Raw genomic sequence first — 47,798 nt, forward strand, 5'->3', positions numbered from 1 at the left:
GTGCCGACCTTCGTCGCCGCGCAAATCGCCCTGTGGCTGTGGTTCACCGTGCTGTTTGCCAACTTCGCCGAAGCCTTGGCCGAAGGTCGTGGCAAGGCTCGCGCCGACAGCCTCAAGGCCGGCAGCGAAGGCCTCAGCGCCCGTTGCCGTCAGGCTGATGGCAGCTTCAAGATCGTGCCGGCCGCCAATCTGCGCAAGGGCGATGTGGTGCGAGTCGAAGCCGGGGAAATGATCCCCGGTGACGGCGAAGTCATCGAAGGCATCGCGGCGGTCAACGAAGCGGCGATCACTGGCGAATCGGCGCCGGTGATCCGTGAGTCCGGCGGCGACCGCTCGGCCGTCACCGGCAACACGCGGCTGGTGTCCGACTGGCTGCTGGTGAAGATCACCACCAACCCTGGTGAATCGACCCTCGACCGCATGATCGCCCTGGTCGAAGGCGCCAAGCGTCAGAAGACCCCGAACGAAGTCGCGCTGGATATTCTGCTGATCGGCCTGACCCTGATCTTTCTGCTGGTGGTCGTCACCCTGCAACCGTTCGCGCATTTCGCCAATGGCAGCCTGCCGCTGGTGTTCCTCGTGGCGTTATTAGTCACGCTGATCCCGACCACCATTGGCGGTCTGCTGTCGGCCATCGGTATCGCCGGGATGGATCGGCTGGTGCGCCTCAACGTGATCGCCAAATCTGGCCGCGCGGTGGAGGCGGCGGGCGACGTGCACGTGCTGTTGCTCGACAAGACCGGCACCATCACCTTCGGCAACCGTCGTTGCAGCGCGGTGTATGCCGCGCCGGGAGTGACCGGCCGTGAGCTGGCCGAAGGCGCGTTGTTCGCCTCGCTGGCCGACGAAACCGCTGAAGGCAAGTCGATCGTCGAGTTCCTTCGTGGCCTGCATCCACAACCGGAGCCGGCCCCGGAAACCCTGACCGCCGTGCCGTTCAGCGCGGAAACCCGCTTGTCCGGCGTCGATTATCAGGGCCGCGTGTATCGCAAAGGGGCGGTGGATTCGCTGCTGGCGTTTCTCGGTCAACAGCGTAGCGATCTGGCCCCGGCGCTGGCGCGGGAAATCGACAAGATTGCCCAGAGCGGCGGCACGCCGTTGCTGGTCTGTGCAGACGGTAAGTTGCTTGGCGCGATCCATCTCAAGGACGTGGTCAAGCCAGGCATCCGTGAGCGTTTTGCCGAGTTGCGCAAACTGGGGATTCGCACGGTGATGGTCACCGGCGACAACCCGCTGACCGCTGCTGCGATCGCCGCTGAAGCAGGCGTCGATGATGTGCTCGCCGAAGCCACGCCGGAGAAGAAACTCGCGCGCATCCGTCACGAGCAGAACGACGGTCGCCTGGTTGCCATGTGCGGCGACGGCGCCAACGACGCCCCGGCGCTGGCCCAGGCCGACGTCGGCATGGCCATGAACGATGGCACGCAAGCGGCACGCGAAGCGGCGAACATGGTCGACCTCGACAGCGACCCGACCAAGCTGCTCGACGTGGTGCAGATCGGCAAGGAATTGCTGGTGACCCGTGGCGCGCTGACGACCTTTTCCATCGCCAACGACATCGCCAAATACTTCGCGATTCTGCCGGCGCTGTTCGCCTCGATTTACCCGCAGCTGGGCGTGCTGAACATCATGCATCTGAGCAGTCCGCAGAGCGCGATTCTCTCAGCCATTGTGTTCAACGCGCTGATCATCGTTGTGCTGATTCCACTGGCATTGCGCGGCGTGCGCGTGCAGGCGGCGAGTGCGGCGGCGTTGCTGCGGCGCAATCTGCTGATCTATGGCGTCGGCGGGATTGTCGTGCCGTTCGTGGGGATCAAGGTGATCGACATGCTGCTTACGGCGTTGCATCTGGTGTGAGGCTGAAAAGAGCCCCTCACCCTAGCCCTCTCCCGGGGGGAGAGGGGACTGACCGAGGTGTTTGTGCGAGGTTCGCCGACCTGAAATTCCGAGCCGAACTCAGGTCTTGAACAGCATGAAGATCGGCTCCCTTTCTCCCTCGCCCCCTTGGGGGAGAGGGCTGGGGTGAGGGGGAAAAGATCTCCCTGACACCCGGCAAAAGTTTGTCCAACGAATTCGAGGATCTTGAAATGTCCACAATGATACGCCCGGCCCTGACCCTGTTAGCGCTGATGACCCTGATCACCGGCGTCGCCTATCCACTCGCGGTCACCGGCATCGCCCAAGTCGCTTTCCCGGATCAGGCCAACGGCAGCCTGATCCACGACGCCGACGGCAAAGTTCGCGGCTCGTCGTTGATTGCTCAGGATTTCAGCGGCGACAACTGGTTCCACCCACGGCCGTCCGCCGGGGCTTTTGCCACGGTCGCCAGCGGCGCCAGCAACCTCGCGCCAAGCAATCCGGCCTTGGCGACCCGCGTAATCGAAGACGCGCAAAAACAACAAGTCGCTGGGCAGGGGCCGGTGCCATTGGCTTTGCTGACCACCTCCGCCAGTGGTCTCGATCCGCACTTGCCACCGGCGGCAATTGCCTATCAACTGGCGCGTGTCGCGGCGGCGCGCAACCTGCCGGTGTCGACCTTGCAGCAACTGCTCGATAAGCACATCGAACAGCCGCTGGTGGGGCCGCCGGTGGTGAATGTGCTGGAGCTTAATCTGGCACTGCAAAACCTGTAATTCAGTTGATACCGATCGTTCCCTCGCTCTGCGTGGGAATGCATCAATAGACGCTCTGCGTCTGCTTTTATGGGACGCAGAGCGTCCCGGGCTGCAGTCCCACGCAGAGCGTGGGAACGATCATCAGGAAGAGAGACATCAAGCATGAGCGACTCCGGCCGCGCCGACGCACTGTTAGCAGACCTGCCCCGCGATGGCCGTGGCCGGCTCAAGGTTTTTCTCGGCGCCGCCCCCGGGGTCGGCAAGACCTACGCCATGCTCCAGGCCGCGCACACGCAACTGCGTCAGGGCGTAAAAGTCCTGGCCGGCGTGGTTGAAACTCATGGCCGCGCCGAAACCGAAGCCTTGCTCGGTGGCCTGCCGCAGCAACCACTGGTGCGCAGCGAATACCGTGGCGTGCTGCTCGAAGAAATGGACCTCGACGGCATTCTCGCGGCCAAGCCGAAGCTTGTGCTGGTGGATGAACTGGCCCACAGCAACGCCCCCGGCAGTCGGCACGCCAAGCGCTGGCAAGACATTCAGGAACTGCTCGCCGCCGGCATCGACGTGTTCACCACGGTCAACGTCCAGCACCTGGAAAGCCTCAATGATCAGGTGCGCGGCATCACCGGCGTACAGGTGCGCGAAACCCTGCCGGACTGGGTCCTGCAGGAAGCTTTCGAGCTGCTGCTGATTGACCTGCCGCCGCGTGAATTGCTTGAGCGTCTGCGCGAAGGCAAGGTCTACGTGCCGGAACAGGCCCGCGCCGCCATCGATGCGTTTTTCACCCAGACCAATCTCACCGCCCTGCGCGAACTGGCGATGCAGACCGCCGCCGCGCAGGTCGACAACGATCTCGCCCAGGGCTATCGCCAACTCGGCCAGGCCGCGCCGGCGGTGCGCGGGCGTTTGCTGGTCGGCATCGATGGCGATGCGCAGGCCGAGCGGCTGGTGCGTCACGCCAGCCGCGTCGCCCAGCGCCGGCATCTGCCGTGGAGTCTGGTGCATGTCGACAACGGCAGTGCCCGTGACGAGCAATCGCGGTTGCGCCTGCAAAGCGCCCAGCAACTGGCCGAACGCCTCGGTGGCGAAGTGGTGCTGTTGCGGGCCGGCGAAGTGGCGAAAACCCTGATTCAACACGCCGCCGAACGCCGTGCCAGTCTGTTGCTGGTCGGCCAGTCGCGGCCACGCTTGCGCCGTCGACTGTTCGGCGGTGGTCTGGCGGCGCGCCTGCTGCGTCAGGCTCACGGTCTGGAAATCAACGTGCTCGACAGTGACCACGAGCAGCACCAACCGCGCCCGCGCAATTCAGTCACGCTGGTGTGGTTCGACTACGCGCTGGCGCTGGTCGCGACGTTGTTGGCCACGGCCTTGGCCTGGGCGGTGTCGAGTGTGTTGCCGCTGCCGAACATTTCGCTGGTGTTTCTCGCGGCGGTGTTGCTGGTGGCGGTGCGCAGCAGCCTCGGCCCGGCGCTGGCCTGTGCGGCGTTGTCGTTTCTGACCTACGATTTTCTGTTCATTCCACCGAATTTCTCCTTCAGCATTCAGCGCGAAGAAGACGTGCTGACGCTGCTGTTCTTCCTGTTGATGGCGGCGCTCACCGGCAACCTCGCGGCGCGTCAGCGGCGGCAGTTGCAGGCTTTGCGCGATACCCAGGAAGAAACCAGCGAACTGCTCGACCTGTCGCGCAAACTCACCGCCGCGACCGACCGCCAGGCCGTGATCAGCGCCGCCGCGCAACACCTCGAAGGCTGGAGCGATGTGCAATTGTGCTTGCTCAACCGCGACGGCCAGGGCGGCTGGAAAGTCGAAACCGGCGGGCCGCTGCAATTCACCGAGGCCGAACGCGCCGCCGCCGATTGGGCCTGGCAACACGATCAACCGGCGGGCAAGGGCACCGGCACCTTGCCGCTGGGGCGTTGGTGGTGGTGGCCGTTGTCGGTCGAGGACGGGCCGCTGGCGTTGCTCGGTGTTTGCGCCAAGGAAGGCCAGAGCTTGAGCGGTCAGCGCCGACGTTTGCTCACTGCGCTGAGCCAGCCGCTGGCGCAAGCCCTCGCCCGCGCGCAATTGGCTGATGACCTCGAAGCGGCGCGTCTGCACGGCGAAACCGAACAGTTGCGCAGCGCCTTGCTGGCCTCGGTGTCCCACGATTTGCGCACGCCGCTGACGGCCATGCGCGGCAGCATCGACAGCCTGTTGGCTCTCGGCGAAGCGATCCCGCTGGAGGATCGCCGCGAGCTACTCGAAGGCACCCGCGATGAAGCCGAACGCCTCGACCGCTACATCCAGAACCTGCTCGACATGACTCGGCTCGGCCACGGCGCCTTGAAGCTGGCGCGCGACTGGGTATCGCCGGCCGATATCGTCGGCAGTTCACTCAACCGCCTGCGCGCCGTGCTGGCGCCGTTGCAGGTCAGCACCGAAGTGCCGGCCGAGCTGCCGTTGCTCTATGTGCACGCGGCGTTGATCGAGCAGGCGCTGGTCAATGTGCTGGAAAACGCCGCGCGCTTTTCCCCCAGCCACGGTCGCTTGCAACTGCGCGCCGGCGCCGATGAGCAGGAGATTTTCTTTGCGGTCAGCGATGAAGGCCCGGGGATCCCTGAAGAGGACCGAGCGAAGATTTTCGACATGTTCTACACCGCCGCGCGCGGTGATCGCGGCGGGCAGGGCACGGGGTTGGGGCTGGCGATCTGTCAGGGCATGGTCGGCGCGCACGGCGGGCGTATTTCCGTGGCTGACGGCATCGACGGGCGTGGCACCTGCATCACCTTGCATCTGCCGTTGCAGGCGCAACCGGGGATGGACGGTGAAGCTTGAAGTCGACTGCGCTACTCTCTTGCCAATCTATTGTGTTGATGTGAATTCATGAGCCAGACCGCGACCATTTTGGTCATCGACGACGAACCGCAGATTCGCAAATTCCTGCGCATCAGCCTCGCTTCACAAGGCTACAAAGTGCTCGAAGCCGGCACCGGCGCTGAAGGCCTGGCACAAGCCGCGCTGAGCAAACCGGACCTGGTGGTGCTCGACCTCGGGTTGCCGGACATGGACGGTCAGCAGGTCCTGCGCGAATTGCGCGAATGGGCGACCACGCCGGTGCTGGTGCTGTCGGTGCGCGCCAGTGAAGGGCAGAAGGTCGAAGCGCTGGATGGCGGCGCGAATGACTACGTGACCAAACCTTTCGGCATTCAGGAATTTCTCGCCCGGGTCCGCGCGTTGTTGCGTCAGGCACCGGCGGGGGAGGCGCAGCCAGCGGCGCTGAGTTTCGGCCCGTTGACCGTGGATCTGGCCTATCGGCGCGTGCTGCTCGACGGCGCCGAAGTCGCCCTGACCCGCAAGGAATACGCGGTGCTCGCGCAATTGGCGCGGCATCCGGGGCGGGTGATCACCCAGCAGCAATTGCTCAAGGATATCTGGGGGCCGACGCACACCGAGGACAGTCATTACCTGCGCATCGTGGTCGGGCACCTGCGGCAGAAACTGGCGGATGACCCGACCCGGCCACGGTTTATTGTGACTGAGGCGGGGGTTGGGTATCGGTTGTTGAGTGCTGATGGGTTGTAGTTTTGTGTTGTATGGTCGGGCGCCATCGCGGGCAAGCCCGCTCCCACAGTGAGCTATGTATCACCCAGATTTCATTCCCGCCGAGAACCCTGTGGGAGCGGGCTTGCCCGCGATGAGGCCGGAACATTCACCCACAGCCTTCAGGTAATCAACCCTGCTCCTGCTCATACCGATCCAGCGTATCACTGGCAATCTCCCGCCCCAGGGCGATCAACTCCGGCGCCTTGTAGAACTCGAAAAACCGGCACACCCGCTTCGGCACGTTGATCAGGATGTCCGGCGGATACCCGGCAATCTTGTACTGCGCCAGTGAGGTCTGCATCACCTCGAAACTCTGGTTGATCAAATCCAGCAACGACGCTGGCCCGACGTTATCGATGATGAATGAACCGGTAGCGGATTTCGGCGCGCCTTCGCGTTCCGGGGCGGCGGCCGGTTGCTGGCTTTCCGGTTCGACGCCCTCGAGCCACGGATTGATCTCCGCCGCCTCGGCGCGCAAGGCTTCCTGTTCCAGCTTCAACAATTGCTCGGCCTGTTTACGCCGGAATGGCAACTTCGAACCCATGGATTTGATCAGACTGTCGAAGCGCGAACGAAACGCTGCAGGCCGCTCGATCACCGGCAATTTGTACTGGCGCTGATTGGTGGCGTTGAGGTTGACCGCGATGATCAGGTCGCAATGGCTCGACACTACCGGAACGATTGGCAACGGATTGAGAATGCCGCCGTCGACCAGCATGCGGTTGCCCTGCATCACCGGGGTGAACAGACTGGGAATCGCCGCCGAGGCGCGCATGGCCTGATGCAGGCAGCCTTCCTGAAACCAGATTTCCTGCTGGTTGGTCAGGTCGGCGGCGACGGCGGTGTAGGGGATGCGCAGGTCTTCGATGTTGATCTCGCCGACGATCTTGCGAATCTGCCCGAAGACCTTTTCACCGCGGATCGCGCCGAGACGGAAACTCACATCGACCAGGCGCAGCACGTCGAGGTAATCAAGGCTTTCGATCCAGCGCCGGTACTCATCCAGTTTGCCGGCGGCATAGATGCCCCCGACCACCGCGCCCATCGAACAACCGGCAATGCAGGCGATGTCGTAGCCGCGTTTTTCAATTTCTTCGATAACGCCAATATGGGCATAGCCCCGGGCGCCACCGGAGCCCAGCACCAGTGCGACACGCTTTTTCATCAAACTTCCTCCCGACAAGCCTGCACAATGCACGCATCGGCCAAGCGGCTCAATCGCCAAGGTCGTTGCGCGAAGCGGTGACGTCGTTTTTCGCTCGCGGCGCACGCTTGCGCGCTATGCTCTGCGCCACGTGGTTTGACCGCTCAGCGAGGCACTTTTTCGCCGCTTGACCGTCTTACCTGCACGACTGTTGACCTACCTTGAGGTGTGAGTGATGAAAGCCTGGATCTGTGTACCGTTGATGGCTCTGGTTCTGGCCGGTTGCGCCGGCAAAACCGCGTACCGCGACAGCTGCGGCAGCCAACTCGACGCGGCCTGGCACGAACTGGACCTGGCCAAGGCTGAAGGCTTCGCCGGCACCGTCAGCTATTCCAAAGCGCTGTCGCTGCTGACCGCCGCCAAGACCCAGCAACAATTCGAAGGCTTTGAAGGCTGCAGCAAGAAAGCCGAGAAAGCCCGCTTCTACATCCGCGAATCCCGCGCAGGACGTTAAAAAAGCAGCTGCAAGTTTCAAGCTGCAAGCGGCAAGCTCAAAGCGACCCCATTCAGCTTGAAGCTTGTAGCTAGAAGCTCGCAGCTGTCTACGGAGTAGACCCCCATGATCGATCGCTTGGTGGCTCATGTGTTGAGCCTGGATGTGCGGCTGCTGGCATGTCAGGCGCGCTTGACTGCGCGCACTGATCCCGAGGCGTTGCATGATTTGCGCACTACGGTGCGACGCTTGCGCAGTCTGTTGCGGCCGTTGCGTGGCTTGCCGGGAGTCGAGCAACTGGAGGCGGCGGCTTCGGCAGTGGGTGATCTGACCACGCCGTGGCGTGATCGGGAAGTGCTCGCGGCGTATCTGCTCGAGCATGATCAACCCGAGGCCGCGCAGCGGCGTCTGGCGCAAATGGCCGAGGCGTATCCGGCGCTGGCGGCGAGTGCGGAACTGGCTTCGCTGCTGATGATTCTCGACGCGTTTCCACGATTTCTGCGCGCGTCCGAGCGTCAGGGCTTACTCAAGGATCTGGGTAAACGCATTGAAAAACGCTTGGGCAAACAATGGCAGAAACTCGACGAAGCGCTGCACGATCCCGCCCATGACCGCCATCGTCTGCGCCTGCTGATCAAGCGCGTGCGCTATGGCATCGAAGCCTATCCCGAGCTGGATCGCTTGCCGAAACCGGCTTACAAACGCCTGAAATCGGCGCAAGGCGCACTGGGCGACTGGCACGATTGCTGGCAATGGCTGGCCCGCGCCGAACAGGAAGCCGATCTGCAACCGTGCGTGGCCACCTGGCAGGCCGGGTTGATCAAGGCAGAGCTGAAGGCCGATCAAGTGCTGGAAAAGCTCAGCGCGACGTGTTTCAAATCCTGAAGCTTACGCGTCCCTCTGTAGGAGCTGCCGAAGGCTGCGATCTTTTGATTTTGATTTGCAAACAGATCAAAAGATCGCAGCCTCGTTTCACTCGACAGCTCCTACAAGGGTTTTGCGGCGAAATCGAAAAGTGCCAAGGCCTATCTGTCAGCCCATTTGACCGGAATAGACGCTGCGCCGCCGCCCGGGGCTGGGTAAGATCCGCGCATTCCTTTCTCGTTTTCCGAGGTTGCCATGCGCTTTTGCGATCTGCTCGATGCTGTCCGCCAACAACCTGAAGTGACCATCCCCGCAGAATGGGGACAGGGCCGTGCCAGTTTTGGCGGGCTGGTGGCCGCGCTGCAATTTGAAGCCATGCGCGCCAAGGTGCCGACGGAGCGCCCGGTGCGTTCGCTGGCGATTACCTTTGTCGGCCCGGTCGAGCCGGAGGTGCCGGTGAGTTTCGAAGTCGATGTGCTGCGTGAAGGCAAAGCCGTCAGCCAGGTGTTGGGCCGCGCCATGCAGAATGGCCAAGTGGTGACGATCATTCAGGGCAGCTTCGGTGCCTCGCGGCGCTCGGAAGTCGCCGTCGAAGCCTACCCGGCGCCCACCATGAAACACTGGGACGAATGCCAAGAGCTACCCTACATCAAAGGCGTGACCCCGGAATTCATGCGCCATCTGGCGATGCGCTGGAGCGTCGGCGGCATTCCGTTCTCCGGCACGGCGTCGCGCTTGATGGGCGGCTGGGTGCGGTTGCGTGGGGATGTCAAAGAGGAGCCGGTCAACGAGGCGCATCTGCTGGCGCTGGTGGATGCCTGGCCGCCGGCGCTGTTGCCGTATCTGAAGAAACCGGCACCGGGTAGTACGCTGACCTGGACCATTGAATTCGTGCAGCCGTTACACGACTTGAGCACGCTGGACTGGTGCCAATACCTGGCCGACATCGAGTACGCAGCCGACGGCTACGGCCATGTCGCCGCGAAGTTGTGGAGTGCGAAAGGGGAGTTGATTGCCATGAGTCGGCAGACCGTGACGATCTTCGCCTGACTCAATGCCGACGGTGGCGCTCACGCCAGGCGCGCCACCAGCCACCGCTGAGAAAGAACCGCGGAAAGGTCAGAAACTGCTCGACCAGCAAACGTGACACGGCATCTTTGCGATCACTGAACGGCTCGGAGGCTTGCGCCTCCAGGCCGTGGCCGTGGCGCTGCAGACCCAGCGCCGCGACGATACCGATCACGCCGATGGCGACGCTGGCCAGACTCAGGCTGAACACCCCCGACACGATCAACAGAAACGCCACGATGAACAACGGCACGGCAATCAAGTGAAGGACCAGATTGGTCGGATGCTGATGATTGCCCGGGTAGGCGCGCCATTGCCACGCGGGAAGGTTGGGGTGACGTTTGCCCATGTTTGCTACTCCTCGATCCATGTTGAACTTCATGGTTGGAGAATAGGCCCGGGCGCGGAGGGCGGCGAATCAAGGTTGGCTATTGAGTTGATAGCGGCAATGGCAAAATTTGATGTCGCCAGAGCGGACGCCATCGCGGGCAAGCCCGCTCCCACAGTGTGCTCGGTGTACGCACAATTGTTGATTGTCGAAAATCCCTGTGGGAGCGGGCTTGCCCGCGAAGAGGCCATCAGAGTTTCAACTGACCTATCGCCTTGTTAAGCGCTCCGGCCAGCGTCGCCAGCTCATTACTGGTCGTCGCCGAATCCACCGTCTGCTGCACGGTATTTTCAGTCACGTCACGAATACTCACCACCGCCCGGTTCATCTCCTCGGCAACCTGACTCTGCTGTTCCGCCGCCACGGCAATCTGCGTGTTGCTTTCGCGCATCTGCGCAACTGCTCCGGTGATTTCCGCCAGCGCCGCGCCAGCCTCCTGCGCCTGCTGCACGCAGTCGTCGGCCTTGTACGAACTCTCCTGCATGAAATCCACCGCATCGCGGGTGCCGGCCTGCAACGCGGCGATCATGCCGGTGATCTCGTCGGTGGACGCCTGCACGCGCTTGGCGAGGTTGCGCACTTCATCGGCGACCACGGCAAAGCCGCGTCCCATCTCCCCGGCGCGGGCCGCTTCGATCGCCGCATTCAGCGCGAGCAGATTGGTTTGTTCAGCGATGCTGTGAATCACGCTGACCACGCCGTTGATCTTCTGACTGTCCTCGGCCAGGCGTTGAATCATTTCTGCCGTCTGCTGCACGCCGCTGGACAGTCCGGCAATCGACTGCTGCACCCGCGCCACCACCTGCTGACCGCTGCCGGCGAGGCCATCGGCGGTTTTCGACAGATCGCGGGTGGCGCCGGCGTGTTGAGCGATGTGATAAACGGTGGCGGTCATTTCGTTGATCGCGGTGGCAGCCTGGTCGGTTTCGCTTTGTTGGCCGAGCATGCCGTGGCGCACGTCGTTCATGCTCGAGGCCAGCCGCGCAGCGCCGTCATCCAGTTGTCGCGCGGTGCTGGCAACGGTGGTTACGACGCGTTGATAACCGGCCTGCATGGCGTTGAAGGCATTGGCCATCTGCCCGACTTCGTCCTTGCCCACCAGCGGCACGCGAGCAGAAAGATCACCGGTTTTTTCAACGTGCAGCATCACGTCTTTCAACGTGTTGAGCTGGCTGAGCAGAAAACGGATCAACAGTTGCGAGGCGCCAAGCATCGCCAGCATCAGGACGAAGACCGCCAGCGCATAGTTGGCGAAACGCTCGCTGAACACCTGGCTCAAGCTCGGGGCATAGGCGATGACCGCCACTTGCTCACCGTCGGCACGGCTGAACACTTCGGCGCCCAGCAACGGGTCGTCACCGAACAGCGGCATTTCATTGATGGCGTTCCAGCCGTTGCTGCCGCTGATTTCCAGCAACGGTTGATCATTGAGACGCGGCGCTTCACCGCGCTTGAAGGTCAGCACCTGAGCGGACTTGGGCAGCGGTTGCCCGAGCGGCCAGGCCTTGAGCAACTGCGCCTGCGCCTGCGCGGATGCCTGCGCGGCATGGCTGCGGGCCTGTTGCTCGAGATGCACGGCGTACAGTACGAGCAGCAGAGTGGTGACAAAGGCGACCGCGTTGACCGCCCAGAATTTGTATTTCAGCGAGATATTGCTAAGCCAGGCACCCATGGAGGTCTTCTCTGATAGCGGAAACAGTTTCGGCAAGGTGCCATTATTGTGCCGCTATGCAGAAAACCATTTTTTGATGCGGATCAACAGATCAAAAGATCGCAGCCTTCGGCAGCTCCTACAGAATGTACGCCGTGCCAATGTAGGAGCTGCCGAAGGCTGCGATCTTTTGCGTTTTACACCAACATCGGAAGATTAAAAAACGCCCGGGCACACGCGGTGGTATGTGCGGCCAGCGCTTCCTCGGTCTCGCCGCGATGCAACGCCACTTCGCGCAGCACTTCGCTCAGATACGCCGGCTCATTGCGGCCGTTTTTCGGCTTCGGCCGCAACGTGCGCGGCAGCAGATATGGCGCGTCGCTTTCCAGCATCAGCCGTCCCGCTTTGATCTCTTTGACCAGCGGATGCAGATGCGTGCCCCGGCGTTCGTCGCAAATCCAGCCGGTGATGCCGATGTGCAGATCCAGATCGAGGTAGCTGAACAAGGCCTTTTGTTCGCCTGTGAAGCAGTGCACCACCGCCGCCGGCAATTGATCGCGGAAGTCCTTGAGGATCTCCAGCAGCCGCTGACTGGCATCGCGCTCGTGCAGGAACACCGGCAATTGCAGTTCGACGGCCAGCGCCAGATGTTCTTCCAGGACCTTTTCCTGTTGCGGGCGCGGGGAGAAGTCGCGGTTGAAATCCAGCCCGCATTCGCCCACCGCGACGACGCTGGATTCGTTCAACAGACTGCGCAGACGACGGGCGCTGTCAGCGTTCCAGTCGCTGGCCGAATGCGGGTGAATGCCGGCGGTGGCGAACAGCCGTTGGCCGCTTTCATCCAGTTGTTGGCACAGTTCCAGCGCCTGTTCGCTACCCTCGACGCTGGTGCCTGTCAGCACCAGTTGGCAGACGCCGGCGGCGTAGGCGCGGTCGAGCACGGCCTGGTGTTTGTCGGCGAAACTGGGGTTGGTCAGGTTGACGCCGATATCGATGAGTTGCATGGTGCTACCTCGGGCCGAAGGCCGGAAAGCATATCAGAGCTGTAGATTTATAAGAAAAGCCAAGAACTACAATGACTTATGGCTGTCTGTTGAGGCCGCGAAGAACTCCGGGGTGGCGACGATGCCATCACTGTGCCAGTCTCTCGCACTTTACCAGCGCTCAGAGCGCTCTGTTTTCGTCGGTGATGTCGTCTTTTTTGCGACGAATCGCCCCGTATTCTTTTCGGAGAGTGGATGCATCGTCCCTCGGTTCTGCTGCTGTTGTGTGCTGCGTTGCTGCTGCCGATGACGGCGGTCGCGCGCCTGCCCGGGCCGCTGCAAGCCGTGCCGGCGAGCAAGGTTCGCGACCTCTCGGACATTCGCAGCAGCCGCGTGTTGCGAGTGTTGGTCAATCAGAGCCGCAACAGCTCCGGCGAGGTCCAGGGCCAGGCCATCGGTGTCGAGTACCACCGACTGCGCGCGTTCGAGCAATACCTCAATGGCCATGCTCGTGACGGCCAGGAAGTCACCCTCAAGATCATTCCCAAAGCCAAGGATCAATTGCTCGGCGCCTTGCAGCGCGGCGAAGGCGATATGGTCGCGCCCGGTGAATTGCTCGACCTGCCATCGGGCTATGCAGTGGCCAGCAGTGAGCCGATTGCCAGCAACGTGCCGCTGGTGCTGGTCGGCATCAAGGGCCAGCGCCGTTACACCAAGGTCGAGCAGCTGTCCGGCAAAACCCTGGCGCTGCCCACCGGTAGTGCGGCGGGGGAGGTGGTCAGTCAGCTCAACCAGAAACTGGCGCTGCACAAACTCGCGCCGATCAACATCGAGTGGGTCGATCCGACGCTGGCGGTGGAGGATGTGCTGGAGATGGTCCAGGGCGGGATTTTCCACCTGACCATTGTCGAGCAACCGATAGCCGAACGCTGGGGCAAGATCCTGCCGAAGCTGCGCCTTGATCGGCAACTGAGCCTCGGCGAGCCGGGCGAAGAACATTGGTTCGTGCGTCGCGATGCGTCGATGTTGCGCGCGAGCATTGATCGCTTCCTCACCGGTTACAAGAGACCGTCGGACGAAGACGCCGCTTTTCTGCGCATCTATCGACGCCTGTATCAGGTGCACAATCCGCTGGCCAAGGCCGATCGCCAGCGTCTGGAAAAACTCCGTCCGACCCTGCAGAAGCACGCCGATGCGCAGAACATGGACTGGCTTAACCTGGCGGCGCTTGCGTTCAAGGAGTCGCGTCTGCAGCCCAACGCTCGCAGCGGCAGCGGTCCGACCGGGCTGATGCAGATCACCCCGTCCGCCGCGCAACGGGTCGGCGTGAGCAATATCCAGAATCTCGATGCGAATGTGCAGGCCGGCGCCAAGTACTTGGCAATGATCCGCCGCAAGTTCTTCAGCAGCCCGAAACTCAACGAGCGTGAGCGCATGGCCTTCACCCTCGCCGCGTACAACATCGGCCCCGAGCGCGTGCAGGGTATGCGCGCGGAAGCCCGCCGCCGTGGCCTCAATCCCAACCAGTGGTTCTTCCAGGTCGAGCGCATCGCCATGGAGCAGGTGGGGATGGGCGCCGTCAGCTATGTTAATAGCGTGAACAAGTATTACCTGGCATTCGACCGGGAGCGTGAGTCGCTCGAGCCCCGGCAGCAGAAAGTGGTAACACGGAAATAATCTAATAATTCGATTGTTATGGCGAAATTTTTGCGCTTTAAACATGAAATAAACTGATTAATATAGCGACCAACCCAAACACACAAACACTTCTGCACAACAAGGAATGCACCATGAGCTCTCTGATCAACAAGGTTCTGTTCACCCGCGCCGGTTACGGCCTGACTGTCCTGCGCATTGCTGTCGGCGTGATCTTCGCCGCCCACGGTTCGCAGAAACTCTTTGGTCTGTTCGGTGGTTACGGCCTGGCCGGCACTGCGCAATGGATGGAAAGCATCGGCCTGACCCCGGGCTATCTGATGGCCTCGCTGGCCGGCGGTACCGAGTTCTTCGCCGGTCTGGCGCTGATCATCGGCCTGCTGGCACGCCCGGCGGCACTCGGTCTGGCGTTCCTCTCGCTGGTGGCGATCTTCTCGGTGCACATCGGTAACGGTTTGTTCATGGCCAACAACGGTTATGAGTTTGCTCTGGCTCTGCTGGCCGGCAGCATCGCGGTACTGATCGAAGGTGCCGGCAAGCTCTCGGCGGATCGCGCCATCGCCGGTTGAAGGCTCTGGCTCAAGGCAAAGGCCCGCATTGTGCGGGCCTTTTTTTGTTGCGGGGGATTCTTGACACTGGTCGGTCACGTTCTCTAGGATGTTGCCCATGCGCCGATTTAAACAGCTACTTGCGGGGCGCCAGGTGACTTCTACAGTTACCGTCAGAAGCCGGAACAGGGCTTCGAAATACCGCTAAAGCGCTGGTTCGGTGTTGCCTCTCACCTGCCATGCAGACTTTTGAGGCAGAGACACGACACGATGAACGCACTACGCCCTCCAGCACGTCCCGCGCCGATCACGGCACATGTCACCCAACGCAACCCGAAAATCCTTCTTGGCGGCAAACACCAGCCGACGCTGTTGCGTTATCTCGATGGCTGGCCACGTCGCAGCGGCGGTCCTGCCGCGTTCCTGATCCAGTTTGTCGATGACGGCGAGTCGCTGGCGCGTTTCGCGACGGACAGCTTCGATCTGGCGGTGATTCAGGCGCCGAGCGCAGAAGATGCGCCGGAGATGATCAAGCAACTGACCCGCGTTGCACGGCAGGGCCTGATCACTCGGCGCTGATCAGTCTTACGGGTATTCAATCGCAACGATGTAAACGAACTGCTCGCCGGTCGGCGTCTGCACCCGCACTTCCGCGTCGAGTGCCTTGCCGATCAGCGCGCGGGCGAGCGGCGAGTCGATGCTGATCAAACCCTGTTTGAGGTCCAGTTCATCGGGGCCGACGATGCGGTAGCGCGACTGCTTGCCGTCCTCGTCTTCGATGGTTACCCAGGCGCCGAAGTAGACCTTGTTCGGGTCGCTGGGTTTTTCGCTGACCACCTTGAGCGCTTCCAGGCGTTTGGTGAGAAAACGCACGCGGCTGTCGATTTCCCGCAGCATCTTCTTGCCGTAGGTGTACTCGGCGTTTTCCGAACGATCGCCCTGCGCCGCCGCTTCACTCACCGCCTGGGTGACCTGCGGGCGACGCACATGCCACAACTCGTGGAATTCGGCGCGCATCCGCGCTTCACCCTCGGGGGTGATCAGCGCGGTGCCAGCGGTGCGGGGAGGGCGATAACGGCTCATGGCGACTTCTTGTGATTAAGACCGCTTGAGTCTATCAACCCTCGCGCAACACTGTCAGCGGGCTGGCGTTCAGCGCCCGGCGAGTGCCGAACACACCGGCGCCACCAATCAGCACGGCGCCAATCAACGGCAGCACCAGCAGCCATGGATGCGGATGCCATGGCAGATCGAAGGCGAAGCGGTACAGCACCAGACTGACCACCTCCGAACCGATCGCCGCGAGCAGACCGCTGACCGCCCCCAACAGACCGAACTCGATACGCCGCGCCTTGATCAGCAACTGCCGCTCGGCGCCCAGCGCGCGTAATAGCGCACCCTGGCGGATTCGTTCATCCAGCGTCGCTTGCAGACCGGAGAACAGCACGGCCATCCCCGCAGCCAGAACAAACAACAACACATATTCCACCGCCAGGGTGACCTGAGCGAGGATGCTGCGCAGCTGTTCGAGCAACGCTTCGACCTGCAGGATGGTCACCGCCGGGAAGGTCCGCGACAGCTCGACGATCTGCTGATCATGCCCCGGAGCCAGATAGAAACTGGTCAGGTAGGTCGCCGGCAGATCCTTCAGGGTACCAGGCTGGAAGATCATGAAGAAGTTCGGCTGGAAGTTGTCCCAGTTGATCTCGCGCAGGCTGGTGACCTTTGCTTCGCGATTGACCCCGCCAACGCTGAACACCATGTGATCGCCGAGTTTGAGTTTCAGGCTTTCGGCCACCTTGCCTTCCACCGAAACCCCCGGCACGTCGTCGGACGGCTGGCCGCTCCACCACGAGCCGGCGGTGAGCTTGTTGCCCGCCGGCAGATCCGCCGCCCAGGTCAGGCTCAGGTCACGCTGAATGGCGCGGTCACCGGCGGAGTCCTTGCTGACGATTTGCTGCACCGCTTCGCCATTGATGCTGATCAGTCGTCCTGGCACCACCGGATACAACGGCGCCGCTTGCGCCGACACCTTGATCAGGTGATCGGCGAAGGCCTGCTTGTCAGCCGGGAGGATATTCAGCGCGAAATAGTTCGGCGCGTTTTTCGGTAGCTGGTTTTGCCAGGTGTCGAGCAGTTCGCCGCGCAGCAGTGCGATCAGCGCCATCGACAACAGGATCAGACCGAACGCCAGCGACTGCCCGGCCGCCGCCAATGGATGCCGCAACAACTGGCCAAGGCCCAGACGCCATGGCAACGAGGCGCGGGCGAGCAGGCGGCGCAGGCTTTGCAGCAGCAACAACAGCAGGCCACCAAGCACCAGCGCGGCGACTACGCCACCGCCAAGCAGGGCGAAGGTCAGCAGCAGATCCAGACTCAGACGCCACATGATCAGGCCCAGCGCACCCAACGCCGCGCCGTACACCATCCATGTGCTCGAGGGGATCGGGAGCATGTCGCGGCGCAACACCCGCAACGGTGGCACGCGACCCAGTGCAGCCAATGGCGGCAAGGCAAAACCGGCCAGCGCCACCAGCCCGGTGCCAATCCCGGCCATCGCCGGAAACAGCCCACCCGGTGGCACGTCACTTGGCAGCAAATCATGCAGCAACGCGAACAGCCCCAGTTGCGCCAGCCAGCCGAGCAGGGCGCCACTGATGGCGGCAATCAGGCCGAGCACAGTCAGTTGCAGACTGAACAGCACCATGGTTTCCCGGCGCGACAAGCCGAGGCAGCGCAGCAAGGCACTGGCGTCGAAACGCCGGCTGGCGAAACGGTTCGCCGACAACGCCACGGCTACGCCAGCCAGCAATACCGCAACCAGACTGGCCATGTTCAGGTAGCGCTCGGCCTTGCCCAGCGCGCCGCCAATCTGTCGGTTGCCGTCGCGGGCATCCTGGATTCGCTGGTTTGCAGCGAGGCCCGGTTTGATCAATTCACGATAGGTTTCCAGCGTCTGCGGTTCACCGCGCCACAGTTCTCGATAGCTTACCCGGCTGCCCGGTTGCACCACGCCGGTGGCGGTGAGGTCGTCAAGATTGATCAGTACCCGTGGCGTCAGGCTGTAAAAGTTGCCAGCGCGACCCGGCTCGTAGGTCAGCACGCGGGTCAGCTTCAAGGTCTTCATGCCGACGTCGATGCTGTCGCCGATCTTCAGATCCAGCGCGGTCAGCAGACGCGCCTCGACCCAGGCTTCACCGGGTTGCGGTTCGCCGCCGACTTCTTCCTGGGCAAAGGGTGCGGGCGCGCTCTTCAGCTCGCCACGCAGTGGATAGGCGCGGTCGACGGCTTTGATGCTGGATAACTGAATGCCGTTGTCGGTGGCAATGACGCTGGAAAACTCCACCACTTGCGCATGATTCAGGCGCAGTTCGGTGCCGCTGCGGATTTGCTCCTCGCGGGCCGGCGAGCTGCCTTCCAGCACCAGATCGGCACCTAGAAACTCGGTAGCGCGCAGCATCATCGCGCCGTTGAGGCGGGCGCCGAAGTAGCCGATCGCGGTGCTTGCCGCGACGGCCACCACCAGCGCAAAGAACAACACGCGCAACTCTCCGGCGCGGGCATCGCGCATGAGCTGGCGCAGGGCAAGACTGAACAGACGCAACAGCGGCAGACGTGCCATCAAGGCTCCAGAGGGGCGACCAGCAGCCCGGCTTCAAGACGGATCAGGCGCCGGCAACGATGGGCCAGGCGTTCGTCGTGGGTCACCAGCACCAGGGTGGTGCCGCGTTCCTTGTTCAATTCGAACAGCAAGTCGCTGATGCGCTCGCCGGTGTGGCTGTCGAGGTTGCCGGTCGGCTCGTCGGCGAACAGCACGTCCGGTTCGGCCGCGAAGGCGCGGGCGATGGCCACGCGCTGCTGTTCACCACCGGAGAGCTGGCGCGGCGAGTGGGTCAGGCGCTGCCCGAGGCCGACGCGCTGAAGCAATTGCGTGGCGCGCTCGCGGGCATCTTTGCGGCCGTCGAGCTCAAGCGGCAGCATGACGTTCTCCAGCGCATTCAGGCTGTCGAGCAACTGAAATGACTGGAAGACAAACCCGACGTGCTCGGCACGGATTCGTGCGCGCTGGTCTTCGTCGAGATTGCTCAGGCCCTGGCCGGCGAGGGTGACTTCGCCGCTGCTCGGCAGGTCGAGGCCGGCGAGCAGGCCGAGGAGGGTGGATTTGCCGGAACCGGACGCGCCGACGATGGCCAGGCTGTCGCCCTTGTTCAGTTCCAGGCTGAGTTCGTGCAGGATAGTCAGTTCACCTTCCGCGCTAGGGACCACTTTGCTGAGGTTCTTCGCGGTGAGAATGCTTGCGCCCATGGAGAATCCGATGCGTGTATGGTTTTTGAGTGCTGGCCTGGCCTTGATGTGCATGGCCCAGAACGCAGCGGCGGGTACTGTCCTGATCGTTGGCGATAGTATCAGCGCCGGTTTCGGCCTGGATACCCGTCTGGGGTGGGTGTCGCTGCTCGAGCAGCGGCTCAAACAGGAGGGTTTCGACGATAAAGTGGTCAACGCCTCGATCAGTGGCGACACCAGTGCCGGAGGCCAGGCGCGGCTGCCGGCGCTGCTTGCAGAGCATAAGCCGGAGTTGGTGATCCTCGAGCTGGGTGGCAATGACGGCCTGCGCGGGATGCCGCCAGCGCAATTGCAACGAAATCTTTCCTCGATGATCGACAGCTCGCGGCAGAGCGGCGCGAAAGTGCTGCTGCTCGGCATGCAGTTGCCACCCAATTATGGCAAGCGCTACACCGATTCGTTCGCCGAGGTTTACGGCAAGCTCGCCGAAGAGAAAAACATCCCGTTGGTGCCGTTTTTTCTCGAAGGTGTCGGTGGTCATCCGGACCTGATGCAGGCCGACGGTCTGCACCCGGCGGCCGGGGCTCAGAGCAAGTTGCTGGAAAATGTCTGGCCGACGCTAAAACCGCTGTTATGAGGCTTTTCTAGTGGCAGGCTTTCGGCTAATGTGGCGCCCCCTAATTTGGAGCCCCCGATGCCGCGTCCTGCCTGGTCCCTGTTTGCCTACCAACTGATCGAGCCTGACGAGCAGCTGGATCTGTTCGCCTGCCAGGAAGTGCGGGTGCATCTGGTGACGCGGCAGCTGGAACTCGGTGGCTCGGCCGATCGCACGCTGTGCGGCACTCTGCTGCCGGCGCAACCGCGCTGGTCGAATGTTGATCGCCGGGTGTTCCAGGATCAGCGCCTGTGCTCGCTGTGCCGGGCGATTCTTGAATCGCAGAAGCGCGGCACCTCGCCGATCTGGCCCGAGCTTCGATTCGAACTTTAAGATCAAAAGATCGCAGCCTCGTTGCACTCGTCAGCTCCTACAGGGAATGCGTTGCAAATGTAGGAGCTGACGAGTGCAACGAGGCTGCGATCTTTCAGGGCGCGACACGGTCTATCGGCGTGTCTCCCGAATCCCCAGGCCGCGGTGTACAATCGCGCCCTTATACCCTTGATGATCATGCGAAGGATTTTCCGGATGTTGCCGCGCTTTCCTGCCGTCACCCGCTGCCTGTCACTTGCCGCCCTGTGTGTGGCCGGTCCCGTTGCTGCATTGGAGCTTCCCCTGCCACCACCCGGCGAGGACATCGTCGGCCAGGTGCAGGTGATCAAAGCCAAGTACGAAGACACCTTCGCCGACCTGGGCACCACCTACGATCTGGGCTATTCGGAAATGGTTGCGGCCAACCCGGGCATCGATGCCTGGCTGCCGGGCGCCGGTACCGAGATCGTCCTGCCGACGCGCTTCATCCTGCCGCCGGGCCCGCGTGAAGGCATCGTCATCAACCTCGCCGAATACCGTCTCTATTACTACCCGAAAGGCCGTGACGTGGTGTACACCTTCCCGCTGGGTATCGGCCGTGAAGGCTGGGGCTCGCCGATCGCGCACACCTCGATCATCGCCAAGACACCGAACCCGACGTGGACGCCTCCGGCTTCGATCAAGGCCGAACACGCTGCTGACGGTGATCCGCTGCCGAATGTGGTGCCGGCCGGTCCTGATAACCCGCTGGGGCCGTTCAAGTTCACCCTCGGCACGCCGGGCTACCTGATCCACGGTTCGAACAAGAAGTTCGGCATCGGCATGCGCACCAGCCACGGCTGCTTCCGCATGTTCAACAACAACGTGCTGGAAATGGCCGGCATGGTCCCGGTCGGCACCTCGGTGCGCATCATCAACGACCCGTACAAGTTCGGTCGCAGTGGCGGCAAGGTCTATCTGGAAGCGCACACGCCGCTCGACGACAAGGGCAACCCGTCGGTAGTCGACAAGCACACCGCGGTGATCAACGCGATGCTCAAGCGTGAAGACATCACCAGCAATTTGCGCATGAACTGGGATGTGGTGCGTGATGTGGTCGCCGCCGAAGACGGCCTGCCGGTAGAGATCGCCGTGCCGAATACCTCGGCGCCAATGGTGAGCAGTGCACCGATCGACCTGCAGCAATAAGAGCTGATTGAAAACCCGCCGATGCGTGCAGCGTCGGCGGGTTTTTTATTACTCGGAGAAAAGCAACGGGCACAAAAAAGCCGACCCGGAAAACCGGATCGGCTCGATAACAATCCCGAGGGATTATTACTTGCGGCTAGCTTTTTCCAGCATGCGCAGAGCACGCTCGTTAGCTTCGTCAGCAGTCTGTTGTGCTTTTTGAGCAGCAGCCAGAGCTTCATCAGCTTTACGGTAAGCTTCGTCTGCACGAGCCTGGGAGCGAGCAGCTGCGTCTTCAGTAGCGGTCAGACGTGCTTCGGTTTCTTTCGATGCGCTGCTGCAACCGGTAGCCAGAACTGCGGCCAGAGCCAGAGCAGAGAATTTCAGAACGTTGTTCATCGTGTTCCCCTTCAAGGACTTTCAAATTAAGTGGCTGTCTCCTCACGATTGAGGAAATAGCCGGCGTACATACTACCCATTACTTGTAGTAAGTAAACTGACGTAGCGCAAGAAGCAAAAAAAATTGTAGGCGTTGATTCTTTTTCGAGCAACTTTTAACTGCGCTGTATAAAAAATATCCAGCTGCAAGCCCCGGCGTGAGCGACTCAAACGGAAAAAGTTCCCGCCCTCGTGCGCTGTTTTTGCGACTTCGGCTAAAGTCTTTCTAAATGAATTCGTCCACACTTTTGTTCAGGTTCTGCGAAGCGCTTCGCGTATCTTTGTTGATGTACAGGTGACTTTAAAAAAGGTCGCACGTCTTAAGTCTCAACATTCCGGCAATGTTCAGGCAAACGGCACGCAAAGATTGTCTTGCGGCCGAACCTGCGACCATCGATGCCAATGCACGCAAACCATCCGATGACGAGCGTACCTTGAGCATTTTCGCCAATGGTGCCTACTATTCAGCAGGTGTCAGATTGCGCGAGATCGGTGTGGCTCTTCTCAGTGTCCATCAGGCACGGGGTGGCGTAGATGTTCCTTCGCCGGAAAAACATCGGTAAGGTAGGGGTCACAATTCAAGACCCGCGAGGAGTAGTGATGAGCGAGGCGTTGTCCATCCACCATGACCAGGCTGGTCATCAATTCGAGACCACTGTGGACGGTCATCGTGCTTACCTGACCTACATGGATCTGGGCAAGCAGACCCTGGATATCTACCGCACCTTCGTGCCCAATGCCCTGCGCGGCCGTGGCATTGCCGCAGCGCTGACTGAACGCGCGCTGCAATACGCCGAAGAAATGGGCTACACGGTGATCCCGTCTTGCTCCTACGTCGAGCGCTACATGGAACGCCATCAGCGTCGCGCCGCGAAGATCTGAATCGCACACACAGAAACGCCGGACAATGTCCGGCGTTTTTTTATGCCCGTAAAACGCAGCTTACGTGCGCTGACGCTTCGGCAATACGTCCTTGAGCTTGGCGTGCATGCTGCGCAAGGTGTTTTCGGTGGCGGACCAATCGATGCAGGCATCGGTGATCGACACGCCGTATTGCAGGTCGGCGAGGTCTTTCGGGATGGCCTGGCAGCCCCAGTTCAGGTGGCTTTCGACCATCAGGCCGATGATCGACTGGTTGCCTTCGAGGATCTGGTTGGCGACGTTCTCCATCACCAGCGGTTGCAGGGCCGGGTCCTTGTTGGAGTTGGCGTGGCTGCAGTCGACCATGATGTTCGGCTTGATCTTCGCCTTGTTCAGCGCCTGCTCGCAGAGCGCAACGCTGACCGAATCATAGTTCGGCTTGCCATTACCGCCACGCAGCACCACGTGACCGTAGGCGTTGCCTTTGGTGGTGACGATCGACACGCCACCTTCCTGGTTGATGCCGAGGAAACGGTGCGGGCTGGACACCGACTGCAAGGCGTTGATCGCCACGGTCAGGCCGCCATCGGTGCCGTTCTTGAAGCCGACGGCCGAGGACAGGCCGGAAGCCATTTCGCGGTGAGTCTGCGATTCGGTGGTGCGCGCGCCGATGGCCGACCAGCTGATCAGATCCTGCAGATACTGCGGGGAGATCGGGTCGAGGGCTTCGGTCGCGGTCGGCAGGCCTTTCTCGGCCAGGTCGAGCAGCAACTGACGACCGATGTGCAGACCGTCCTGGATCTTGAACGAGTCGTCCAGATACGGATCGTTGATCAGACCTTTCCAGCCGACGGTGGTGCGCGGCTTCTCGAAATACACACGCATGACCAGATACAGGGTGTCGGAGACTTCCTCGGCGAGCACCTTGAGGCGATCGGCGTATTCGTGGGCAGCCTTTATGTCGTGAATCGAGCACGGGCCGATCACGACGAACAGACGGTGGTCGGTGCCATCGAGAATGTTGCGAATGACTTCGCGGCCCTTGGTGACGGTGCGCAGGGCGGCGTCGCTCAGGGGGATATCACGCTTGAGCTGATCGGGAGTGATCAGGGTCTCGTTAGAGGCGACGTTTAGGTCGTTGATCGGTAAATCAGCCATCGTTTACTCGTCAGGTCACGGGTGCCGGCCGCCAGCGATCCCCGCGCGGCGGAGCACAGCAGATTTAGCGCGTCGGGGGAGCCGAACCTTAGCGCGTCAGAGGCGGCTCGACAATGGGCAAACCGTGCTTTAGTCCAGCGCTGGCTGCGCAAAAGCCTTGCGCAGGTTGTCGTGGGAGAACTCTTCGGCGTGCGCCTCGACCCACTGCAGGGCCAGCGCCTGACTATCCTGCAGATCGTCGTGGCTGTCCTGCATGCGCGAATAGCGTTCGATCTGACACACCTGCTCACCCATTCGCGCGCTGAACAGGGTCTGTTCGTCAGTGAAGGCAATGCCCACCAGATAGCCTTTTTTACGCCGCAGACACCAGGCTACGTAGCCCGGGCAACAGAAGTCGGCATTCAGCGTCGGCATGCGTACTTGCAGTGCAGTGCCGTGGCGCCAGGCGCGGTGGTAATTGCAAGCGATGCCGCCGAGGCTGATAGTGTGCAGCTGTTGTCTGGAAATGCATTCAGGCTTGAGTAACGTCAATTCAACCGGCACTTCGTCCGGATGAGGAATGAAACGTCCCATGAGCACAGACTCCCTGTGTCGGCCATCTGACATTGTTTCCCCCAGTATAGTGGTCGAATCCGAGCTGACCGACTTCGACGCCGACCAGCGGCTGCTGGCGATGAAAGGGGTTTCTCTGGTGATCTTCACCAGCGTCGGCTGTGCCAGTTGTCGTTATGCCCGCGAGGTGTTGCCGGGATTGCCGCTGGCAATCGATCGGCTGTGCTGGATCGACGCCGGCAACAACGGCGGGCTGGTCGAGCGTTATCAGGTGTTTCATTTGCCGGCGCTGTTTGTGGTGCGCGACGGCGAGTTCTTTGGCGCAGTGCACACTCGTCTGACGGTTGACCAACTCAACCAGGCAGTAGCGCAGGCGCTGGGTCGAATTGCAGAGGAGTTGCCATGAGCGAGACAGTCAACAAACCGGTGGTGGGGACTATCGGCACCGGTGCGATCGGCGGGTTTTACGGGGTGATGCTGGCGCGTGCCGGTTTCGACGTGCATTTCTTGTTGCGCAGCGAATTTTCCGCAGTGGCTGAGCGCGGTTTGCAGATCAACAGTGCGGTGCATGGGCCGTTGACGCTGAATCCGGCCAATGCCTATTCCGCTGCCGAAGACATGCCGCCCTGTGACTGGCTGCTGGTCGGCACCAAGACCACCAGTAATGCCGGTCTGGCGCCGGCGATCATTCAGGCCGCCAAACCTGACGCAAAAGTGCTGTTGCTGCAGAACGGTCTGGATGTCGAAGACAGCCTGCGACCACTGTTGCCGGATTCGCTGCATCTGCTCGGTGGTCTGTGCCTGATCTGCGTGCACCGCGAAGGGCCGGGGCAGATCACCCATCAGGCCCTTGGCGCGGTGAATGTCGGTTATCACAGCGGCTCGGCCATTGATGAAGTAGCGCGCATGGCGATCGTCGAGGAGGGCGCCGGACTGTTCCGTGCCGCCGGCATCGACTCGCAGGCGATGGCCAACCTGCATCAGGCGCGCTGGCAGAAACTGGTGTGGAATATTCCCTATAACGGACTTTCGGTATTGCTCGGGGCGGGAACCGAAGCGCTGATGGCTGATGCTGACAGCCGCCTGTCGATTCAGGCGTTGATGGCGGAAGTGGTGCAGGGCGCCCGGGCCTGTGGATACGAGATCCCGCCCGGCTATGCCGAGTACCTGTTCACCATGACGGAAAAAATGCCCGATTACTGGCCGAGCATGTACCACGACTTTGCACACAAACGCCCGCTGGAGCTGGAGGCGATCTACGCCCGGCCACTGGCGGCGGCGAACGCGGCGGGCTGCGAGTTGCCACGCATCGAGGCGTTGTATCGCCATTTGGGTTTTATCGACCGACGCAATACCTGAGTCGGTTGTTCTGGGGGAAGGCATGGCCAATAACATCGATGACAAACTGGTGCTGGCGATTTCCTCGCGCGCCTTGTTCGACCTGAGCGAAAGCCATAAGGTCTACCTGTCGAGCGGAGTCGAAGCCTATCGGCAATATCAGATCGAGCACGAAGACGAAATCCTCGCGCCGGGCGATGCGTTCCCGCTGGTGGAAAAACTCCTGAGCCTGAACAGCCGCCTCGGCCGCGCGCGGGTCGAGGTGATTCTGGTTTCCCGCAACAGCGCCGACACCGGTCTGCGCGTGTTCAATTCGATTCATCATTACGGCCTGGCGATTTCTCGTGCGGCGTTCGTCGGCGGGCGCAGTCCGTATCCGTATCTGAAAGCGTTTGGCTGCGACCTGTTTCTCTCGACCCACGCCGAAGACGTGCGTGCCGCGCTGGACGCCGGGTTCGCTGCGGCAACGATCCTGTCCGGTGGCGCGAGCCGCGCGGCCAGCGATGAATTGCGTATCGCCTTCGACGGTGATGCGGTGATCTTTTCCGACGAGTCCGAGCGCGTCTATCAGTCCGGAGGGCTGGAAGCGTTTCAGGCCAAGGAACGCGAATCGGCACGCGAGCCTTTGCGCGGTGGGCCGTTCAAGGGCTTCCTGGCAGCGCTCAATCTGTTGCAGCGCGAGTTTCCCGATGACGATTGCCCGATCCGCACGGCGCTGGTGACCGCGCGTTCGGCACCGGCCCATGAGCGAGTGATTCGCACCTTGCGGGAATGGGATATCCGCCTCGATGAATCGCTGTTTCTCGGTGGCCTGACCAAATCGGCGTTCCTCGAAGCCTTCGCCGCCGACGTGTTCTTCGATGACCAGACCGGTCATTGCGAGCTGGCTCGCGAAGTGGTCGCCACCGGCCACGTGCCCCATGGCATCAGCAACGAACCGCCGATCTAGAGCCTTTTCATTCAGGACGTTGCGTCGCACGTCGTACTCGCCAAGGCACTGCTAAGCTGAATCAATCTCCGCCATCGTTGGCTCGCGAGGAGGTCCCATGATTCGCTCAATGCTGTATGCCACCGACCTCGGTCTGTACGCACCGTTCGTGATGCAGCATGCCCTGGCCTTGGCGCGCACCTTCAATGCCGATCTGTATGTAGTACACGCGGTGGAACCCATGGGCCTGTTTGCCGAGTCGGTGCTGCAAAGCTATCTCGACGAACAGGCATTGAACGAATTCCATAGTCAGGGTCTGAAAACAGTCATCGCCAATATCGAACAACGGGTGCTCGACAGCTTTCGTGAAGAACTGGGGGACGACGGCGAACAGGATCTGCAGCGCATTCGCGCGGTGCGAGTGCTGCAGGGTGATCCGTCGCAGGTGATTCTCGACCAGGTGCACAAGCTCTCGGTCGATCTGCTGATCGTCGGCAGTCACAGCCATGGCGTCGGCGCGGAAACGCCGTTGGGGCGCACGGCGGCGCGGGTCCTGCAGTTGGCCAAGGTGCCGGTCTATCTGGTGCCGCTGATGGAACGTCGGCGGCGTGAGGATCGCTGAAGCAGGAATAATGGCGTTTTGATAAAAAAGTTCTAGATTTATTCTTCGAACCATTAATATAGTTATATACCGTCGCTGATGCCCGTGGCGTCTACCTGCTTTGAGGGATTGATATGAAGCTTCAACAACTGCGCTACATCTGGGAAGTGGCGCACCACGACCTCAACGTTTCCGCTACCGCTCAAAGCCTGTACACCTCGCAACCGGGCATCAGTAAGCAGATCCGCCTGCTGGAAGACGAGCTGGGCGTCGAAGTCTTCGCCCGCAGCGGCAAGCACCTGACCCGCGTTACCCCGGCCGGCGAGCGTATCATCACCACCGCTGGCGAGATCCTGCGCAAAGTCGAAAGCATCAAGCAGATTGCCCAGGAATTCTCCAACGAGAAGAAGGGCACCCTGTCGATCGCCACCACCCACACCCAGGCGCGTTATGCGCTGCCGCCGGTGATCAGCAATTTCATCAAGCAATACCCGGACGTGGCCCTGCACATGCATCAGGGCTCGCCGATGCAGATCGCCGAAATGGCCGCTGACGGCACCGTCGATTTCGCCATTGCCACTGAAGCGCTGGAGCTGTTCGGTGATCTGGTGATGATGCCGTGCTACCGCTGGAACCGCTGCGTGGTCGTACCCCATGGCCACCCGCTGACCAAGCTGCCGAAGCTGACCCTCGAAGCGCTGGCCGAATATCCGATCGTCACTTACGTGTTCGGTTTCACCGGCCGTTCCAAGCTCGACGAAGCCTTCAGCCATCGTGGCCTGACGCCGAAAGTGGTGTTCACCGCTGCTGACGCCGACGTGATCAAAACCTACGTGCGCCTGGGCCTGGGCGTAGGCATCGTGGCTAAAATGGCGGTCGATACCAAACTCGATAACGATCTGGTGGTGCTGGATGCCAGCGAGCTGTTCGAGTCGAGCATCACCAAGATCGGTTTCCGTCGTGGCACCTTCCTGCGTGGCTTCATGTGCGACTTCATCGAGAAATTCGCCCCGCACCTGACCCGCGAAGTCATGGCCAAGGCCATTCAGTGCCACAACAAGCAAGAGCTCGAAGAGCTGTTCGACGGCGTCGAACTGCCCGTTCACTAAGCACCCGCTTCAGAGCACCTCGGTGACAGCAAACTGTTGCCGGGTGCCCGCCACCAGAATCTCCACCTCATCGCCCGCGAACTTGCCCAGCAGACTTTTGCCCAGCGGCGAGCGCGGGGTGATGACGGTAACCGGCTGACCGACCACGTCGACTTTCAGCCCCGCCGCATCCGGCGCCAGAAACAGCCATTGCTCGCGACCCTTTTCGTCCTCCAGACCTAGCAGGGCGCCGACTTCAATGCCGCGATTTTCATCGTAGGCACGCAACGTCAGGTTCTGACACAGCGCCAGTGACTGACGGATTTCCTCAACCCGCTTCGCCTGACCCGCCGCCAGATACGACGCCTCCAGCCCCAGCGTGTCGTATTTGTTTTCGGCGATGTTTTCTTCGTGGGTCGCGGTTTCGTAAGCGGTTTGCGCGGCGCGCTCGGCGATGTCGAGGTCGATGCGCAGCTTGTCGAGAATCAACTGGTGGACGCTGTGTTTGTTCATGATCAATCGCAGAATTGCAAAACGTTGGCGCGGCTCTTTTCGGTCGGCGCGGTCTGGTCCTGCTGCAGCCAGAACTGGCATTTCGGATTGGACGCGTTACGCGAATTGGCGCGCGCCTGATCCAGTCGGGCCTGCTGTTCATTCTTGCGCAGGTTTTCTTCGTACTGTTGGAACAGCGGACTTTGCGGCGGAATGTCCGGCTGAACCTGCACGGGCGCCACAGCCGGCGGACTGACGCGCTGCTGCACCGCTTGCGCGACAGGGGCCAGTTGCTCGGGAAAGATAAAGCGCGAAAGCAGCCAGCAGGTCAGCGCAATCGCCAGGAACCCCAGCCACAGGCCCAGCGCAATGCTGCCGGTCAGATGCAGCGCGCTAAGCTGAACAGGCAAGGGACGACGCGGATTGGGACGGTAGGGCATGGCGGCCTCCTGGCGGATGGTTGCGGGCAAGCGGCGATTGTCGCACGAAGATTAATCGCCGTCGGCTCTTCTGCGCGAGCGCATTTATGCGGACAATCGAGGTTTTTTGCCAACGGGAGAACGGCATGCCTGAAGCGAAACCCCGCTGGGACATTTTCTGCACCGTGGTCGATAACTTCGGTGACATCGGCGTGACCTGGCGCCTGGCCCGGCAGCTGGTGGCCGAGCATGCCTTGCCGGTGCGCCTGTGGGTGGATGATCTGCGCGCGTTCGAGCGCCTCTGTCCTGAGATCGATGTCGATGTTGTGCAGCAATGGCAGCAGGGCGTCGAGGTGCGTCAGTGGCCGAGCGAATGGCTGCACGCCGAGGCGGCCGACGTAGTCATCGCCGCCTTCGCCTGTCAGTTGCCCACTGATTACATGGACAGCATGGCTACGCGGGAAACGCCGCCGCTGTGGCTCAACCTCGATTATCTCAGCGCCGAAGACTGGGTTACCGGCTGCCACGGCTTGCCGTCGGTAAAATACAAAACGGTGCAGAAGTTCTTCTTCTTTCCGGGCTTCAAGCCGGGCACCGGTGGCCTGCTGCGCGAACGCGGACTGCTCGAACAGCGTCGCCAGTTTCAGCAGGATCGGCCGGCCCAGCGACATTTCCTGCAAGCCTTGGGTATCGATCCTGCTCCGGACGCGCAACTGATCTCGCTGTTTGCTTATGAAAATCCCGGGCTGGCCAGTTGGCTGGACGTGCTGGCGGCCGATGCGCGGCCGACTCACCTGCTGGTGCCGGAAGGACGGATTCTCGGCGATGTGGCGCGCTGGCTGGACGTGGAAACCCTGACGGTCGGCGCGATTCATGTGCGCGAGTCCCTGACCGTGCAAGTGCTGCCGTTCGTCCGTCAGGATCAGTACGACCATCTGCTGTGGTGCTGCGATTTCAACGCGGTGCGCGGTGAAGATTCATTCGTTCGCGCGCAATGGGCGGGGCGGCCGATGCTCTGGCACATCTATCAGCAGGACGATGATATCCATCTGGACAAGCTCGATGCTTTTCTCGCGCTCTACACTCACGGCCTTTCACCCGCTGCGGCGCAGGCGATGAACGGTCTGTGGCGAGCGTGGAGTGCCGGGCAACCGATCGGCGAGCACTGGCTGGCGGTGCGAAATCATTGGCCGGAACTCGAGGAGAACGCCGAAGCATGGTGTCTGGAACAGGCCTTGCAGGCGGATCTTGCCACGGCGCTGGTACAGTTTTATGTAAATTGGATATGATACGCGGCCTAGATTTTTGTAAATCCCATCCAAATTCGGATATTCGCAATGAAAACTGGTAAAGAACTCAAACCCGGTACCGTGATCCGTATCGACAACGATCCTTGGCTGGTTCAGAAAGCTGAATTCACCAAGTCGGGCCGTAACAGCGCGATCATGAAGACCAAGCTGAAGAACCTGCTGACCGGTTACAAGACCGAAACCGTTTACGGTGCGGACGACAAACTGGACGACGTGATCCTGGATCGTAAAGAAGCCACCCTGTCGTTCATCAGCGGTGACACCTACACGTTCATGGACACCACTGACTACACCATGTACGAGCTGAACGCCGAAGACATCGAAAGCGTTCTGCCTTTCGTTGAAGAAGGCATGACCGACGTTTGCGAAGCCGTGTTCTTCGAAGAGCGTCTGGTTTCCGTAGAGCTGCCGACCACCATCGTGCGTCAGGTTGACTACACCGAAGGCTCCGCTCGCGGTGACACTTCCGGCAAGGTGATGAAGCCTGCCAAACTGAAGAACGGTACCGAGCTGTCGGTTGCCGACTTCATCGAAATCGGCGACATGATCGAGATCGATACCCGCGAAGGCGGTTCCTACAAAGGCCGTGCGAAATAAGCACTGCTTTTTGCGGAAAGAAAAAACCCGACCATTGAGTCGGGTTTTTTTGTGCCTGTAAGAAACACTCGGAACCCTGTGGGACGGTGGTTACTTCAAGTGTTGCTTCAGTTCTTCAGACGCCTGCAACATCGCCGAACGCACCGCCGGTACCTGGCTGACCACGTTGAGCAAGCCGTAATCATGGATCATGCCGTTGTAGCGCACCGACGTTACCGGTACTCCGGCCTCATCGAGTTTGCGCGCATAGGCTTCGCCTTCATCACGCAGCACGTCGGCGCTGGCAGTCTGCACCAGTGCTGGCGGCAGGCCTTTGAGCTGTGCGGTGGTGGCGCGCAGCGGTGAAGCGTAGATCTCGTTGCGCTGTTTGGCGTCGGTGGTGTAGTTGTCCCAGAACCACTTCATCATGTTGCGGGTGAGGAAGTGCCCTTCGGCGTACTGGTTGTACGAACCGGTGTCGAAGTTGGCATCGGTCACCGGCCACAGCAGCACCTGGAATTTGATCGCCGGGGTGCCCTTGTCCTTGGCCATCAGCGCAACCACTGCGGCCATGTTGCCACCGACGCTGTTGCCGGCCACGGCCAGGCGCTTGCCGTCGACATTGATCTCTTTACCGTGTTCCGCCACCCATTTGGTCGCAGCGTAGGCCTGGTTGATCGCCACCGGGTAATGCGCTTCCGGCGAAGGGGTGTAATTGACGAACACCGCCGCCGCTCCCGAACCGACCACCAGATCGCGCACCAGACGTTCGTGCGTCGGGAAGTCCCCCAGCACCCAGCCGCCGCCATGGAAGAACATGAACACCGGCAGCTCACCCTTGACCCCGGCCGGCCGGACGATGGTCAGGCTCAGCGGTTGACCATCGATCTGGATGGTCTTCTCGCTGACATCGGCTTTGGGCAACGTCAACTTGACCCCGGACTGCGCGCCGACCAGCACGGCGCGGGCATCCTTGGGCGACAGCTGCTCGATCGGCTTGCCGCTGCCTGAATTCAGCGCATCGAGGAATGCCTGGGTGTTGTGTTCGACATCACCGGCGAAAGCGCTGTGTACCGACAGGGCGAGAAGGGTACCGGTCAAGACTTTGCTGAAAGTGTTCATGTTCATTTTCCTTGTTCGGGCCGGGGGCTTGAGTGATTACACAGTCACGTGCAGACGGACATCGACGTTGCCACGGGTGGCGTTGGAGTACGGGCAGACCTGGTGAGCGGCGTCGACCAGCGACTGCGCGTCGGCTTGTTCCAGGCCCGGCAGGCTGATGTGCAAATCGATGTCCAGACCGAAACCGCCAGGGATCTGGCCGATGCCGACATGCGCGGTAATCGACGCGTCGTCAGGAATCTTGCGCTTGGTCTGGCTGGCGACGAATTTCAGTGCGCCGATGAAGCAGGCCGAGTAACCGGCAGCGAACAGTTGCTCAGGGTTGGTCGCCGCACCGCCAGCACCACCGAGTTCTTTCGGGGTGGCCAGTTTGACGTCGAGTACGTTGTCGCTGGAGATCGCACGACCGTCACGGCCGCCAGTGGAAGTTGCGATTGCGGTGTAGAGAGTTTGCATGGTGTGAGCCTCATTGGTTGTGGTTTTGCGCGCTAATTGTTTGCGCGCTAAGTAGGTGTGAAGAGAATGTATAGCGCTAATGTTTAGTGCGCAAGATAAATTATTAATAAAAATCGCGTTCTACTCAAGGGCTAAGCATGGAAGGGGGACACAAGGCTTGATTTAGACGGCTTGGCGAGGAAATACAGGCGTGAAAAATATTTTTTGTTGGCGTTGAAATCAGTGTGGGAGCGGGCTTGCCCGCGAAGACGGAGTGTCAGTCAAAATGATGTCGGCTGACAGGTCGCCATCGCGGGCAAGCCCGCTCCCACAGGGACAGTGTTGTGCTCGGAAATGCGGATCAGGTCAGGCTGTCTTGCAAATGTCCGCGCAGAGCTTGCAGCTCTGCCTGCAATTTCTGCAGACGTTCAAGGGTGAAGCCACTGGCGCCAAGGATGCACTGCGGCACGGTCTGCGCCTTGTCACGCAAGGCGCGGCCCGCTGCGGTCAGTTCGACAATCACCACCCGCTCATCTTCGCGACTGCGGGTGCGGCTGAGCAGGCCTTCGGCTTCCAGGCGTTTGAGCAATGGCGTCAGCGATCCCGGATCGGTCAGCAGGCGTGCGCTGATTTCTCCGACAGTCAAGCCGTCCTTCTCCCACAACACCATCATCGCCAGATACTGCGGATAGGTCAGGCCCAGCGCCTGCAACAGCGGCTTGTAGACCTTGGTCATCATCAGCGAGGTCGAGTGCAGGGCGAAGCACGCCTGATTGTCGAGCAGAAGGTCGTCGCAGTTGTCGCGTTCGCAAGTCATTGTCAAAGCCTTGATCGTTGATCGTTTTTTAATCTAGCGCTCGAATCTTTAAGGCGCCAGATAAATATGTCCGGCGTCAGTGCCGGGCGAATTGCCGTTGCAGCGCCAGATCCCACGGCGGCACCGGGCTGAAGCGGGTTTTCAGGTATTCCAGCAACAACCGACTGCGCGAATGGACCTGCTGTTCCATGCGCAGCGCGTAAATACCGGTGGACTCCGGCGGCGGCAGGCCGTTTTCGCAGAACAGTGGCACCAGTTCGCCACGCAGCAAGTATTCGCTGGCCAGCCAGGTCGGCAGGTGTGCGACGCCCAGACCCGCCGCCGCGCCACACGCCAGGGCTTCGGCATTGTTGGCGCTCAGGCGCACCCGTGATGGTCGGTGCAGTTGCATTTGCCCGTCCACTTCGAATTTCCAGGCAAACGGCGGCGCAAGGCCCTCCCAGTCGAGCCCGTCGTGTTCACTCAACTGCGCCGGGTGCTCGGGCACGCCACGCTGCTTGAGATAGTCAGGGCTGGCGCAGGCGACGCGGACCATGCTCGCCAATGGCGTGGCGACCAGGCGCGAGTCAGCCAATTGGCCGGTACGCAGCACCAGATCGACCTTGCCCAGGCTGCTGCCGGCCATGTCGCTGAAGCTGTCGATCAGATGCATCTGCACATCCAGTCCCGGGTACAGCAGGAGAAAATCGGCAATCACCGGCGCCAGATGCCGCCTCCCGAAAGCTGCTGGCGCATCGATGCGGATCAGGCCTTCCGGTGCACTGCTTAACGACACCGCTTCGGCCCGCGCCAGCTGCAACTCGGCGATGATCCGTCGCGCCCGCTCGGCAAAGGCCAGGCCGGCCGAAGTCGGCAGCACGGCATGGGTGCTGCGCACGAACAGCTGACTGCCGACGGCACTTTCCAGGCTATCGATGCGCCGGGCTACGGCGGAAGGCGTCAGCGGATGGCGGCGCGAAGCGGCAGAAAAGCTGCCACTCTCCAGCACATCGAGAAACAGGCCGAGCTGATCGGTCAATTGGTTGGGATTCATGGAAATCACGCTTGTGCAAAATCGGCACAGCCATTGTGCGTTGCTATGCGTTTCCCCGCTAGGCGCGAGTGCGTAGCATTGGCCGCCTGTCGTTAGAGGATTACCGTTGTGATGGATTTTCTGTTGTACCTGCTGTTCGGCGCCGCCCTGGGCACATTGGGCGGGATCTTTGGCATTGGCGGTGGCTTGATTGCGATTCCGTTGCTTGGCGTGTGGTTTGGGCTTGATCAGCAGATCGCCCAGGGCACGGCACTGGTGATGGTGGTACCGAACGTGATGCTGGCGCTGTGGCGTTATCACCAGCGCAATCGCATCGAACTGCGCCATGCGCTGCCGTTGGCGGTGATGGGTTTCTGCTTCGCCTGGCTCGGTTCGATCTGGGCGGTGGGCATCGATGCGCAGACCATGCGTATCGGATTTGTCGCCTTTCTGGTGGCGCTGTCGGCCTACAACCTGTTGAAGATGTTCGGTCCGCGACCAGCGCCGACTGCCGAGATGCGCTATTCGTGGCCGTGGTTGGGCGTGCTTGGCGCCGCCTCGGGGACCATGGGCGGTCTGTTCGGCGTCGGCGGCGCGGTGGTGGCCACGCCAGTGTTGACCAGCCTGTTCGGCACCAGCCAAGTGGTTGCTCAGGGATTGTCGCTGGCGCTGGCCCTGCCGAGCACTGGCGTAACCCTGGTGACCTATGCGGTGCACCACGAAGTCGACTGGATGATCGGCCTGCCTCTGGCGGTCGGAGGTCTGCTCAGCATCAGTTGGGGCGTGAAAGTTGCCCACGCCATGCCGGAAAAACTCCTGCGTGGGCTGTTCTGCGGTTTTCTGGTGCTGTGTGCGGTGATGCTCGCGTTTAAAGTTTGAAGCCCTCGACAATGTGCTCGGCCAGGCACTCGGTGATCGGCGACGGGTTGTTCAGATTGCGGATCAGCATGATGCTCGCCTCGGGCAGCAGTGGCAGGTCTTCGGCGGCGCCAAGGATGCGCATGTCCGGGGTGATCAGGCTTTCCAGTTGCGCGGTGATCGCCAGCCCTGCGCTGACCACAGCCATCAGCGCCGACAGGCTGCTGCTGTTGTAGGCGATGCGGTAATCGCGGCCCATCGCGTCCAGCGCATTGCACGCCCACAGGCGGCAGAAACAATCACTGTTGAACATCGCCAGGGGCAGCGGCGTCTGTTCGTGGGCGCTGAAGTTCTGCGCCTCGGCCCAGACAAAGCGCTCCTTGCGCAGCAACTGGCCGATCTCGTTGCCCGGCTCACGGGTCACGATCGACAAGTCCAGATCAGTGCGCTGCAATAGTTGTTTGGTCGATTCGCAATGCACTTCGATCTGGATCAGCGGATAGAACTGCGCGAACCGCGACAGGATTCCCGGCAGAAAACGCATCACATAATCATCCGGCGTACCGATGCGCACGGTGCCGACCATGTGCGGCTCGCGCAGAGTGTTGAACACCTCACTGTGCAGTTTGAGGATGCGCCGCGCATAACCGAGCAGCACCTGGCCTTCAGCCGTAAGCCGCACCTGACGGCCATCGCGCTCGAACAGCTGGCGCTGCAACACGTCTTCTTCCAGACGTTTCATCTGCATGCTCACCGCCGACTGGGTGCGGTTGACCATCTCGCCAGCACGGGTGAAACCGCCCTGATCGGCAATCGCGACAAAGGTGCGCAGGACATCGGTATCGATACTGGGGTAGGCGGACAATTGATGAATCTCCGTGATGCATGCCATCAGAAACATTCGTTGGATTGATCTTAGCGCCGGCGCGAGACTTGAGCCATCCACAAAAGGAGGCAATACGATGAAAGGTCAAAGAGAGTATGCAAGCGAAGAACAGCTGTCCGGCCATGGCCATATCGTGTCCGATCTGCTGCACAAATTCAGCCGTTGGTATGAGCTGCATCGTGAACGGGAAATGCTCGCCGGTCTGAGCGATGAGGCGCTGAAGGACATCGGCATCAGCCGCGCCGATGTCGAACACGAAACCGTGCGGCCGTTCTGGGACGACCCGATGCATAAATGATGAGGCTATCGCTACACAAACCCCTTTCAGGTGAGGTAGGTTGCGAGCAGACATGGAGGAATAAATGCCCGCGACAGTGTCCTTTTCCCTCAAACAGGCGCGACGTCTGGCGCTGGCTGCCCAAGGGTTCAACGGGCGCCAGCCGCCGACCGTCAATGCCAGTCATCTCAACCGGCTGATCGAACGGCTGGGCCTGCTGCAAATCGATTCCGTCAATGCCGTGGTGCGCTCGCACTACCTGCCGCTGTTTTCCCGTCTCGGTTCCTATACATCTGACTTGCTCGACCAGGCTGCCTGGAGTTCGGGGCGTCGGCGCACGCTGTTCGAATACTGGGGCCATGAAGCGTCGCTGTTGCCGCTGTCGATGTACCCGTTGCTGGGTTGGCGCATGCAACGCGCCAAGCGTGGCGAAGACATCTATCAGCAATTGGCGAGGTTTGGTCGCGAACAACAGGAAACCATTCGCCGCGTGCTGACTGCGGTTGAGGAGCGGGGCGCGCTGGGTGCCGGCAGTCTGTCGACCCGCGAAGACAAGGCCGGGCCATGGTGGGACTGGAGCGCTGAGAAACATGCGCTGGAATGGTTGTTCGCCGCCGGTGAGGTCACAGTGGCGGGGCGACGCGGTTTCGAGCGTTTGTACGATTTGCCCGAGCGGGTGATTCCTGCTGCGATCCTGCAACAGCCCACGCCGGATGAGGCCGAGGCGCAACGCGGTTTGCTGTTGCATGCGGCGCAAGCATTGGGCGTTGGTACGGAAAAAGACCTGCGTGATTACTTTCGCCTGAGCCCTGCGGATGCTCGGCCGCGTCTGGCTGAGTTGGTTGAAGCTGGTCAATTGCAGATGTGTGAAGTCGCCGACTGGCGGCAGATCGCCTATTGCCTACCGGAGCCCAAAGTGCCGCGCAAGGTCATTGCCAGTGCGCTGCTGTCGCCGTTCGATTCTCTGATCTGGGAGCGCAGCCGCACCGAGCGTTTGTTCGATTTCCGCTATCGCCTGGAAATCTACACACCGCAGGCCAAGCGGGTTTACGGCTATTACGTGCTGCCGTTTTTGCACAACGAGCGGATCGCCGCGCGAGTTGATCTGCGCGCCGAACGGGCGGCAGGGCAGTTGGCGGTGCATGCGGTGCACGAGGAGGAACCGGGGCTGGACGAGGAGGGCATGCTGGCGCTGGCGCTGAATTTGCGGCGGATGGCGGGTTGGCTGGGGCTTGAGCGGGTGCAGTTGAATTGTCGACGGGAGAGTGCAGCTCGGCTTGGGGTGGCATTGGCGCAGATCGGGTGCGACTGAGCTGACGCCATCGCTGGCAAGCCAGACTCCCACAGGTTCTGTGCCGGATACATAAATTGCATACGACACGAACCCTGTGGGAGCGGGCTTGCCCGCGAAGAGGCCAGTTCAGGCAATAAAGAACGCCAACCTCATCGCCGAACCTGCTTCAGAGTCTCGGCAATCAAAAACGCCAATTCCAGCGACTGATCGGCATTCATCCGCGGATCACAGTGGGTGTGATAACGATCGGACAAGCCATCCTCGGTAATCGGTCGCGCGCCGCCAATGCACTCGGTGACGTTCTGTCCGGTCATCTCGATATGAATGCCGCCGGCATAACTGCCTTCCGCTTCGTGCACCTGGAAGAACTGCTTCACCTCGCCAAGGATCTGCGCGAAGTCACGGGTCTTGTAGCCGCTGCTGGCCTTGATGGTGTTGCCGTGCATCGGGTCGGAGCTCCACAGCACCTGCTTGCCTTCGCGCTGGACCGCGCGGATCAGTGCCGGCAGATGATCGCCGACCTTGTTCGCGCCCATCCGCGCGATCAGGTTCAAGCGGCCCGGATCGTTATCCGGGTTGAGCACGTCGATCAGGCGGATCAGGTCATCAGGGTTCATGCTCGGTCCGACCTTGACGCCGATCGGGTTGTTCACCCCGCGCAGGAACTCAACGTGCGCGCCGTCGAGCTGGCGGGTGCGGTCGCCGATCCACAGCATGTGCGCCGAGCAATCGTAGTAATCGTTGGTCAGGCTGTCGCGGCGTACGAAGGCTTCTTCGTAGTTCAGCAGCAGCGCTTCGTGGGCAGTGAAGAAACTGGTTTCGCGCAGTTGCGGCGAGCTGTCCATGCCGCAGGCGCGCATGAACGCGAGGGTTTCATCGATGCGGTCGGCGAGGTGGCTGTACTTCTCGGCCAGCGCCGAGTTGGCGATGAAATCCAGGTTCCACTTGTGCACTTGATGCAGGTCGGCAAAACCGCCCTGGGCGAAAGCGCGCAACAGGTTCAAGGTCGCTGTGGACTGATGATAGGACTGCAGCAAACGCTCCGGATCCGGCACGCGGCTTTTTTCGTCGAAGCCGATGCCGTTGACGATGTCGCCACGGTAGGCCGGCAGGGTTACGCCGCCGATGGTTTCGTCGTTGGCCGAACGCGGTTTGGCGAACTGGCCGGCCATGCGCCCGACCTTGACCACCGGGCAGCCAGCGGCGAAGGTCATGACGATTGCCATTTGCAGCAACACTTTGAAGGTGTCGCGGATCTTCGCGGCGGAGAATTCGGCGAAACTTTCCGCGCAATCGCCGCCCTGCAACAGAAACGCGCGACCCTGGGTGACTTCGGCGAACTGGCGGCGCAGCTCGCGCGCTTCGCCGGCGAACACCAGCGGCGGATAGCTGGCCAGGGTCTGCTCGACCTGGCGCAGGTGCGCGGCGTCGGGGTATTGCGGTTGTTGCTGGATCGGCAGGGCGCGCCAGCTGTCAGGGCTCCACGGTTGGCTCATCACGGTCTCGAAGTTCATACGCAGGGAAGCGCCATGTTAGCAGCAATTAGTGCGTGACCTGCTCCCGCCCCATCGCTGACAATCGCCGCTTTGCCACGGCGCCACAGCGGTGCCATCGCGTCACCGCGCCCGGTGACCATCAGGAGACGAAATGACTGAGGAGCGCGTCGAGCATCTGCTCGCCGAAGTACAGGATGAGTTCGGCGTGATTCGCGTGCTGGAAGTGGCCGATTACCGCTTTCTCGAGTTCGGCGATGCGATCGAGCAGAGCTGCGTGTTCACCGCCGACCCGAGCTGGCTGGAGTACGACTACACCCGCGCGATGCTGATCGGCGCGCTGTGCCACGAGCAGCCGGAGAGTGCGCTGTTTCTCGGTTTGGGCGCCGGCACGCTGACCCAGGCTTGCCTGAAGTTTCTGCCGCTGGAAGACGTCGAAGCCATCGAACTGCGCCCGGACGTGCCGCGCCTGGCCATCGAATATCTCGGTCTGGATGATGATCCGCGTTTGTATATCCGCGTCGGCGATGCGCTGGAATTGCTGCCGACTGCCGAGCCGGCGGATCTGATTTTCGTCGACCTCTATACCGATGTCGGTCCCGGTGTCGGGCATCTGGCCTGGAGTTTTCTCGGCGATTGTCAGAAGCGCCTGAATCCGGGCGGCTGGCTGGTGATCAACCAGTGGGCCACCGACGATGGCAAGCCACTGGGCGCGGCGTTGTTGCGCGGGCTCTATCACCGGCATTACTGGGAGTTGCCGGTGAAGGAGGGCAACGTGATTCTGATCGTTCCGGCGGATCTCGATCAGGCGCTGGACATGCAGGCGCTGACCCAACGAGCCGAAGCGCTGGCGCCGCAGCTGGGTTATTCGTTGCAGTCGTTGATCAACAGTATTCGCCCCGCAACCTGAGTGGCGAATCGGTCAACTGTAGGAGCTGCCGAAGGCTGCGATCTTTTGATCTTGATTTTTTGAAGATCAAAATCAAAAGATCGCAGCCTTCGGCAGCTCCTACAGGGGGGGGGCACTCATCAGACGCCTTTGAAGATCCCTGGCCGCCGCTCCACCAACGACCGCACCCCCTCCCGGGCATCCTCAGTGGCGAGCAACTTCTTCACCAGCGCCGGTAATGCCTGCGCCGCCGCTGTCTCACCCTCATAACGCGCCTGTCTCGCTGACATCAAGGTCGCCTGCACGCCCAGCGGTGCCTGCCGGGCAATCCGTTCGGCCAGCTCGATCGCGCGGGGCAGCAAGTCTTCGCTGGCCATCACTTCCTGGACCAAGCCCAGATGCAACGCATCGTGGGCATCGAACTCATCGCCAGTGAGCAACCAGCGCATCGCATTGCCCCAGCCGGCGATCTGCTGGAAACGCAAAGTCGCGCCGCCAAACGGAAAGATCCCACGCTGCACTTCCATCTGCGCGAAGCGGGTATTGCTCGCGCACAGGTTGATGTCCGCCGCCAGCATCAGCTCGATGCCGATGGTCAGGCAGTAACCCTGCGCGGCGACGATGACCGGTTTGCTCACCCGTGGGCCGACGAAAACGCCCCAGGGATCGCAACCGCCGCTCGGAACCTGCCAGCCTTCGGCCAGCGCCGCGCTGGCATTGACCAGATCGAGCCCGGCGGTGAAGTGTTCGCCATGGCCGAACACCACGGCGACCCGCGCTTCGCGGTCGGCTTCGAACTCGCCGTAGGCCAGGCTCAGGTCGTTGAGCAGGTCGATATCGAAAGCGTTGCGCTTGGCCGCCCGATCGAGGCCGATCAAGTGCACATGACCACGACGTTCTCGGCTGACGCGGCCGGCGCAGGGCTGATTCATGGCTAAATCCTCAAGCGGGAAGGGCGGATGCGCGGCGCTTTGCCGCAGGTCGGTGAACCGTTTAAGCGTCATCGCCCGCAGGGCCGGGCCTTTGCAAAATAGACCGTTGCGCGATTATCCGCAAAACCCCGTTACACGGCGGTGACACACGGATAGGGGCCACAAAAAAAGCTCCCTTTTCGGGCGAAATCCGGTATAGTGCGCGCCGGCCTTTAACCGGGCCGCGTTTAGGTAGCGCATTTCCCGAAGTCAGCTTCGGCTGCACGTCCGCATTGCGGGCTCTTCCTTGACGATTCATCTTCATTCATTCGTTTTCGCAAATCCCCGCCGACAAAGCTGCCAGGGCGACTCTTGAGTCTCAACACGGCATGCGCAGCTTTGGAGCATGGGTCTTTGCGGATGCACTTAGAGGCAGACCCATGACCCAGGAAACCGGCGGATTCGCCGCTTTTAATCTCAACCCGAATATTCTTGCAGCCGTCGCAGCGACTGGCTACGAAGAGCCTTCGGCGATTCAGCAGCAATCGATCCCGATCATCATGGCCGGCCAGGACATGATTGGCCAGGCGCAAACCGGTACCGGTAAAACCGCCGCGTTCGCACTGCCTATCCTGCACCGCATCGATCCTGCCAAGCGCGAACCGCAAGCCCTGATCCTGGCGCCAACCCGAGAGTTGGCGCTGCAAGTAGCAACCGCTTTTGAAACCTACGCCAAGCAAATGCCAGGCGTTACCGTCGTGGCTGTCTACGGCGGCGCGCCGATGGGCCCGCAACTCAAGGCAATCCGTAATGGCGCACAGATTGTTGTCGCTACTCCGGGTCGTCTGTGCGACCACCTGCGTCGCGACGAGAAAGTCCTGTCGACCGTGAACCATCTGGTTCTCGACGAAGCTGACGAAATGTTGAAGCTGGGCTTCATGGATGACCTGGAAGTCATCTTCAAGGCTCTGCCATCGACCCGCCAGACCGTGCTGTTCTCGGCGACCCTGCCGCAGTCGATCCGCGCCATTGCCGAACGCCACCTGCGCGATCCGCAACACGTCAAGATCCAGACCAAGACCCAGACCGTTACCGCGATCGAACAGGCTCACCTGTTGGTTCACGCTGACCAGAAAACCTCGGCCGTACTCAGCCTGCTGGAAGTCGAAGACTTCGACGCCCTGATCATGTTCGTGCGCACCAAGCAAGCGACCCTGGACCTGGCCAGCGCCCTCGACGCCAAAGGCTACAAAGCCGCTGCGTTGAACGGTGACATTGCCCAGAACCAGCGTGAGCGCGTGATCGACTCGCTCAAGGATGGCCGCCTGGACATCGTTGTCGCGACCGACGTTGCTGCCCGTGGTCTGGACGTTCCGCGCATCACTCACGTGTTCAACGTTGACATGCCGTACGACCCGGAATCCTACGTGCACCGTATCGGCCGTACCGGCCGTGCCGGTCGCGAAGGTCGTGCACTGCTGCTGGTGACTCCACGTGAGCGCCGCATGCTGCAAGTGATCGAGCGCGTAACCGGTCAGAAAGTTGCCGAAGTACGCCTGCCAGACGCTCAAGCCGTTCTCGATGCACGCATCAAGAAACTGACCAACAGCCTGTCGCCGCTGGTTGCTGATGCCGAATCGACTCACGGTGAGCTGCTCGACCGTCTGACCGCCGACATCGGTTGCACCCCGCGTGCACTGGCCGCTGCGCTGCTGCGCAAGGCTACCAACGGTCAAGCGCTGAACCTGGCAGCGATCGAGAAGGAACGTCCACTGGTGCCGAACAACGCACCGCGTGGCGACCGTCCTGAGCGTTCCGGTGATCGTCCTGATCGTGGTGACCGCGAGCGTCGCGCGCCAATGCCTTTGGGCGAAGGCCGTGCTCGTTGCCGTACCGCGCTGGGTGCGCGTGACGGTATCGCTGCGAAAAACCTGCTGGGCGCCATCCTCAACGAAGGCGGTCTGGCCCGTGAAGCGATCGGTCGCATCCAGGTGCGTGACAGCTTCAGCCTCGTCGAGCTGCCGGAAGATGGTCTGGAGAAGTTGCTGACCAAGCTGAAGGACACTCGCGTTGCCGGTAAGCAGTTGAAGCTGCGTCGCTACCGCGAAGATTGATCCGCCCTCGGGCTGATTGATCGAACATAAAAAATCCCCGACTGGTTCGGGGATTTTTTTTGCCTGCTCTCAAGATCAAAAGATCGCAGCCTTCGGCAGCTCCTACATTTTGGAATGTGATCCACTGTAGGAGCTGCCGAAGGCTGCGATCTTTTGCTGTTAACCGAAACGATAGATATCCATGCCCAGCGCGCCCATCGTGAAGCCTTGATGAGCAATGCTGAAATTCCCGCCAGCACCGCGAGCAAAATACAACGGCAACAAGTGCTCATCACTCGGGTGACTGCGCACCGCATTCGGCGCCTGCTGGCGATAATCGTGCAGCGCCGTTTCATCGTCGGCCGCCAGCTTGTCGATCATCCAGTCACGAAAATCCCGCGCCCACGGTTCAATGCTTTCCGGGCCGGCATGCCAGTCCAGCTCGCGGAGGTTGTGGGTGATGCTGCCGGAGCCGATCAACAGAATGCCTTGCTCACGCAGGCTCGCCAGCGCACGGCCAACCCGGCTCTGCAACGCTGGCCCGCCACGACTCGGCAGCGAGACTTGCACCACCGGAAGGTCGGCGTGCGGATACATCAACGACAGTGGCACCCAAACACCATGATCAAACGGTCGTTGCGGATCGAGTCGCGCCGGCAGGTCATTGGTGTTCAACCGCTCAGCCACCTCTGCGGCCAGTTGCGGATTACCCGGGGCCGGGTACTGAACCTCAAACAGCGCACGGGGGAAACCGCCGAAGTCGTGCCAGGTTTCCGGATGCGGGTGGCTGCTGACCAGCAGTTCCTGGCTTTCCCAGTGCGCCGAGACGATGACGATGGCTTTGGGGCGCGGCAGTTCAGCGGCCAGTCGCGCCAGTGCCGGGCCGCTGGCACCGGGCTCCAGCGCGAGCATCGGTGAACCGTGGGAGATAAACAGGCTGGGCAACATGGACGGGCTCCTGAGCGCTAAGATGAACCATCTTCAGTCAGATCATCGATCTGAATCCAATATAAGTTTCTGCGGTTTTTCATCGGTTTTTCGGGAGTGATCCATGCAGCCTGAGTTTTGGTACAAGAAATGGGATTCGAACCAGATCGGCTTTCATCAGGCCGAGGCCAACCCGTATTTGCAGCGCTATTGGCCGGAGCTGGCGATTGCACCGTCAGCACGCGTGCTGGTGCCGCTGTGCGGGAAGAGTCTGGATCTGCTCTGGCTTGCCGGGCAGGGACATCAGGTGCTTGGAGTGGAGATAGCGGAAAAGGCTGTCGAGGAGTTTTTCAGCGATCATCAATTGCAGCCGCAGATCAGCGAGAAGGGCGCATTCAAGGTTTATCGCAGTGATGCTATCGAACTGTGGTGCGGGGATTTTTTCGCGCTGACGGCAGACGATGTTGCCGGTTGCACCGCGCTGTACGACCGCGCCGCGCTGATTGCCTTGCCGGACGCCATGCGCCAGCGCTACGCGGAGCATTTGCAGCAGTTGCTGGCGCCGGAGATGAAAGGGCTGGTGATTGCTCTGGATTACGATCAGTCGCAGATCCCGGGACCGCCGTTTGCGGTGAATGATGATGAGGCGCAGCGGCTGCTGGGCCAGGGTTGGCAGCTGGTGAAACTGGAAGAGCGGGATATTCTGGATGAGAGCCCCAAGTTTCTGCAGGGCGGGGTTGAGTGGTTGGTGGAGCGGGTTTATCGGGTTTCTTCCAGATAGTTTTGTCTTAGCCGTTCGGTCCCCATCGCTGGCAAGCCAGCTCCCACAAGGTCCGGGTTGCACACAACATTTGTGATTAGCGCTGAACCTGTGGGAGCTGGCTTGCCAGCGATGGGCCAGATAAAACAACCAATTTTCTCAAGGCATAAAAAAGGCCTGCATCTCTGCAGGCCTTCTTCTTACAGCGAAGGAATCAACCGCGACGACGCAGTGCGTCAATACGCTCTTCCAGCGGCGGGTGGCTCATGAACATGCGGGCGAAGCCCTGTTTGATGCCACCGTTGATGCCGAAGGCGTTCAGGGTGTCGGGCATGTGCACCGGCAGGCCCTGTTCGGCACGCAGGCGTTGCAGAGCGCCAATCATCGCGCTGGTACCGGCCAGGCGGGCGCCGGCTTCGTCGGCACGGAATTCGCGCTTGCGCGAGAACCACATGACGATTGCGCTGGCGAGGATGCCCAGCACCAGTTCGGCGAAGATGGTCGCGACGTAGTAGGCGATGCCCTGGCCTTCTTCGTTCTTGAAGATGACCTTGTCGACGAAGTTGCCGATGATCCGCGCGAAGAACATCACAAAAGTGTTCACCACGCCCTGGATCAGCGCCAGCGTGACCATGTCGCCGTTGGCGACGTGACCGATTTCGTGGGCCAGTACGGCTTTCACTTCATCGGGCGAAAAACGCTCAAGCAGGCCCTGGCTGACGGCGACCAGCGCGTCGTTCTTGTTCCAGCCGGTAGCGAAGGCATTCGCTTCGTAGGCCGGGAAAATCCCGACTTCAGGCATCTTGATCCCGGCCTCGCGGGACAATTGCTCGACCGTTTGCAGCAGCCATTGCTCATGACGGGTGCGTGGCTGGCTGATGATTTGCGTGCCGGTGCTCATCTTCGCCATCCACTTGGAGATGAACAGCGAGAACAGCGAGCCGGCGAAACCAAAGACCGCACAGAAGACCAGCAGCTGACTGAGGTCGAGGTCGACCCCGTTGGCCGCCATGAACCCGTTGAAGCCGAACAGGCTCAGGGTGATGCTGGCTATCAGCACGACCGCCAGGTTAGTGGCCAAAAACAGCAGGATGCGCATCATGGTTGTAGAACTCTCCTCAAGCTAAAGATGTAGCGTACTGCGGGGTATATAAGGTGCGGCACCGGGCTATTCAACCGAGTGACTATTTCAAACTGTGTCCTACAGCGGTTTCCTGAGCAAAAAGAAAATTCCCACCCTCGATTCCGACACGGATGACACAGCCTTTCGCCCCGCCGCCATTAGGTCAGATACGTCTGTACGGCTCGCATCGCAAGTGTAGAAGGGCTGCAAAGGCGCGGAACAAAGATGTGTTGCTGAATCAGACAGTGCGCAACAGCCAATTCGTTGCGCACTGCTGGCCCATTACTGGCGGTAGGACTTGAGGAAGTTGCCGATGCGGCCGATGGCCATTTCCAGATCATCGACGCGGGGCAGGGTGACCACGCGGAAGTGATCCGGCCACGGCCAATTGAATGCCGTGCCCTGCACCACCAGCAGCTTCTCGGAAAGCAGCAGATCAAGCACGAATTTCTCGTCGTTATGGATCGGGCAGACCTTCGGGTCGATTTTCGGGAACGCGTACAGCGCGCCCATCGGCTTCACGCAGCTGACACCGGGAATGTCGTTGAGCAGTTCCCACGTGCGGTTGCGCTGTTCCAGCAGGCGACCCTGCGGCAGCACCAGATCGTTGATGCTCTGGTAGCCGCCCAGCGCGGTCTGGATCGCGTGCTGGCTCGGCACGTTGGCGCACAGGCGCATATTGGCCAGCATGTCGATGCCTTCGATGTAACTCTGCGCGTTGTGTTTCGGCCCGGAGATGGCGATCCAGCCGGAGCGGAAACCGGCCACGCGGTAGGATTTCGACAGGCCGTTGAAGGTCAGGCAGAGCAGGTCCGGCGCCAGCGAAGCGGTGCAGATGTGCACGGCGTCGTCATAAAGAATCTTGTCGTAGATCTCGTCGGAGAACACCACCAGATTGTGCGCACGGGCGATTTCCAGCATGCCCAGCAGCACTTCCTTCGAGTACACCGCACCGGTCGGGTTGTTCGGGTTGATGATCACCATGGCCTTGGTGTTCGGGGTGATCTTGGCCTTGATGTCGGCCAGATCCGGGAACCAGTCGGCGCCTTCGTCGCACAGATAATGCACAGCGTTACCGCCAGCGAGGCTGACGGCAGCGGTCCACAGCGGATAGTCCGGGGCTGGCACCAGCACTTCGTCGCCGTTATTGAGCAGCGCCTGCAGCGACATCACGATCAGCTCGGACACACCGTTGCCCAGATAGATGTCTTCGATGCCGACACCTTCAACCTGCTTCTGCTGGTAGTACTGCATCACCGCCTTGCGCGCGCTGAACAGGCCTTTGGAATCGCTGTAGCCCTGCGCGGTCGGCAGGTTGCGGATCACGTCCTGGAGGATTTCGTCCGGCGCTTCGAAACCAAACGGCGCCGGGTTGCCGATGTTCAGCTTGAGGATGCGCTGGCCTTCCTCTTCCAGTCGTTTGGCGTGCTTGAGCACCGGGCCGCGAATGTCGTAGCAGACGTTGGCGAGCTTGTTCGATTTGCTGAACTGCATGGCGATGTGATCCCGAAAATGAACGATCCAGGCGGCAAATGGACAACCGTACTGGGATTGCTGCGTCTTCGCACAGGCGGAGGTCTGGCGCTTTAGCGCTCAGAATCCGTTTGAATGCGCCCGGTCTGGCTGCCAGACTGGCGCGTGACGAGGCGCAATCATACGTGCCGCCCGATCCGTGGAAAAGGTACAGATCGGGCTTTTTCAGCCGCTGAGGTGTGATGATGGAAAAGTTG

General features: G+C 61.1%; 49 protein-coding genes. 27 read left to right on the forward strand and 22 right to left on the reverse strand.

All coding sequences use genetic code 11. The features are described from left to right. From kdpB to D8U60_RS16350, 4 genes are all read left to right on the forward strand, one after another. Positions 1-1,857: potassium-transporting ATPase subunit KdpB (gene kdpB, locus D8U60_RS16335; protein ID WP_130900492.1), on the forward strand; the 1,857-nt coding region annotated here is incomplete at its 5' end. 230 nt (positions 1,858-2,087) lie between these two features. Then, positions 2,088-2,633 carry a potassium-transporting ATPase subunit KdpC gene (kdpC, locus tag D8U60_RS16340; protein WP_024013851.1) on the forward strand — a complete coding sequence of 182 codons (546 nt, stop codon included), beginning with the start codon at positions 2,088-2,090 and terminating at the stop codon, positions 2,631-2,633. Positions 2,634-2,777: 144 nt separating this feature from the next. Further along, positions 2,778-5,429 (forward strand): sensor histidine kinase KdpD, encoded by a 2,652-nt coding sequence (locus D8U60_RS16345; RefSeq protein ID WP_073472405.1) that lies wholly within the window; start codon positions 2,778-2,780, stop codon positions 5,427-5,429. Between the two features lie 48 nt (positions 5,430-5,477). Then, the gene (locus D8U60_RS16350; RefSeq protein WP_056788412.1) at positions 5,478-6,176 is read left to right on the forward strand and encodes a response regulator; all 699 of its coding nucleotides are present in this window, start codon (positions 5,478-5,480) and stop codon (positions 6,174-6,176) included. Between the two features lie 148 nt (positions 6,177-6,324). Here the strand turns inward: D8U60_RS16350 and D8U60_RS16355 are convergent, their stop codons facing one another. Continuing rightward, positions 6,325-7,362 (reverse strand): patatin-like phospholipase family protein, encoded by a 1,038-nt coding sequence (locus D8U60_RS16355; protein WP_039759961.1) that lies wholly within the window; start codon positions 7,360-7,362, stop codon positions 6,325-6,327. Between the two features lie 214 nt (positions 7,363-7,576). On the opposite strand from D8U60_RS16355, the gene D8U60_RS16360 reads away from it, so the two are divergent. The 3 genes from D8U60_RS16360 to D8U60_RS16370 all read left to right on the forward strand — a co-directional run bounded on the left by D8U60_RS16360 (position 7,577) and on the right by D8U60_RS16370 (position 9,748). Further along, positions 7,577-7,855 (forward strand): hypothetical protein, encoded by a 279-nt coding sequence (locus D8U60_RS16360; protein WP_016770894.1) that lies wholly within the window; start codon positions 7,577-7,579, stop codon positions 7,853-7,855. A 105-nt stretch (positions 7,856-7,960) separates the two neighbouring features. After that, positions 7,961-8,719 carry a CHAD domain-containing protein gene (locus D8U60_RS16365; RefSeq protein WP_122880385.1) on the forward strand — a complete coding sequence of 253 codons (759 nt, stop codon included), beginning with the start codon at positions 7,961-7,963 and terminating at the stop codon, positions 8,717-8,719. A 234-nt stretch (positions 8,720-8,953) separates the two neighbouring features. After that, positions 8,954-9,748 (forward strand): acyl-CoA thioesterase domain-containing protein, encoded by a 795-nt coding sequence (locus D8U60_RS16370; RefSeq protein ID WP_130900493.1) that lies wholly within the window; start codon positions 8,954-8,956, stop codon positions 9,746-9,748. Position 9,749: 1 nt separating this feature from the next. Here D8U60_RS16370 and D8U60_RS16375 read toward each other — a convergent pair whose 3' ends face one another. The 3 genes from D8U60_RS16375 to D8U60_RS16385 form a co-directional block, all read right to left on the reverse strand. Continuing rightward, entirely contained in the window at positions 9,750-10,115 is a 366-nt protein-coding gene (locus D8U60_RS16375) for an Mpo1-like protein (protein ID WP_041478386.1), read from the reverse strand. A 229-nt stretch (positions 10,116-10,344) separates the two neighbouring features. Continuing rightward, on the reverse strand, positions 10,345-11,826 hold the full coding sequence (locus D8U60_RS16380) for a methyl-accepting chemotaxis protein (protein ID WP_130900494.1): 1,482 nt from the start codon (positions 11,824-11,826) through the stop codon (positions 10,345-10,347). A 176-nt stretch (positions 11,827-12,002) separates the two neighbouring features. Continuing rightward, positions 12,003-12,809: a TatD family hydrolase gene (locus D8U60_RS16385; RefSeq protein ID WP_122880381.1), complete on the reverse strand. Its 807-nt coding sequence runs from the start codon at positions 12,807-12,809 to the stop codon at positions 12,003-12,005. A gap of 234 nt (positions 12,810-13,043) precedes the next feature. Between D8U60_RS16385 and D8U60_RS16390 the strand changes: the two genes are divergently transcribed. The 3 genes from D8U60_RS16390 to D8U60_RS16400 all read left to right on the forward strand — a co-directional run bounded on the left by D8U60_RS16390 (position 13,044) and on the right by D8U60_RS16400 (position 15,571). Then, positions 13,044-14,465, forward strand: a complete 1,422-nt coding sequence (locus tag D8U60_RS16390) for a transglycosylase SLT domain-containing protein (RefSeq protein WP_041478391.1) — start codon at positions 13,044-13,046, stop codon at positions 14,463-14,465. A 113-nt stretch (positions 14,466-14,578) separates the two neighbouring features. Continuing rightward, positions 14,579-15,013, forward strand: a complete 435-nt coding sequence (locus D8U60_RS16395) for a DoxX family protein (RefSeq protein WP_016770887.1) — start codon at positions 14,579-14,581, stop codon at positions 15,011-15,013. 249 nt (positions 15,014-15,262) lie between these two features. Further along, positions 15,263-15,571 (forward strand): hypothetical protein, encoded by a 309-nt coding sequence (locus D8U60_RS16400; protein ID WP_041478394.1) that lies wholly within the window; start codon positions 15,263-15,265, stop codon positions 15,569-15,571. A 6-nt stretch (positions 15,572-15,577) separates the two neighbouring features. Here the strand turns inward: D8U60_RS16400 and greB are convergent, their stop codons facing one another. From greB to D8U60_RS16415, 3 genes are read right to left on the reverse strand one after another with little or no spacing between them, the layout of a single operon-like run. Further along, positions 15,578-16,075, reverse strand: coding sequence for a transcription elongation factor GreB (gene greB, locus D8U60_RS16405; RefSeq protein WP_071173132.1), 498 nt, complete (start codon positions 16,073-16,075; stop codon positions 15,578-15,580). Between the two features lie 34 nt (positions 16,076-16,109). Beyond that, positions 16,110-18,614 (reverse strand): ABC transporter permease, encoded by a 2,505-nt coding sequence (locus D8U60_RS16410; protein WP_130900495.1) that lies wholly within the window; start codon positions 18,612-18,614, stop codon positions 16,110-16,112. After that, the gene (locus D8U60_RS16415; RefSeq protein WP_016770883.1) at positions 18,614-19,297 is read right to left on the reverse strand and encodes an ABC transporter ATP-binding protein; all 684 of its coding nucleotides are present in this window, start codon (positions 19,295-19,297) and stop codon (positions 18,614-18,616) included. Before D8U60_RS16415 ends, D8U60_RS16410 begins: the two co-directional genes overlap by 1 nt. Before the next feature lie 10 nt (positions 19,298-19,307). On the opposite strand from D8U60_RS16415, the gene D8U60_RS16420 reads away from it, so the two are divergent. The 3 genes from D8U60_RS16420 (at position 19,308) to D8U60_RS16430 (ending at position 21,431) form a co-directional block, all read left to right on the forward strand. Then, on the forward strand, positions 19,308-19,913 hold the full coding sequence (locus D8U60_RS16420) for an arylesterase (protein ID WP_168772679.1): 606 nt from the start codon (positions 19,308-19,310) through the stop codon (positions 19,911-19,913). 57 nt (positions 19,914-19,970) lie between these two features. Next, entirely contained in the window at positions 19,971-20,264 is a 294-nt protein-coding gene (locus D8U60_RS16425; RefSeq protein WP_016770881.1) for a hypothetical protein, read from the forward strand. Positions 20,265-20,459: 195 nt separating this feature from the next. Next, on the forward strand, positions 20,460-21,431 hold the full coding sequence (locus tag D8U60_RS16430) for a L,D-transpeptidase family protein (RefSeq protein ID WP_024013783.1): 972 nt from the start codon (positions 20,460-20,462) through the stop codon (positions 21,429-21,431). Between the two features lie 126 nt (positions 21,432-21,557). Here D8U60_RS16430 and oprI read toward each other — a convergent pair whose 3' ends face one another. Continuing rightward, entirely contained in the window at positions 21,558-21,809 is a 252-nt protein-coding gene (gene oprI / locus D8U60_RS16435) for an outer membrane lipoprotei OprI (RefSeq protein ID WP_003183784.1), read from the reverse strand. A gap of 639 nt (positions 21,810-22,448) precedes the next feature. On the opposite strand from oprI, the gene D8U60_RS16440 reads away from it, so the two are divergent. Next, complete coding sequence (locus tag D8U60_RS16440; RefSeq protein WP_016770879.1) at positions 22,449-22,730, forward strand: GNAT family N-acetyltransferase; 282 nt, start codon at positions 22,449-22,451, stop codon at positions 22,728-22,730. Positions 22,731-22,790: 60 nt separating this feature from the next. Here the strand turns inward: D8U60_RS16440 and D8U60_RS16445 are convergent, their stop codons facing one another. Together D8U60_RS16445 and D8U60_RS16450 are read right to left on the reverse strand one after the other, a co-directional pair. Next, positions 22,791-23,867, reverse strand: coding sequence for a 3-deoxy-7-phosphoheptulonate synthase (locus D8U60_RS16445; RefSeq protein ID WP_016770878.1), 1,077 nt, complete (start codon positions 23,865-23,867; stop codon positions 22,791-22,793). A 129-nt stretch (positions 23,868-23,996) separates the two neighbouring features. Further along, positions 23,997-24,440, reverse strand: coding sequence for a PilZ domain-containing protein (locus tag D8U60_RS16450; protein ID WP_130900496.1), 444 nt, complete (start codon positions 24,438-24,440; stop codon positions 23,997-23,999). Between D8U60_RS16450 and D8U60_RS16455 the strand changes: the two genes are divergently transcribed. The 5 genes from D8U60_RS16455 (at position 24,439) to cysB (ending at position 28,395) form a co-directional block, all read left to right on the forward strand. After that, the gene (locus D8U60_RS16455; RefSeq protein WP_130900497.1) at positions 24,439-24,825 is read left to right on the forward strand and encodes a thioredoxin family protein; all 387 of its coding nucleotides are present in this window, start codon (positions 24,439-24,441) and stop codon (positions 24,823-24,825) included. The genes D8U60_RS16450 and D8U60_RS16455 overlap by 2 nt on opposite strands. Further along, complete coding sequence (locus tag D8U60_RS16460) at positions 24,822-25,778, forward strand: putative 2-dehydropantoate 2-reductase (RefSeq protein WP_130900498.1); 957 nt, start codon at positions 24,822-24,824, stop codon at positions 25,776-25,778. The genes D8U60_RS16455 and D8U60_RS16460 overlap by 4 nt, the downstream gene beginning before the upstream one ends. A 22-nt stretch (positions 25,779-25,800) precedes the next feature. Continuing rightward, positions 25,801-26,706, forward strand: coding sequence for a 5'-nucleotidase (locus D8U60_RS16465; protein WP_024013777.1), 906 nt, complete (start codon positions 25,801-25,803; stop codon positions 26,704-26,706). Positions 26,707-26,803: 97 nt separating this feature from the next. Further along, positions 26,804-27,307, forward strand: coding sequence for a universal stress protein (locus D8U60_RS16470; protein ID WP_016770874.1), 504 nt, complete (start codon positions 26,804-26,806; stop codon positions 27,305-27,307). Positions 27,308-27,420: 113 nt separating this feature from the next. Then, positions 27,421-28,395, forward strand: coding sequence for an HTH-type transcriptional regulator CysB (cysB, locus tag D8U60_RS16475; RefSeq protein ID WP_016770873.1), 975 nt, complete (start codon positions 27,421-27,423; stop codon positions 28,393-28,395). A gap of 9 nt (positions 28,396-28,404) precedes the next feature. Here cysB and D8U60_RS16480 read toward each other — a convergent pair whose 3' ends face one another. Both D8U60_RS16480 and D8U60_RS16485 read right to left on the reverse strand, forming a co-directional pair. Beyond that, the gene (locus D8U60_RS16480; protein WP_110646061.1) at positions 28,405-28,887 is read right to left on the reverse strand and encodes a GreA/GreB family elongation factor; all 483 of its coding nucleotides are present in this window, start codon (positions 28,885-28,887) and stop codon (positions 28,405-28,407) included. A 2-nt stretch (positions 28,888-28,889) separates the two neighbouring features. Then, a complete protein-coding gene (locus tag D8U60_RS16485) occupies positions 28,890-29,306 on the reverse strand; it encodes a hypothetical protein (RefSeq protein WP_016770871.1) in 417 nt (138 codons plus the stop codon). 125 nt (positions 29,307-29,431) lie between these two features. Here D8U60_RS16485 and earP point away from each other — a divergent pair, with 125 nt between their 5' ends. Continuing rightward, positions 29,432-30,574: an elongation factor P maturation arginine rhamnosyltransferase EarP gene (gene earP, locus D8U60_RS16490; RefSeq protein WP_130900499.1), complete on the forward strand. Its 1,143-nt coding sequence runs from the start codon at positions 29,432-29,434 to the stop codon at positions 30,572-30,574. A gap of 48 nt (positions 30,575-30,622) precedes the next feature. Then, a complete protein-coding gene (locus D8U60_RS16495; protein ID WP_003226785.1) occupies positions 30,623-31,192 on the forward strand; it encodes an elongation factor P in 570 nt (189 codons plus the stop codon). 90 nt (positions 31,193-31,282) lie between these two features. Here D8U60_RS16495 and D8U60_RS16500 read toward each other — a convergent pair whose 3' ends face one another. The 4 genes from D8U60_RS16500 to D8U60_RS16515 form a co-directional block, all read right to left on the reverse strand. Further along, positions 31,283-32,293: an alpha/beta hydrolase gene (locus tag D8U60_RS16500; protein WP_130900500.1), complete on the reverse strand. Its 1,011-nt coding sequence runs from the start codon at positions 32,291-32,293 to the stop codon at positions 31,283-31,285. 36 nt (positions 32,294-32,329) lie between these two features. Continuing rightward, positions 32,330-32,749 (reverse strand): organic hydroperoxide resistance protein, encoded by a 420-nt coding sequence (locus D8U60_RS16505; RefSeq protein WP_007940002.1) that lies wholly within the window; start codon positions 32,747-32,749, stop codon positions 32,330-32,332. 340 nt (positions 32,750-33,089) lie between these two features. After that, the gene (locus D8U60_RS16510; protein WP_024013772.1) at positions 33,090-33,545 is read right to left on the reverse strand and encodes a MarR family transcriptional regulator; all 456 of its coding nucleotides are present in this window, start codon (positions 33,543-33,545) and stop codon (positions 33,090-33,092) included. Positions 33,546-33,621: 76 nt separating this feature from the next. After that, positions 33,622-34,578, reverse strand: a complete 957-nt coding sequence (locus tag D8U60_RS16515) for a LysR family transcriptional regulator (RefSeq protein ID WP_016770867.1) — start codon at positions 34,576-34,578, stop codon at positions 33,622-33,624. Between the two features lie 108 nt (positions 34,579-34,686). Between D8U60_RS16515 and D8U60_RS16520 the strand changes: the two genes are divergently transcribed. Beyond that, on the forward strand, positions 34,687-35,436 hold the full coding sequence (locus tag D8U60_RS16520; protein ID WP_071173122.1) for a sulfite exporter TauE/SafE family protein: 750 nt from the start codon (positions 34,687-34,689) through the stop codon (positions 35,434-35,436). Here D8U60_RS16520 and D8U60_RS16525 read toward each other — a convergent pair. Next, on the reverse strand, positions 35,426-36,280 hold the full coding sequence (locus D8U60_RS16525; protein WP_174823892.1) for a LysR substrate-binding domain-containing protein: 855 nt from the start codon (positions 36,278-36,280) through the stop codon (positions 35,426-35,428). The genes D8U60_RS16520 and D8U60_RS16525 overlap by 11 nt on opposite strands. A 97-nt stretch (positions 36,281-36,377) precedes the next feature. Between D8U60_RS16525 and D8U60_RS16530 the strand changes: the two genes are divergently transcribed. Next, positions 36,378-36,599 carry a DUF1127 domain-containing protein gene (locus D8U60_RS16530; protein WP_024013770.1) on the forward strand — a complete coding sequence of 74 codons (222 nt, stop codon included), beginning with the start codon at positions 36,378-36,380 and terminating at the stop codon, positions 36,597-36,599. 64 nt (positions 36,600-36,663) lie between these two features. Continuing rightward, a complete protein-coding gene (locus tag D8U60_RS16535) occupies positions 36,664-37,890 on the forward strand; it encodes a winged helix-turn-helix domain-containing protein (protein ID WP_130900501.1) in 1,227 nt (408 codons plus the stop codon). Between the two features lie 131 nt (positions 37,891-38,021). On the opposite strand, the gene D8U60_RS16540 is transcribed toward D8U60_RS16535, so the two are convergent. Continuing rightward, positions 38,022-39,368, reverse strand: a complete 1,347-nt coding sequence (locus tag D8U60_RS16540; protein WP_038861070.1) for a 3-deoxy-7-phosphoheptulonate synthase class II — start codon at positions 39,366-39,368, stop codon at positions 38,022-38,024. 151 nt (positions 39,369-39,519) lie between these two features. On the opposite strand from D8U60_RS16540, the gene D8U60_RS16545 reads away from it, so the two are divergent. Next, complete coding sequence (locus D8U60_RS16545) at positions 39,520-40,275, forward strand: spermidine synthase (protein ID WP_039759897.1); 756 nt, start codon at positions 39,520-39,522, stop codon at positions 40,273-40,275. 119 nt (positions 40,276-40,394) lie between these two features. Here the strand turns inward: D8U60_RS16545 and D8U60_RS16550 are convergent, their stop codons facing one another. Then, entirely contained in the window at positions 40,395-41,186 is a 792-nt protein-coding gene (locus tag D8U60_RS16550) for a crotonase/enoyl-CoA hydratase family protein (RefSeq protein WP_071173120.1), read from the reverse strand. Between the two features lie 419 nt (positions 41,187-41,605). On the opposite strand from D8U60_RS16550, the gene D8U60_RS16555 reads away from it, so the two are divergent. Then, a complete protein-coding gene (locus tag D8U60_RS16555) occupies positions 41,606-43,279 on the forward strand; it encodes a DEAD/DEAH box helicase (protein ID WP_130900502.1) in 1,674 nt (557 codons plus the stop codon). A gap of 159 nt (positions 43,280-43,438) precedes the next feature. On the opposite strand, the gene D8U60_RS16560 is transcribed toward D8U60_RS16555, so the two are convergent. Beyond that, complete coding sequence (locus tag D8U60_RS16560) at positions 43,439-44,206, reverse strand: class III extradiol ring-cleavage dioxygenase (protein WP_130900503.1); 768 nt, start codon at positions 44,204-44,206, stop codon at positions 43,439-43,441. A gap of 103 nt (positions 44,207-44,309) precedes the next feature. Here D8U60_RS16560 and D8U60_RS16565 point away from each other — a divergent pair, with 103 nt between their 5' ends. Beyond that, positions 44,310-44,966 carry a thiopurine S-methyltransferase gene (locus D8U60_RS16565; protein WP_130900504.1) on the forward strand — a complete coding sequence of 219 codons (657 nt, stop codon included), beginning with the start codon at positions 44,310-44,312 and terminating at the stop codon, positions 44,964-44,966. 193 nt (positions 44,967-45,159) lie between these two features. Here D8U60_RS16565 and htpX read toward each other — a convergent pair whose 3' ends face one another. Both htpX and D8U60_RS16575 read right to left on the reverse strand, forming a co-directional pair. Beyond that, positions 45,160-46,047, reverse strand: coding sequence for a protease HtpX (htpX, locus tag D8U60_RS16570; protein WP_007908619.1), 888 nt, complete (start codon positions 46,045-46,047; stop codon positions 45,160-45,162). 303 nt (positions 46,048-46,350) lie between these two features. Continuing rightward, positions 46,351-47,562, reverse strand: coding sequence for a pyridoxal phosphate-dependent aminotransferase (locus tag D8U60_RS16575; RefSeq protein ID WP_016770856.1), 1,212 nt, complete (start codon positions 47,560-47,562; stop codon positions 46,351-46,353). Positions 47,563-47,798 lie beyond the last annotated feature (236 nt).

This window comes from Pseudomonas sp. Sample_11 (assembly GCF_004307505.1).
Classification (GTDB): Bacteria; Pseudomonadota; Gammaproteobacteria; order Pseudomonadales; family Pseudomonadaceae; genus Aquipseudomonas; species Aquipseudomonas atacamensis.

Coding starts and splice junctions, on each gene's coding strand:
- D8U60_RS16485 (WP_016770871.1), bottom strand. CDS start 29,306: ATGCCCTACCGTCCCAATCCGCGTCGTCCCTTGCCTGTTCAGCTTAGC.
- D8U60_RS16515 (WP_016770867.1), bottom strand. CDS start 34,578: ATGAATCCCAACCAATTGACCGATCAGCTCGGCCTGTTTCTCGATGTG.
- D8U60_RS16385 (WP_122880381.1), bottom strand. CDS start 12,809: ATGCAACTCATCGATATCGGCGTCAACCTGACCAACCCCAGTTTCGCC.
- D8U60_RS16345 (WP_073472405.1), top strand. CDS start 2,778: ATGAGCGACTCCGGCCGCGCCGACGCACTGTTAGCAGACCTGCCCCGC.
- D8U60_RS16450 (WP_130900496.1), bottom strand. CDS start 24,440: ATGGGACGTTTCATTCCTCATCCGGACGAAGTGCCGGTTGAATTGACG.
- D8U60_RS16545 (WP_039759897.1), top strand. CDS start 39,520: ATGACTGAGGAGCGCGTCGAGCATCTGCTCGCCGAAGTACAGGATGAG.
- D8U60_RS16400 (WP_041478394.1), top strand. CDS start 15,263: ATGAACGCACTACGCCCTCCAGCACGTCCCGCGCCGATCACGGCACAT.
- D8U60_RS16560 (WP_130900503.1), bottom strand. CDS start 44,206: ATGTTGCCCAGCCTGTTTATCTCCCACGGTTCACCGATGCTCGCGCTG.
- D8U60_RS16505 (WP_007940002.1), bottom strand. CDS start 32,749: ATGCAAACTCTCTACACCGCAATCGCAACTTCCACTGGCGGCCGTGAC.
- kdpC (WP_024013851.1), top strand. CDS start 2,088: ATGTCCACAATGATACGCCCGGCCCTGACCCTGTTAGCGCTGATGACC.
- D8U60_RS16360 (WP_016770894.1), top strand. CDS start 7,577: ATGAAAGCCTGGATCTGTGTACCGTTGATGGCTCTGGTTCTGGCCGGT.
- D8U60_RS16365 (WP_122880385.1), top strand. CDS start 7,961: ATGATCGATCGCTTGGTGGCTCATGTGTTGAGCCTGGATGTGCGGCTG.
- D8U60_RS16575 (WP_016770856.1), bottom strand. CDS start 47,562: ATGCAGTTCAGCAAATCGAACAAGCTCGCCAACGTCTGCTACGACATT.
- D8U60_RS16390 (WP_041478391.1), top strand. CDS start 13,044: ATGCATCGTCCCTCGGTTCTGCTGCTGTTGTGTGCTGCGTTGCTGCTG.
- D8U60_RS16510 (WP_024013772.1), bottom strand. CDS start 33,545: ATGACTTGCGAACGCGACAACTGCGACGACCTTCTGCTCGACAATCAG.
- cysB (WP_016770873.1), top strand. CDS start 27,421: ATGAAGCTTCAACAACTGCGCTACATCTGGGAAGTGGCGCACCACGAC.
- oprI (WP_003183784.1), bottom strand. CDS start 21,809: ATGAACAACGTTCTGAAATTCTCTGCTCTGGCTCTGGCCGCAGTTCTG.
- D8U60_RS16540 (WP_038861070.1), bottom strand. CDS start 39,368: ATGAGCCAACCGTGGAGCCCTGACAGCTGGCGCGCCCTGCCGATCCAG.
- D8U60_RS16425 (WP_016770881.1), top strand. CDS start 19,971: ATGCCGCGTCCTGCCTGGTCCCTGTTTGCCTACCAACTGATCGAGCCT.
- D8U60_RS16530 (WP_024013770.1), top strand. CDS start 36,378: ATGAAAGGTCAAAGAGAGTATGCAAGCGAAGAACAGCTGTCCGGCCAT.
- D8U60_RS16500 (WP_130900500.1), bottom strand. CDS start 32,293: ATGAACACTTTCAGCAAAGTCTTGACCGGTACCCTTCTCGCCCTGTCG.
- D8U60_RS16430 (WP_024013783.1), top strand. CDS start 20,460: ATGTTGCCGCGCTTTCCTGCCGTCACCCGCTGCCTGTCACTTGCCGCC.
- D8U60_RS16535 (WP_130900501.1), top strand. CDS start 36,664: ATGCCCGCGACAGTGTCCTTTTCCCTCAAACAGGCGCGACGTCTGGCG.
- D8U60_RS16455 (WP_130900497.1), top strand. CDS start 24,439: ATGAGCACAGACTCCCTGTGTCGGCCATCTGACATTGTTTCCCCCAGT.
- D8U60_RS16375 (WP_041478386.1), bottom strand. CDS start 10,115: ATGGGCAAACGTCACCCCAACCTTCCCGCGTGGCAATGGCGCGCCTAC.
- D8U60_RS16410 (WP_130900495.1), bottom strand. CDS start 18,614: ATGGCACGTCTGCCGCTGTTGCGTCTGTTCAGTCTTGCCCTGCGCCAG.
- earP (WP_130900499.1), top strand. CDS start 29,432: ATGCCTGAAGCGAAACCCCGCTGGGACATTTTCTGCACCGTGGTCGAT.
- D8U60_RS16445 (WP_016770878.1), bottom strand. CDS start 23,867: ATGGCTGATTTACCGATCAACGACCTAAACGTCGCCTCTAACGAGACC.
- D8U60_RS16555 (WP_130900502.1), top strand. CDS start 41,606: ATGACCCAGGAAACCGGCGGATTCGCCGCTTTTAATCTCAACCCGAAT.
- D8U60_RS16350 (WP_056788412.1), top strand. CDS start 5,478: ATGAGCCAGACCGCGACCATTTTGGTCATCGACGACGAACCGCAGATT.
- D8U60_RS16460 (WP_130900498.1), top strand. CDS start 24,822: ATGAGCGAGACAGTCAACAAACCGGTGGTGGGGACTATCGGCACCGGT.
- D8U60_RS16470 (WP_016770874.1), top strand. CDS start 26,804: ATGATTCGCTCAATGCTGTATGCCACCGACCTCGGTCTGTACGCACCG.
- D8U60_RS16550 (WP_071173120.1), bottom strand. CDS start 41,186: ATGAATCAGCCCTGCGCCGGCCGCGTCAGCCGAGAACGTCGTGGTCAT.
- htpX (WP_007908619.1), bottom strand. CDS start 46,047: ATGATGCGCATCCTGCTGTTTTTGGCCACTAACCTGGCGGTCGTGCTG.
- D8U60_RS16355 (WP_039759961.1), bottom strand. CDS start 7,362: ATGAAAAAGCGTGTCGCACTGGTGCTGGGCTCCGGTGGCGCCCGGGGC.
- D8U60_RS16495 (WP_003226785.1), top strand. CDS start 30,623: ATGAAAACTGGTAAAGAACTCAAACCCGGTACCGTGATCCGTATCGAC.
- D8U60_RS16415 (WP_016770883.1), bottom strand. CDS start 19,297: ATGGGCGCAAGCATTCTCACCGCGAAGAACCTCAGCAAAGTGGTCCCT.
- D8U60_RS16465 (WP_024013777.1), top strand. CDS start 25,801: ATGGCCAATAACATCGATGACAAACTGGTGCTGGCGATTTCCTCGCGC.
- D8U60_RS16395 (WP_016770887.1), top strand. CDS start 14,579: ATGAGCTCTCTGATCAACAAGGTTCTGTTCACCCGCGCCGGTTACGGC.
- D8U60_RS16440 (WP_016770879.1), top strand. CDS start 22,449: ATGAGCGAGGCGTTGTCCATCCACCATGACCAGGCTGGTCATCAATTC.
- D8U60_RS16565 (WP_130900504.1), top strand. CDS start 44,310: ATGCAGCCTGAGTTTTGGTACAAGAAATGGGATTCGAACCAGATCGGC.
- D8U60_RS16370 (WP_130900493.1), top strand. CDS start 8,954: ATGCGCTTTTGCGATCTGCTCGATGCTGTCCGCCAACAACCTGAAGTG.
- greB (WP_071173132.1), bottom strand. CDS start 16,075: ATGAGCCGTTATCGCCCTCCCCGCACCGCTGGCACCGCGCTGATCACC.
- D8U60_RS16420 (WP_168772679.1), top strand. CDS start 19,308: ATGCGTGTATGGTTTTTGAGTGCTGGCCTGGCCTTGATGTGCATGGCC.
- D8U60_RS16480 (WP_110646061.1), bottom strand. CDS start 28,887: ATGAACAAACACAGCGTCCACCAGTTGATTCTCGACAAGCTGCGCATC.
- D8U60_RS16380 (WP_130900494.1), bottom strand. CDS start 11,826: ATGGGTGCCTGGCTTAGCAATATCTCGCTGAAATACAAATTCTGGGCG.